The following is a 51,603-nucleotide window of genomic DNA, read 5'->3' as shown; positions in this document are numbered from 1 at the left end:
TCAACACACCCAGAGCGATCCGGTCCGACAACCGCTCACCCGACGACTTCACCTGTCCAGGCCTTGGCACACCACAACCAACGACCAACACGACTCAAAGTCACCGGTATTGCCTCTAAGGCGCCTTGTTAGGCACCCTGCGAAGCGCCCTGTAAAGCGCCTCCCCGGCCGGGCCTGCCCGGCACCCGAACCCGGCGCTGGGCGAACCTTCGCTGTTCCCGGGCAAGCCCGCCGCCCGCCCTGGTGGCAAGCCCCACGCCGGGGGCTTGCCACCAGGGACGAACGACTGAGCCTCCCACGTGATGTGAGTCACAGTCACATCACGTGCCTACCCCTACATAACTACACGGACAGCATCTGGCGCTGATGAGTTGCAGGGCTTGCCCATGCCCGTGTTACGCGCCCCATTCAATGCTTCCTTGCTCACAAATGTGCAGGTCAGGGCATTGAATGGGGCCTTTTTGCTGTCGAGAGTGATCGGCGGTTGCGGGGCTTACCCCCGTGCCCTCCACAGTCCGGATCAGCACTGCGGCAGCCGCCGTCATTGCTGTGCGCGGCCTACCCCGAGACGCAAGGGGTGTGCACCACCCAAGATCCGCCCGCCTGTGTGCCGACCCGGCACACCCAACCCGAAACGGGGGACCCCGTGTCCACGCTCGCCCTGCTTGTCCTGCTGCTTCTGGTCCTCGTCGTCCTGCTCTGCCTCAGCGGCCTGGTCTACGTGGCCTACCGGCACCCGCGGTTCGCCACGCCGCTGATGGTCGCCGGCACGTTCGGCGCTGCGCTCGTCGGCGTAGTCGCCATCATCGCCACCCGGTGAACGGCGCGGGGCCGAGTCGCTGCTCTCGGCCTCCTCCTCCGCTGCCGGACTGGGTGGTCCAGCTCGGTATTGACCAGGGCCAGCCGCCCATGGCGGGTGCTGCGGTCTCGCCGGCGGACGCCGTCGCGCCATCGATTGCACGCAGACACTGCGCGCGCTCGCCGACGGCATTACGCCGTGCCCGGTATGCAAGCCGGACCGGGGCCTCGGCTACCTCGGCTGCGTTACGCCGACCGCGGCTTGCGGCCAGCGGTCCATTTCGCCGGGCTCTTGGCCGTCTTTGCGGCGGTCTTCTTCGCCGCGCACTTGGACAGTCGGGTTCTGGCCTTGGCTCTCGCCGCAGGACACGCGGGCCGATCCATGGACTGGCGCAGCGCCGCCATGAAGTCGACGACCGGCGCCGCGGTGGCCGCATGCTTGCTCCGGCGAGCCACTAGACGTTTGTCGGAGCCATAGCCGCCCGTGCCGTTGGCCGCGCTCAGCGGACCTCAGGACCTTTCCACCCGGCGCCGACGGTGGTGGCGCAGCCGTCAGTACCGTGTCTGACGCAGAACGTCGACGATGGTGGGAGCTGTCAGTGGCGAGCTCTAGGATCCCGGCATGATTTCCCCGGAAGAGATCGAGCAGTTGGCGACGCGGATCGGACTCGAGGGGGAGGGTGAATTCTGCGACTGTGGGGCATGGGTGGCCCGCCTGATTCGGGGCCGTGAGTGCCAAGGGTGCTACCGGATGCGCCGGGGCATCGAGAAGTACGGGCTCACCATCCCCCAGTACAACGCCATCTGGCGCGCGCAGAACTTTCGGTGCGCCCTCTGCGGGGACAATGCGGAGCCCTGCGATGGCGGTATCCCTCACGTCGAAGCACGTCCCTGGCAGATCGATCATGACCATCACTGCTGCGGCATGAAGGGCTCCAGCAACCGCTGCTGCGTTCGCGGGATCCTCTGCCGCCCGTGCAACCTGAACGAGCTGGCGCCGTATGAGCGCAAGCGTCGTCGCGGCGCCGGCTTTGCGATCCCGGATATCGACGCCTACCTAGTCAACCCGCCGGCGCGCCACCCAGAAGCCCGTGTCATCCGCGGCCGAGACGATGCCTACCTGCCGACATCCTGGGCCTACATACACGATGCGCAGGTGGTCAAGCACGGGTATGTGGGGTGGTCGTGAGCGTTCCGCCACTGAGGCTCCCGGGCTGTGGGGAAGTGTCTGGGGGTTGGCCCGTGTAAGGGCGTAAGCAGTCTCCGGATGCAGGGTGTGCGCTCGGTTCGTACGCTGAAATCAGGGGCTGAGCTGGCCGGGGAGCCTGCTGATGAGAGATAGAAGGTCGTCAACCAGCACCGTCTCATTGCAGGACTCGGGCTCTCATGCCTGGCCTGTGGGGTGTCTGCAGCCGCCAGAGCGGGAAATGCTCGACCATGTGGCGGCTGAGGAGCGCCTGGACCCGTCCGGCGGGGCTGAAGTGGACAGGTCGACCATGCCGGCCTGGGGCGCCGAGCGGACTATCCGGGCAGATGTGCTGCGGCACCTGTTAGTCGAGCCTCAGTGGGCCGTGCACGCCAGAGGGGTACGGCTACGTGCCGTCAAGATCAGCGGTCACCTAGACCTTGAATCCGCCACCCTGCGTTGCCCGCTCGTGTGCGAGGACTGCTTCTTCGACAGCCCCGAACCCGTCACTCTCGACTACGCCACCGCCTCCTACGTCGCGTTGCTTCGTTGCTCACTGGCCAGCCTCGCAGGCGACGCACTTGTCGTCACCAAGGACCTCGACCTCAATGGTTCGCTCTTCGAGGGTGGCGCGGTGCGGCTGCCGGGTGCGGTGATCACCGGCCAGCTGTCCCTCCGGGGGGGCGGAGTTTACCGGCGCAGATAGCGACGGCAATGCGGTGGTGGCCGACGGGCTGAAGGCCAGTGGAGTGTTCCTCGACGGCGATTTCTCTGCGGCCGGGGCGGTGCGGCTGATGAGCGCTGAGATCACCGGCCAGCTGTCCCTCCGGGGGGCGGAACTTACCGGCGCAGATAGCGACGGCAATGCGGTGGTGGCCGACGGGCTGAAGGCCAGTGGAGTGTTCCTGGGCGGCGATTTCTCCGCGGCCGGAGCGGTGCGATTGGTGAGCGCTGAGATTACCGGGCAGCTGTCCCTCAGTGGGGCGAAGCTCACCGGCGCCCACACGGGCGGCAATGCGGTGGTGGCGGACGGGCTGAAGGCCAGTGGAGTGGTCGGCGGTTTCTCCGCGGACGGGGCGGTGCGGCTGATGAGCGCTGAGATCACCGGCCAGCTGTCCCTCCGGGGGGCGGAACTTACCGGCGCAGATAGCGACGGTGACGCCGTGGCGGCCGACGGGCTAAAGGCCGGGGAAGTGCTCCTCGACGACCAGTTCACTGCGGCTGGGGCGGTGCGGCTGCCGGGCGCTGAGATCACCGGCCAGCTGTCCCTCAGTGGGGCGAATCTCACCGGCATTAACAGCGATGGCAATGCCCTGTTTGCCCACGGGCTGAAGGCTGGCGACCGAGTGGCCCTCAACAAGGGCTTCAATGCAGCCGGCACGGTCGATCTCAACGCGGCGCACATCGGCGGGTCTTTGCTTATTGGTGATGCCGAGCTGTCTGGTAAGCCAGCGTTGCTGGCGGCAGGAATGCGTGTTGGGCAAGAGCTGCGGTGGCGGCCGAACCAGCCGGTGAAGGGTCTCGTCGACCTGGAACGGGCGTCGGTGCACCGGCTGGTGGACGACTGGAGCCTGCCGTTCGCTCACTGGCCAGCGAAAGGGAAGCTGCGGTTGGTGGGGTTCACCTATGACGGGTTTGGCGACGACAACTTGGCCACGTCGAAGCGACGCCTAGACTGGATCCGCCGCAGCCACACCATCGCCTCGCCCGGGAAACCAGGCACCTTCGCCTTCCAGCCGTACGAGCAGTTGGCGCGCGTCTATCGGCAGAGTGGGCAGGAGAAGGAAGCCCGCACTATCGCCATCGCCCGTCGCAACGACCTGCGCACCTACGGCGACCTCGGCAAATGGCGGAAGCTGAGCAACTGGCTGTTCGACAAGACGATCAAGCACGGGTACCAGCCGCTGCGCGCCGTCGTCATGCTGGCCGTCGTCTTCCTTTTCGTCCTGCTCGCCGGCTGGGGCGCCCAGCACCACGACGCTGCGATTGTTCCGGCCAAGGACACCAAGAACATCCGCCCCGCCCCTACAGCACAGCACTGCACAAAGAACTACCCGTGCTTCTACCCGGCCGGTTACGCCGTCGACGTGGTCATCCCCCTGATCAACGTCCGCCAGGCCGAGAACTGGCGCGTCAACGGCAACGCTCCTTGGGGCTGGGCCTGGATCGCCGGCACCTGGACCGCGACCGGTCTGGGCTGGGCCCTATCCACCCTCGCCGTCGCTGGCTACACGGGCCTAATCAGAAAAGACTGATCAGCCATTCGCCCGACCACAGCCGCTTCGTCGACGGCAAGGGAGGTGGCGGCTACCAGGCTCGGCCGCTCTCGCCCAGCAGCCGAGCCGCTGGAGCAGATATGCGCCCCAGTGGAGGCGCATATCTGTGATGAATCCGTTACTGATCACTACGTGGGTGATGCGCCGGGCCTGGGGATCTAGTGATCGTTTCAGGATTCTTTGCTGTGGTGTGGTGTGTGTCTGAGCTGGGGGTTTCCGTTGAGGTTCGGAAGCCTGCAAGGCTTTGAACTGCAGGTTCAGTGATTGTCTCGGAATGTAGTGATCAATATCGGATTCCCTTATAGCTGTGTGGTTCGGGTGGATCGGTCTGTGCTGGCCAGCGGGCTGGCGGGTCGTGCCTGAGCAGCGTTGGCCAGGCGAGTGCGTGGCCTTCCGCGTCGCTGGCCAGAGCTGGCCGTCCTCAAGGCGTGGAGGGGGTTTCGGGCTGGTCCCGGCGCTGGCTGTCGAGGCGATCCGGCGCCTGTCCGGGCACTCCAACACGATCCGCGAATGTAACACCAACGACTGGGCAGTCGAACGACGACGCACCCACGACAGCAACATGTCCCGCTCGGCATCAGTCAGAACAGCCGGCGGAATCTTTGGTCCAGGACGACTCACTCCAGACCAACGACAAACCTCTGACTCAGGACACTAGGCCCCCGGCGGCCGGGTAAGTGGGCCCCAATTGATCACGTTGCGGCTGAACGTCGCATCGTTGAAGTTGTAGTCCTTGAACGTCGCATCCTCAAAGTTGAGCCGGCTCCTGCTGAACGTCGCATCCTCAAAGTTGACGGTGCCTTCGCTGCACGCCTTCTTGAAGCTGACCGTGATGCCGCTGAATGTGGTACCGCGGAAGTCGGCCGTGCCGGTGCCACTGAACTTCGCATCCTCGAAGTTGACCTTTCCGCCGCTGAACATCGCTCGGCGGAAGTCGATCGAGCGGATCTCGTCCGAGCTGATGTCGGCCGTGCTGCCGCTGAATGTTGCTCTGCGGAAGTCGACCTTGCCGCTGAACGTCGCTCGGCGGAAGCTGGCCATGTTCCGGAAGTCGCTATCAGAGAAGTCGCCGCCGTCGAAGGTCGCGCCTGTGAAGTCGAAGTTGTGGTCGCTCCACGAGATGTGTTCGCCCGACCGCAGGTGATCGCGGATAACGCTGATGATCGTCCAGCGGACCTCCCGCTCGCCTGCCTTGTGCCCTTGTGCCCGGGGGGCGGGCTGGTAGGGCATTCGCAGGTAGGCGCACAGGACGTCGATACAGACTTTCCTCTGATCTTCCCAGTCGTCGGCGAGGCGGGCGAGGGCATAGACGCCGGCGAGACGCACCGCGGCCTGCTCATGGCCAAGCTGTTCGGCGGCGGTGGTGTAGCGCCCGGCGAGCTGGTCAGCGTCTGCCCTGTGGGCGTCGCCCTCGGAGATGCGCTGTTTACGGTACGCGTAGATCCCTGCCAGAACGGCGCCGACAAGGGTGAGGGTCGCGAGGGTGGTGCGGATCAGCTCGTGGACTGCGACGGGTTTCGGGGTGACCTGGTCCGGTGCCAGAACGTCGTAGATCAGAAAGATCCCGGCACCCGAAAGCAGGGCCAGCACGAGGGTGACCGGGACCACGAACCGGACGCGCCACAACTTGGGCGCGTGGAGGCCTCGTGGGCCTGGAGCTTTGCGTTCCCACCAGCGCACATTTTTCATGGCTTGATCATGCTCGTCGCTCTGGCCTGAGAGAGCGCTATGCCCGCCGCTTGGCGGAACCGGAACGCCCGCCTGGGCCCCTCGATGCCCGAAGGGCACTCAGCCTGATGACGGGCAGCGGGCCGCTGGCCCTCCCCGCGATCTCTTTGTTTCGGTACCGAGGCTCGTGGCGGGCGGGAGTTGCCGGGAGTCAGGTCAGCCCCAGCGCGTCGGCAATGCCAGCGGCTACCTCGGGGTGGGCCAGGTAGCGCTCGATGGCATGGGGCTCTTCCTTGTTGTCGACCTCGATCTCCTTGAGCGGCTGTCCCCAGCAGCGTGTCAGGGGATGGCCGGTGGCGACGATGTCGTTGACGTCGAAGGTGTCGAGCCAGGGGATGCCCGGATGCTTCTGCTCGTCGGCCGGGAGGTTGTTGACGACGGCGTCCAGGCCCAGAGGCGAGCCTGCGGTGATCCACAGCTTCGTACGGGCACGAAGGCCCTCGTCGGCGAGGAGGTCTCGCGCGACGACCGAGCCGAGGCTGTGCGATACGAGGACCACCGGTCCTGTCGCCGGGACGAACGTCCGTACCTCTTTCAATACCTCGGCGCGGCCATGTGTCAGGTAGACGGCGACGTCGCGCAGGAACAGTTCGATGATCCCCGCGTCGACCTCGGTGTTGTCGGCGAGCCAGCGCAGGACCCGGCGGGCACCGCGCCACGAGAGCAGGTCCTGCAAGCCTTCGCCTTGCGTTTCCCGCTGCACGAGGGTGGCACCTTCGTCGCTCTTCGCAGATGCCAGGTCCTGCAAGAGCTCGCGCTCGACTCGGCCGACCTTGGTACCGAGTTCCGGGTGGAACGGGTCGGCGCCGTCGATCCGGTCGCGGCGCAGGCTTTCGAAGTCGATGTCCGTGTCACTCACGGCCAGTTCGTCTTCGAGCTGCTTCAAGAGATCACCGTAGTAGGGGAATGCGACCGGCACGTGGTCGACGGGCGGGCGCTGGGCCAGGACGAGGCCCGCGGCCAGCCCGGCCGACCATGTGAGTTGCAGCTTGTCGGGGTCCTTGTCGTGCTGGCGGCGGCCGTGCACGAACAGCAAGGTCGGCGTCATGAGTTGCCTCCGTCATCCTTCTTGAGCGCCTCGTCGACGAGGGCGCGCATGCCGGGGTCGAGATCGGCCCTCGCCTCCTTGAGGCGCTTGACGATGCGGCTGACTCTCAAACCCTCGTTGGCCAGATAGTGGATGGCTTCCTCGCCCATGTCGCGCGTCCAGATCTCGCCGGTACGGGTGAGGAATCTGTCACCCTTCATGGCCGCGAAGCCTCGACAGTGCAGGGCGACCATTTCCCATTGGTCGTTGAAAACCGGTGATCCCGACGAGCCGTCGCGGGTGTCGCTCGTGTAGCGCAGCCACTGGACGTCCTTTGACACCACCCGGTTCTCGCGGATGCTCACGCGCTTGCGCTCGCCGTCGGGGTGGTGGATGACGTTGACCGCTTCGCCGTTGAGGCATTTGCCCTGTTGGCCGATCAGGCGTACCCAGCCCTGCCTTTCGCCGGGCGGTGCACCGTCGAGGTCCTTGAGGGCGACAAGGGAAAAGTCCATTTCCTCGTCGGTGAACCAGAACGTCCGGCGGTCGAACGGGACGCTTGTGAACGGCTTGTCCGTGCCGTCGTCGCTGTGCTCGTAGTCGAACTCCGCTGCGCCTTGCGACGGGGGGAACTCGTTGGGCGTGACATGGTTGTTCGTCATGAACAGGCGGGGCGAGACCAGCACTCCGGACCCGTATGCGACAGCCGGCTGACCCGGCTCCTTGTGCACCACACGCCCGACCGCCCGGGAGACGACGAGGCCGCGGCTGAGGAATGTGACCCACAGAGAGTCGTCCGCACCGATGCGCGCCTCGTTGCGGGGGTCGTACGCCTTGAGACGTTTGCGCCTGATCTCGACGGTGCTCTTGTCGTTGGCGAGAGTGGGGTCGTTGGCGGCGATGGCTGCGTAGGACTTGGAGATCTGGTCGGCGTCGGCCGCCCACCGCGCCGCGGCACCGTCGGTCTCGTCGGGCATGTCTCCCCTCAGGGCAGGAATAGGCCCAGGTTGCATCAGGGACGCCCTCACCCACGGAGGCGCGCGCGGGCAAACGGGTGATGCTCGGCGTACAGATGCGAAAGGTGGTGGAGTCCGTGGTGAGGCGGAACCTCCCAGTCGTATGCCGCACGGCGCCGCCCGTTGCCGGACCTGAGGCAGGAACCCTGGTGGTTGCGTCAGTGGCATGCCGCTGGTCCGTCACTTCCCTGGTCTTCCTGCCCCGGGGAAGCTTCCTCTTTTCTCATGTCTGAGCGCCGTCTGTGCGGCCTGCGTGCGGGGGTAAGGCGGCGTCGCCGATCGTGAGTCAGCACAGCCGGAAGGGGCGGCGCCGGAATCGTCCGGTGCCGCCCCTTTCCGGCTGTTTACCTGCGTGTTCAGGAGCCCGACATGGCGCGCCCGAATATGGGGTCCTCCCCTGAGTTCCCGATGCCGACGGATGACGCGCCGAAGCTCACCGCGCCGGTGGCCGTGATGCCTCCGGTGGAGCCGCGCAGGACCCACACAGCACCGTCGTCGCTGTTTTCGCCGCCCGCGCCCACCGACAGATCGGCGCGGCCGTCCTTGTTGTGGTCGGCGAGGTGGACGGCGCCGGTGAACAGGTCCGACGACTCGTTGGCGCCCGGGATGCCGGAGGTGCCCTGGTGGAAGGACTGGGCGCCGGTCCCCGTCAGGCCGGAGGCGCCGCCGCGCAGCACCCAGACATTGCCGGCGTGGTTCGCGGAGCCGATGGTCTCGAAGTTCGCGCCGATGGCGAGGTCCGGGTAGCGGTCACCGTTGACGTCGCCCACGGCGAGTGCGCCGCCGAACGAGTCGTCGTGCTCGTCCGCTCCCGGCACACCCGCAGTGTCCTGGCTGAAGACGGCGTTGCGAGCGGTGTCGACGCCCGCCGCACCGCCGTAGAACACGGTGACGTAGCCGCCCTTCGCCGTCTGGTCCGTGACGGAGACGAAGTCGGAGCCGACGACCAGGTCGTCGTGCCCGTCGCGGTCGAAGTCGGCCACGCTGAGCGCGCCCGCGTACCCCGTGCCCACCTCGGTCTGCAGCGTGGGCCCGCTCGAGGCACCCAGGTAGACGAAGTTGCCCGCGGAGGACCCCACCACCACGTCGTCCACCTTGTCGTTGTCGAAGTCCCCGGCGGCCAGCTGGACGGCTCCCATGGGGTACGCGCCGGCCTCGATCTGTGCGTCGAAGCGCAGTTTCCCGGCCGCGCCGCCGGACTTGGTGAAGCCTCCCTTGAAGATCCACACGTCCTTGCCGGTGGAACCGACCGCCAGATCGGCTTTCCCGTCACCGGTGAAGTCGCCGACCGTGAGGGACTGGCCGAACCGGTCATGGCCCGACGCGTTCGGGTCGCTGATCGTCGTGCCGCCTGACAGGCCCGATGAGCTGCCCCACAGGATCGTGATCGAACCGCCGTCGACATCACCGCTGACGTCCTCCAGCGGTGTGCCCACGACGAGATCGCCGTAGCCGTCGTTGTTGAGATCGCCGTGCGCGAGTTCGGTGCCGAAGCGGTCGGAGGTCTCCGAGGCGCCCGGCACGCCGGAGGAACTCTGCGATGTGGTTTTGTGGCGTGCGGCGCTGATACCGCTCGACGAGCCGTAGTTGACGACCACGGCGCCCGTCTTCGCCTTCCCGCCCGCGACAGCACCTGGGGCGCCGCTCGCCAGATCGCGGTAGCCGTCACCGTTGAAGTCGTCTGCGAGGCCCGACGCGGCGGCGCTCGCGCCGCCGGGCAGGGTGATGAGCAGACCACCGGCCAAGGCGGCCGCGACGGCGGCGGCGCCTAGGACGACGGGGCGGCGGGAGCGCTTGTGATGGGGCCGGGACATGGGTTCCTTCCAGGACATACGTATGAGCTCATAGATGACCTCTGATGAGCCGGAAGGGTTGTACGGGAAAGCGACGATGTAGCCGACCTCTACGGGCTGGTCACCGCCGAGGAGCACCGGCAGGGCGTCACCACCCGGCCTCCCGCCGAGGACCTCCTCAACGGCGAGGTCACCTACCCCGTCGCCCACGCCGTCGGCCTCCTCCAGCCGGCCGACCGCCAACGGCTGCGGGACGCGCTGCGCCAGCATTCCGACGCCGGAGCACACGAAGCATCCGATCTCCTGGCACGCAGCGGAGCACTCGAGGCGTGCATGAGCGAAGCCCGAACCCTCGTCCACGAAGGCCTTGAGGTTTCGCAGGGCGGCGGCCGGCCCCGACCCCGACAGCCCGCTGGGCGGCGCCCCTGTTCCCGGGCGATAGCGCAGAAGGGCTCCTCCCCGTCGTACCCGCGGGGGAGGAGCCTTTCTCTGGCTCAAGCGGCTGCCCCCTGCTGGGTTGTTGGCCGGGCGCCGAGGCGTCCTGGCACGCGAGGTGGGGGGGCGTTCGCTGGTGAACGACCCGATTCAACGCCCCCTTGTCGGGTGCTAACCCCAGCTCCATCCTGGTCAACCAACCGGCACAGGACTTCTTGGGGGGCGTATGACAGCCGTGAGGGGCATGAGGCAACGCACGTGGAGGGTGCGGTTGGCCGTCGCGTACGGTCTTCTCGGACTCGGGCTGCTGGGACTGATCACTTCCACACCGTTCGTGTTGGCCGCCTTGGCTCCTGCCAACACGGATTAGGGGAAGCTCAGTGACATCAGCCCGGCATACGGGGCCGTGTCTGTCGTGCTCTCGGCCATTGCTCTGGCCGGCGTTGCCCTCTCGCTCCTCTACCAGGTACGTCAGGCCCGTACGAGCAGTGAGCAGGCCATCAGGGACAGCCATCTCCAACTCGCGACGCTCGCACTGAGCGACCCCGATCTACTCCAGGCGTGGTCACCGCCTGCTGCACCGGTTACCTTCAAGCGGCACCAGCAGCATCTGATCACGTCATTGGCTCTCGGCGAGTTGCTGCTTCCGCATCGGCCACCTGCCCTTGCAAAAGCTCGCTGTGAAACTCGACGGGCACTTCCGCGGCGAGATCGCACGCGAACAGTGGGAACGCGAAGGTCCTGGTTGGCGCCGCACCATGGAGGCTGGTGATCGCCGCGACCGCGTGCTCCTTCGTCTGGTGGACGAGCGCTACGAGGCTGCCGTAGCTGCTGGGCCGGCGCTTGCTGTCGTGCCTTTTCAAGGTCGGCCGGACAGAGCTTAGTGCTCGGTCCGTAGGTCGTGACTTCTGCTCGGAGACCTTGCCGACGCCGCCAACAGGGCTTGTCAGTCGGTGGCTGTGGCCCACTGAAGTACCCCCGATGAGAGGAGCTCAGGTGTCGACTGACCGGCAGGCTATGGACCTTGAGGCGTACACGGCCCGCACACGAAGCGGACCGTGCTTCGTCTGCTCGTTCCTGGCCGGACATCCGGACTACCCGCACGAGAAGGTCTATGAGGACCAGGATCATGTGGCGTTCCTCGACCGGTGGCCCACCGTGCGGGGGAAGGTGCTCGTCGCCCCTAAGGCGCACATCGAGCACGTTGTCCGTGACCTGGACGAATTGGCCTACCTTCGTCTTATGCAGGTCGTCCGCGAGGTCGCCTTGGCCGTCGAGAGCGTCTGCGGATCCGAGCGCACGTACCTGTACTCCCTCGGCAGTCAGCAGGGCAACGCGCACCTGCACTGGCACATCGCTGCGCTGCCGGCAGGTGTCCCCTACAAGCAGCAGCAGTTCCATGCTCTTATGACTGAGAACGGGGTCCTGCCTGTGCCACCGCAGGACGCCGCCGCCATGGCCGCACGTCTGCGCGCGGCCGTTGCTGCTGGGGGAGTCCTTTCCATGCCGCAGGCGCCCGGCACTCTGTGATCACCCCAAGGGGCCCGTACCTCGCCGCCGGGGTCATTTGTGAGGCTGCGCTCGGCGTCGGCGCCGACGTTCAAACTGCCGCCAGTAGCCGCAGCATTCGTTCGGTCAGGCCGGGCAACCCGCCCCTCGCCCGGCATCATCCCGCTGCAATCACCGCGCTCAAACCGTTGACCAGGGCGTACACCGATCCGGCTGCAGTACTAGCGCGCCGTCACACCACGGCGTAAGGCTGCGGCGGGTCTCAGTAGTCGAGGTCGAGGTAGTCGATGTCGATGAACTCGACGGTAAGTCCATGGGCCCGGCGGCCGTTGTCCTTGAAGTACTGCTCCTGCAGTCCCAGCGCGACGATGTTCTTCAGGTCCTCTTCCGTGGCGCCGGTCTGGCGGGCCTGGAAGAGGCGGTCGGCGTAGGTGGGGGGCAGGTGGTGGGTGACGAGGCGGATCCGGCCGTCGTCGGTGCTTCCAGGGGCGGCGGTGAAGCCGAACCGGGCGCGGGTCTCGACGGTGATGCCGCTCTGGGTGGCGGCCCTGGCCCGGGCGGCGTCCTTGACCTTGGGCTGCCACGTCTTCTCCACCACGGCCTTCAGACGCCGGCCGTGTACACCGGTCGCGGTCTTGATCTTGTTGTCGCGGTAGCGCTCCACGGTGCGCCCGGAGACGCCGATCTGCGCTCCGACCCGGCGCGCGAGCTCGGTCCTGCTGGCGGACTTGAGGGCGGTGCCGCGCCGGGCACGCCGGTCGGCTATCTCAGCTCGCTTCAGCAGGTGCTGCATCTGGCCGTAGGTGATGGCGGGTAGCGGTCGGGTCGCGGTGGCGTGTTCGGCGCGGGCGAGGGCGTCGTTGATGTGTCCCGCCGGTGGGTGGCACGGCCCTCGGGCCCGACCCGCCGGTAGATCACGCCCGCTGACGGTGCGCCACCATCACTCGGGACGGTGCGACCGACGTCGGAGCCACGAGAAGGGCACAACCGCCGGCAGGGCCCTTCGGCGTTTGCGGTCCCTTCTTGCAGGTCAGGGGCCGTCTCGCAGTGATCCGAAGTGCCGAGTCTCTTGACCATGGATTAGATGGTTCTGATCGAAGGTGAGATTCGGGCGATGCCTCTACATCGTTGGTGCAGCCGGGATGCGGCCTCATGTTCATCGCCTCGCCCGGTGATCACCCTCCCGGTGACGGGATGACGCCTTCGTCTTGACTCGACCAGCAAGGCCGCAACCCTCGAAATGCCTTCGATTCGAAGGTGTGGTGGGTGGGTGGTTGGGTGGGTCCATGGCCGGTGTTGCCAACTACCTTGGAAAGGCAGGTATGCTGGCACATGGAAAGCCACCGCCGGGCCTCATTGGCTGGTACCTGCAAGGTCGGGCGGTGGCTTTCTGTAAGGCGTCGTTCCTCACGTAAGGGAAGAAGACATGACCGATACTACAGAACGCGCGGACGGCTTGAAGACTCCGGCTGGTCGCAGCGGAGGTTCCCGGCGGCGGGGCAAGATGCTGCTGTGGCGGGCTGCGCTGGGCGCCGCGTACACCGGCGGCGGCATCGGGCTCACGCTCGTTGTGAAGTGGGTCCTCGGTCTGTGAGGACACAGCGGTAACAGGTAGGGCCCGGCTGGCCGGCCGGGCCCTACGCACGTGCAGCTACAGGAGGCCGATCACGGCGTCTCCTCCCACGACTCGGAGGCCTCGAAAGGACCGCCGCCCAGGCGCAGCCTCTCCGGCTGTCGGCAGGGGAGTCATCGCCAACAGCCTGAAAAGGTTCACGCGCGGCATGACCGCTCAGCCTTGGTTGCCCAGCGGCATCGAACGAGCCGCCTGCCGGATGCGCACCGCGATCCGAACTGCAACGCGGTAGCGCCGGGCCGCTGCTCCCGTCAGGTGAGCGGGAAGCGGGCGGGGCTGCCCCTTGTAGTCCAGCAGGAAGCCGGCCTTGTGCGGCAGGGGCCGCGCCCACGCCGTTGCGTAACTGTCTTGCCAGCCGATGGAGTGTCCGGTCGGCGGGCAGACGACGTCGGCGAAGACCACGGCCAGCAGGTGATGGGTCGTCTCCGGGGTGCGGCCGCCGAGGGCAGTTTCGTACAGCTCGGGCAGCACGCGGCCGATGAACTTCGCGGCATTCACGCGGACATGGGGCATCTCGTCCTCCAAGGAGGCTAGGGCCCCGCGCCTACTGAGAGAGTCAGGCACGGGGCCGCACCACTCGTCGCCAGCATCAGAGCCGGAACTTCGACGGTCAGCGCGCGGCTCGGCGGGCACCACAGTGCGCCACCGGATAACGGAACCGCCCTTCCCTCTCCTTGTGCAGGACCGCCCGGGCAGGTTCCCCGCACCTCCCGGTTACGGCGTACCCGCGCTTCTGGCGTGGGCTTCCTGTGCTCGTCGTCGAGTGGGAGGTCGGTCATTGCTGGGCTCCGTGCTCGTGTTCTTCGATGCCCGCGCGGAGCCGTTCGAGTTCGTGCTGTTCACGCGTCTGACGGATGGGTAGGGCAAGGGGGTCTGCGACGATCTCGACGAGTTCCTCGACGCGTTCGTGAATGATCACGATGTCGCGGTCGATGCGGGCGAAGGACTGGCACGTCTCGGTGTGTCGCAGGGCTACGCGGATCTGATTACATTCCTCTGCTTGGCAGTGGATGGATCAACAGTCAGCTTCTCCAGAGCAAGGGTGTCTCAGGTAGCCAAGCCCATGAGGCAAGGCTCACGGGCGCTTCCGGATGGCGACGGCGGCTGCGTAGGGGCCCAGTCCTCGGCGGATGCTGCTGTCGCATCGAGCGAGGGTGTCAGTGCTGTACGCCATCATCGGCGCATGACCGCCGACTCCTCGCCGAAACCCAGGGCTACTTCAGCCGTTGAGCCGCCACGCACGGGGGCGCTTGTTCTTCCGGAGCCGCTCGTCGGTCTGTGCCGCGCAGATCAGTACGAGCGTCAGAAGAAGTTCTGGCAGGAGCTCACGCAGCAGTGGCGTGCTGAGGTCGCCGCTTCGCTGGAACAGGTACGCGCGAAGATCGAGAAGCAGAACGCTGTCAACCGGGAACTCCGGGACAACATCCTCAGTGCCGTGCAGGCTGTCCCTGATCCGCGTGAGCTGTCTGTAGCCGACGTCATGGTGCTGAAGAACCAGTGGGCAGACACGGCGGATGCAGCGCGCGTGGGCGTGCGGGATGCGACCGGCAGAAGATGGCGCTGCACTGTGGAACCGGGACACGGCTCGTGGACGGCTCCGCCGAAGGACCGCAGCCGCACCGACCGGCCCAGCATGTGCTGGAAGTGCTCCGGCGCGGCCCCGCGGCCGGGAGAGCGACCCGCCCTCGAGCGATCTGTGGCGGCCGTTTCCGCGCTGGCCGCTGAGCTCCACCCCGACTCTGGAGCGCCAGAGGAGATCAGCTATGGCAACAACAGGCCGGTGATCTGGTGGCATCAGGTTCCTGCCGTTCGGCCTGGAACCGGAGAATGGTATTGGGCGACCCATATTTGGAAGCAGCCAACCAAGAGCCGCACCGGCCAGCGGAGCGGGAACGGGAAACCGGCGGCTGGGATCAACGGCTGCCCGGTCTGCAATTCCGACCAAGCCGACGCCTCCAACAGCCTGGCTGCGTGGTATCCAGAGCTCGCGGAGCAATGGGTGCGTGGCCCGGCGGGCAGGAATGCGCACAACACCACCGTCGGGTCCAAGATCGAGGTGACGTGGCGCTGTACGTCGTCACAAGGGGAGCATGAGGACTGGCAGGCACCGCCCAACCGCCGCACCGCGAAAGCGCTGCGGTCCGGCTGTCTGAAGTGCAGCAAGAACGTCTCCGCCAAGGCGCTGGCGCTCTACCACGAGCTGCGCACTCACCTGCCCGCCTTGGAGCTCGAGGCGCCGATTCCACTCGACCCAGCGCCCGGCAAGCGGTACCGCGGCGTGCGGGTCGACATGTGGGAAGAGGCATTGCAACTCGTTGTGGAGTTCGACGGTTGGAAGACCCACGGCCCTGAGTCCTGGCGCGACCGCGCAGCCGACGACCGCCTGAAGACCGAGCGTCTTGCCGCCGCCGGCCAGACGGTGATCAGGGTCCGCGAAGACCTTGACCCGGTTGGACCTCACGATGTCGTTGTCGGCTCAGGCTGGAGCGCGTGGAAGGTAGCCGCAGCAGTCCTGCTGCGCGTTCACCAGCTCGCCCTGCACCCCCTGCCCGGCCTCGCCAGCTATCTGGAGCACGGCACGGAGACAGCGGCGGCCGATGTGGAGAAGGCTCTGCTAGGGATGCCATACCGCCCCCGCCAGTTTCCCAAGGCCTCGAAAGCGGCCGCCGCACCACGGCAACTGAAGGTCACCGAGCCACATGCGGACAGCTGGCTGACACCGGTGAGCCCCCCGTACCCCAATCCGAAGAAGCGAGCCGGATCGCTGCGGGACTACCAGTGCAGGTGCAAGACGGCCGTCACTGGGCTTCCGCAGGCCGAGGTCACTCGCGGGAACACCAAGAGCTGCGGATGCCGACAAGATGCGTCCCGTGCGGTCTCGCGAGGCCGGGTAGATCGGGAGCTGACCCAGGCGGCTCGCCAATGGGCGCGGAAGGCGGGAATCGAGGTCAGGGCAAACGGCCCGTTGGACGCTCGAGTCCTGGCCTCGTACCAGCTCCACGCTGTCGGCATGGCGAGTTTCCTCGGCGACGACAGCCTCATTCCCGAGGGCGTCGTACGCGGATGGGCCGATGATGAGGAGATCTCACTCGGTGCACGCGGACGTCTGCCCCAGCACACCTGGCTCGGCTACGCGGCTTCTGTACTGGACCAGCTCGCGAAGGCTCCGGACGAGGACGCGTAGGGCTTGGTGGACAGCCCGAACCAACCGTCGCTTCAGCTGCGGTAGCTACGCTTGAAGTCTGCTTCGCGCCGACAGTCTTCTTCCTCGAAGATGTCGATGCGGAGTAGGGTCCGTCGTCAATAGCGCATGGGATCGGGCACCCGCTCGCCTCCTCAGGATGCCGGACGGGTGAGCCAGTCGGCGAAGGGCGTGCGGACGTCCGAAACGGGCAATGGCGTGGCGTCTGTGCCCGCATGGCGCGCTGCCTGCAGGATCGTTGTGAGGTCTCCGCGAGCAGCACCATGCGTTGGCCTCGGCCGCGAGAGCGGGTTGCCCGGCTGCCCGGCGAAGACGTTGTCGGGCACCCGCCGGTTGGCCGACGGCAGCCGGATGCGCGCCCCTGGCCAACGCGAGCGAACGCTCCGGGAGCCGCAACCGCCGTCGCCGCCGTCGGGGTCGTACCCGGTTCGGAGGTAATCCTTTCCCGCGGGGGCGAATCGGCTATGTCGTTCCAGTGGCCGCTTGCCTGGTAGAAGGCGTTTGCCGAGCCGCACGGGGGGAGCACCTCCCGCACGCGATACGGCCTCGTCTGATGCTGGTCAGGGTCAGCATGGCTTCCGCCCCGCATGCGCAACAGCAGCGCCACCGGTCGGTGGTCTTCCCGGGGTAGGGCTCCAGCGGCTCGTATCCGGCCGCCCGCGCTTCGTTGGCGGCCGTCGCGGGGTCGGTTCTGCCACCGCCCCGGGGGCACTTTTTGCAGCCGCTCGTTCCTGACCGGACGCAGGACAGTCGCATCATGACCTCGTTCCCGCAGGAGCACCGACAGCGCCACCTGTCCGTAGTACGGCCCGGGTAGGGCTCCAGCGGCTCGAACCGGCCGGCGCGCATCTCGGCGGAGGCCTGTTCGTCGTTCACCGAGTTGAAGGCGCAGAACCGGCAGCCGCCTGAACCGCTGTTGACGTTGGAGTACGTGGGGGTGGTCTCGCGACCGCATCCGGTGCAGCGGCACCGCCACGGCCTTCCGCTGCCGGGGTAGGGATCCAGCGGTTCGAGACCGGCAGCGCGCATCACTTCGCCAGCTTTGGGCGCGTTCGCGGCGGCACGCTTGGCCTGGGTCTCTCGCGTCCGGCAGACCCGACAACGCTGGCCTCCATTGCGCACGGCGTTGAAGGTGGGGCGGCCTTTGTGCCCGCAGGTGGTGCACCGTGAAGGCCAGGTCGCATTGGTGCGGCCCGGGTAGGGCACGAGCGGCTCGTATCCGCTGGCGCGCATCTCGACTGCGGCGGCTTCGGGGTCGAACAGGCAGGCAGCGCGGGGCCGGTCACCGTCCCGGGACACGTAGGGGTCTTGTGCGTGGCGGATTTCCTCTTCGACCATGGCCCACACCTCGGCCGCGGTGATGCGGTCGGCGCAGCACGTTTCGCTCCAGCCGTTCGGCATGACGGTCGGAGGGACGAAGGGGCAGAGTCCGGCCTCCCGTAGGCGGCGCAACACGGCCTGCTCGATGTCGTAGGCGGCGGCGCCCGTGGTGAAGTCGAAGGCCCGGTGCAGCTCCCACCCTTTGCGCTCGTGCTGGACGAGACGCGATGTGTAGCCGGTGCATGCGCCGATGCCGACCTTGACCGCGTTCCACTCCTGGTGAGTGATCACGTAGAGCTTCGCCGGCCCGGCCAGGTCGATACCGAAGGTGGCGCACATGCGGCACCCCTTGCCCTTGCGGACGCCGGTCAGCCGCTGGTGCACCTGGTGACCATCGGGACAGCGGCACAGCCACCGCTTGTCGCTGCCGGGGTAGGGCTCCAGCGGCTCGAAGCCGTGTGCGCGCATCTCAGCAGCGCACGCCTCAGGGTCCAGCGGTGCGCTTCCCGCGCAGTGTCCGCATCCGTACCCCCGGCCCTTGACACCGGAGTACAGGGGCCTGGACTCCTTCCCGCACGTGGTGCAGCGGCAGTGCCAACCGACCGAGGTTCCGGGGTACGACTCCAGCGGTTCGAATCCGTTCGCGCGCATGAGAGCGCCGGCTTCCTCGGCGTCGAGGCGGCGGGCAGCGCCCCGCTGCTTGTATCCCTCGGCCCGGCAGACGGGGCAGGGGTCATAGCCCTGCCGGACGCTGGAGGCCCTCACCTCGACCTCTTCACCGCAGGCCGCGTGGCGGCACCGCCACGGCGCTGCAGCGGAGTCATAGGGTTCCAAGGGCTCGTACCCGACCGCGCGCATCATGGCCTCGGTCCGCGCGGCGTTGGCCTTGCGCTGCTGCTCCCCGCGGGCCTTGCGGTTGCAGGCGGCGCAGCCCGATGTCGCATCAGCCTTGATCAGTTGGCGGACGTAGGACAGCCGCTGTGCGCCGACCTCCCCGCATCGGGTGCAGCGGTAGCGCCACGGTGTCTGGCTGTTGAGGTACGGCGTCAGCGGCTCCAGACCGACCGACCGCATGTCGGCCTCAGCTCGATCGGCTCCGCCGGCGCGCTCCTGGAAGATGGCCCGGCGGCTTTCCTTGGCACACTCCGTGCACCCGACCCTGCCGTCACTGATGTACGCGGGTCTCGGGGTGACGATGTTCCCGCAGGCGAGGTGTCGGCAGCGCCACGGCTTCCCGCTGCCGGGGTAGGGCTCCAGCGGCTCGTACCCGGCCGCCTGTATGGCGGCAGTGTGCTTGGCCTTGGCGGCCTCGCTGCGGCGGTTGGAGTCACTGAAGACGGTCATGGCGTACGTATATCAACGGGGACTGACAGCCCTGCTCGGACGGAGTACGCGAGGGGCAGGGCCGCCTCGGCGGCTCGGCCCCTCGCGCGATGGATGGCTCGCCGATCTCAGCGGGCCGTCGGCCCCCCGCTCCCGCCCGAGCCGAGCAGGAGGTAGAGCAGGGTCACGGCCCCGGCAGCGACAAGTACGGGTTCGCGGAGATTTCGGCCGTGCCTGAAGGCACGGTAATGCCCGGGGGCGGGGCCAGCCGCCTGGCCCATCACCCACAACCGTGATCATCTCGGCTTTCCCGTGGTCGCGCGTGCCTACGGGCTTGGGTGTTCTGCTGCCACAGGCTGTTGTCAGTGGTGGACTGTACGTTGATCTGAGGCCGGTCAACATCCGTTATTTCGGGACTTGTTGGCTTGCCCTGACCTGCACTTTTCCATCACGAAGGGGGGGCACGTGCGCCTGCGCATGGAGATCAGCACCCGGGCCCGTGACATTCCGTGGGGCAATGTCCTCGCACCTGGCCGCGGCGTCGTCTACGACGCCCTGCGCCGGTCCGCCCCGGCCCTGGCCGAGAAGATCCACGAGAACGGATGGGGCCCGTACGGGATGGCCCCCTTCGGGCACAGCGCCCCCATGTTTCCCCAGGCGCGCCGTATCCGCGGGAAGTACGCGGCGGGCGGGCGCGGGTTCGTCGAGTTCGGCAGCCCCGTGCCCGAGCTGGTTCAAGCTCTGGCCGTCGACTTCATCAGCCCCGCCCACCAGGTCCAGGACTGGGGCGGGGTCGCCTTCAACGTCCAGAGCGTGACCGTTCACCAGCCGCCCGCCTTCGCCGACGGCCGGGCCCGGCTGCGCACCGCGACCCCAGTGTTCCTTGCCAATTACCAGCGGCCGGAAGGCAGCGCCGGACATAGCCCGTTGCCAGCTTTGTTGCCGACTGATGCCGCGTACCCGGTGGCGCTCGAACGGAATCTCAACCGGCGTGCTGAGACCTTCGGTCAGCCGGCGGACATCGCGCTGACGGGCATCACCTGGTTTGGACCACAGCGCTCGTTCCGTGTAACCGGCCAAGGCCACTCCGGCCAGCGGACCGGCGCCCCGGTCGAGATTGAGCTGACCGGCAGCCCCGCCGCACTCGCCGCACTGTGGTCCGCGGGGCTCGGCCAGCAGACCGGCGCCGGGTTCGGATGGGTGATCGCATGACGACCAAGCCCTTCACCGCAACACGTGCCGGCGGCCCCGATCTACCCGCAGAGCAATGTGCGTTGAGGCTGACCCCGCACCCCCTGCAGCGAGTCGGCGCGTTCACGCTCGCCTCGTTCGCCGGAGTCCCGCACCCGGACAAGGTCACCGGAACCGCGTTCACCAGCGCCGTGGACAAGCTCACCGACGCCGCCGTACACGCCGCCCTCGTACGGGACACCAAGGCCGAGGCCGGGTTCCTCCTCAAGTGCGGACACAGCCTGTGGCCCAACAGCAAGATGCTGCACCCCAGCAACAAGAAGCGGCCGAACGACGAGATCACCCAGGCCGTACGGGAATGGCGAACCGCCCCCGCCCCGGACACCTGGCCGGGCGTGCCGTGCGCTCTGTGCCCCGCCCCGGCGGTCGGGTTCTACGGGAAGACGGACATCGTCCTGACCATGTCCGTGGAGCACCGAAACGCCACCCCGCGCGGGCACTCGGGGCTGGCCCTGTGCTGGCCCTGCGTCTGCTCCTTCTATGCCCTGCCGTACGGATGTCACCTGACCGGCGGACCATCAACCGCCCTGCACACCTGGGATGAGCGGCTCGCCGCCCATGCCACCCGCAAGCAGGTCCACCGCAACGAGCTCCTCATCACGGCTGGCGCCAAGCCGACCAGCCCAAAACCCGAAGCCGCCGCCCTCGCCGCACTCCGCGGATACGAGCACCGCCTCACAGCAGGTGTCGAGCTGCTGGTATTCAGCAACAACAACCAGAGCCAGACCCTCGAAACCCACGCCGTCGATCAGCCACTCGCCGAGTGGCTGCGCACGACCGTGCGCCTTCCCGCCCGGCGTACCGGCTTCGCCTGCCTGCTGCGCGCCTGCCGCACCGACAAGGGCAGCGGTGCCGACAACCTCGCATGGCGCCTGTTCCACCGGCCCCACAGCATCCCCGACGTCCTGACCTCCTACCTGACCGGGCGCACCGAGGCCACGAGAGCGCCGGCGCCCGAGTCCCCACCCGTAGCCGAACTGATCGGCTCGTACCTGCACGAGGTGATGCACATGGAAGAAAAGGATCTCGCCGAGATCCGCGCGACCGCCGCCCGGGTCGCCGCACTGTTCAAGCCCGACGACACCGGGGGCAAGCTCACCGGCTTCCATGCCCTCTTCCGCCCAGGCCGCGGCGCCGACCTGCGCAACTGGCTACAGCGCCACGCCGTCGAGTGGGTTCTCACCCGGCCCGAGAACGGCGCGCCGCTGATCACCGAGACCGGGTTCGAGCTGCTGTTCTCCCCAACGCAGGACGGTAACGCCTGGTTCTACCGGCAGTACCTCCTGACGTCGACTCTCGCCGAACTCCACCGCCGCGGCTGGCAGCCGAAGGACGCGGCCGCCGCAGCCGAGGACTTCGACCCCGACCACATCGACCCTGCCGACACCGCCGCCCTGGAAGGGGACACCCCGTGACCTACCTCGCCGGAAAGCTCGCCCTCGACATCAACGCCGGGGCCCCCAACAACGGCCGCGGGCAGGACAACATCGGCATGGTCAAGAAGATGCTGGTAGGCCGCGACACCTACCCGTACATCTCGCCCCAGGCCGTACGCCGCTGGCTCCGTGACAGCTTCCCCACCGGTGAGCCCGTCTCCCCGGTCATCCGCGAAGGCTCAGGGAAGAAACAACAGGCGTATACCAAGGGACGCCCCGACCTGTACGCCGACGACGACCTGTTCGGCTACATGGTCGCCATCAAGGGATCAGACATCTCCTGCCAGCGTGACACAGTCCTCGCGACCGGCACATTCGTCAGCGTCACCCCGCAGCGCCCCGCCTCCGACTTCGGCACCATGAGCCGCGGGTTCACCGCCGGGGAAAACCCCGTCATCCACGAGCACGAGTTCTACACCGCCGTGTGCGCGGGCGACATCGCCCTCGATCTTCCCCGCGTCGGCACCTTCGAGACCGACGGGCAGGGCATCCGCATCGCCCTCTACGCCAAGGCCGCCGAGGAAGCCGCCGAGAACGACGCCACCACCGCCACCTTCCGCGGCACGACCTCGCTCGTCCTCGACATTGCCGAACGCCGCCGCCGTGCTGCTCTCGTCCTGCGCACCCTCGCTGTCCTGCGCGGCGGCGCCAAGCCCGCCTCTCACTACGGCGACCGCACGCCCGCCCTGGTTCTCCTCGCCCCCATGAAGGGCGGCGTCAACCCCTTCACTCGCATCCTGACCAACAAGGACGGGAAGCCCGCTTTCGCCACCGACACCCTCCGCGAGGAGCTCGCCGCCTGGCGGGATGAGCTCGACGGCCCAGTCAGGATCGGGTGGGCGCCCGGCTTTCTCGGCGACCAGCGCGACCGTGTACGCCGCGACCTCGACGAGCTGATCACCGCCGGGACCGTGTTCATCGACCACCCGCGCACCATCCTCAACGGCCTCGCCCAGGAGATCGAAGGCGGCCAGCATGACGACTGGTTCGAGGACGCCAAGGCATGAACCCAGGCATGAGCACGGTGCCCTCACTGCAGGCCACCATCACGGCCCCCGTCGCCAGCTTCCGTAACCCGCTCTACTCCGGCGTACAAGTCGGCCTACCGTGCCCCCCGCCGTCCACCATCGGCGGCATGCTCGCCGCCGCCGCCGGAGGCTGGCAACACGTACCCGCAACCTTCCAGTTCGCTGCCGCATTCCACGCCCGCGGGACCGGCATCGACCTGGAGACCTACCACCCGCTCGACGCCAGAGGCAGGCCCACCACACCCCTGCCCAAAGATCGCGAATTTCTGGCCTTCACTACCCTGACGGTCTGGATCAGCGACGACCCCGAGCGCTGGCACACCATCCTGCGCCGCCCCGTCTGGCCCCTACGCCTCGGCCGCAGCCAAGACCTCATAGGCATCAGCCTCGACATGGTCGACCTTGAGGAGAGTGCTGGCGAGCAGCGAGGCGCCATCATCCCCGACCACGCCCGTGCCGCCGGAACCGCACTACGCCTACCCACCGCGATCCGTCTGGACAGAGGCCGAACCGTATGGGGCGCGTACCGGCACGACTCTACCGGCACCGCCACCGCCATCGTCCCCGACAGCCACAGCACACCCGACGGGCAAGCCATCACTCTCCTGCCACACACCCACCCCGCTACAACATCAAGCCCCTGATCAGGGACGTTGCACGACCGCCGCACCGCTGCAATGACGAGCACCCGCCAGGCCCGCGGACACGCCCCCACCAGGGGCTTCACCGTCGGTCGTCATCGCCCCAGGAGGGATCGCGACATGCTGGAGAGGAACAGGGTGATGGCCTCGACCGGCGTCGTCATCGCCCCGAAGGGATCGCAACAACGTGCGCGACGCGGTGGTGGTGCCCTCAACCGTCCCGTCGTCATCCCCCCAGAAAGGGATAGCAACTACATGGTCCGCGGCGGTTCCCGTGACCAGTGCCAGTCGTCATCGCCCCAGAAAGGGGTCACAACACATGGCGGAGTCTACGGACGCAGCACCAGCAGACGAGTCGTCATCGCCTCAGCAGGGATCGCAACCACGACTGCCCGGCCGGGCCGGTCGGCCCCTGCTCGTCGTCATCGCCCCAGAAGGGATTACAACGGCGTCAGGCGGCTTCGCGGATCCACGGGCGGCGGAGGTGGTCATCGCCCCAGAGGGGATCACAACTACTGGGCGACGGCCCAGACGATCGCGTGGCACTGCGTCGTCATCGCCCCAGAAGGGATCGCAACATCAGCTCGTGACGCGGGTGAAGCAGCAGACGCAGGGTCATCATCACCCCAAAAAGGGATCGCAACCCCGGGTGGGAGCAGTGCGTGTCCTCGGGGTCCGGCGTCGTCATCGCCCCAGAAGGGGGTCGCAACATCCGTCCACGGTGAACAAGCTGGTGAAGAAGGGTGGTCGTCATGGCCCCATATAGGGATCGCAACATGTAGCCGCTGCTGACGAGCTGGTCGGCGGCGTAGCCGTCATCACCCCAGATTGGATCGCAACCGGGTTCCTGCTCAGTCGCGACGGTGACGCGGGCGTCGTGATCACCCAGAGGGGATCGCAACAACGTTACGAAGCCCTGCGCCTGCTGCTCCAGGTCCGCCGTCATCTCCCCAGTAGGGATCACAACACGTTGTAGAGCCGCATGAGGTAGCCGGTGTGGCCTGTCGTCATCACCCCAAAAGGGATCGCAACTCGATTGCGGAGAGTTGGAAGGGGTCGGCGGCGAGAGTCGTCATCACCCCAGAAGGGATCGCAACAGCATCTCCGCCAGGAACGGCGGCACCACCAGGGTGGTCGTCATCGCCCCACAGGGGATCGCAACAGCTGCGTGACGTGCCACGTCTCCAGGGTGCGGAGGGTCGTCATCACCCCAAAAGGGATCGCAACTCGATTGCGGAGAGTTGGAAGGGGTCGGCGGCGAGAGTCGTCATCACCCCAGAAGGGATCGCAACACTGCCGGGCCATCCTGCGGACCACGTAAAGAAGCCCGTCGTCATCGCCCCAGAAGGGATCGCAACTCGTACCTCGAGCATCGCTTCGACCTCGACGGCAGTCGTCATCGCCCCAGAAGGGATCACAACAAGAACGCCGGGTCGGCGAGGCGGACTACGCGCAGGTCGTCATAACCCCCGAAGGGCTCACAACCAGCAGGTAGAGGGAGGGAAACTGTGCTTTACGAGGTTATGGCGAAGAGTGCCCGGGGTGGCCGGGCGCCGGAACGTTTGACGGCGCATCTAACTGCGGCGCTGGACACGGCCGGATTGGTCGAGGTGCGTACGGGCCGGATAGCCGCGACGGCCGAGGTGGTGCCGGGATTCTGGTCGGCGGTGCGGTTAGCGGATCTTCTGCATGATGCGGGGAAGATCCCGGACGGTTTCCAGCGGATGCTTACGGGTGGCCCGGTGTGGGGGGAGCGGCATGAGGTGCTGAGCCTCGGGTTCCTGGGGCTGGTGGCGGATGAGGTGCTGCGCGGGTGGGTGGCGGTGGGGGTTGCGACGCATCATCGGCCGTTGACGAACTCGCCGCGTTCGCTTGCTGCTCTGTACGGGTTGGCTCCGTTGCGGGAGTGGCGGGCCAGGTTCGATCCGGTCGACACGGCTACGGCCGAGGCGCTGGCCGTGTGGCTGTACGAGACGGCTGAGCGGGCCGGGCTTCCAGTGAAGCCGATGAGTGCCGGCGAGGACTGGGTCGGCCAAGCGCATGCGGAGCTGGGCGCATTGCTCGACCGGTGGGAGTACCCGGCCGCGGACGGTGAGGGCCTGGCCGCGGTGCTGCTGCAGGGCGCCGTCACGATGGCCGATCACCTGTCCTCGGCGTATGCCCCGCTGGTCTTGACTCAGCCGATGGGGCCTGCGTTCGCGGACGGGCTGGAGCAGGGCATCCGGGCGAAGGGCTTCGAGCTGCGCCCGCACCAGCAGCGGGCCGCCGACGTGGACGGGCATCTGTTGCTCAGATCGAGGACCGGCAGCGGAAAGACCGAAGCATCCTGGCTGTGGGCCTGTACCCAGACGGCCGCCATGGCGACCGCGGGCATGGGCGTGCCGCGGGTGTTCTACACACTGCCGTACCTGGCGAGCATCAACACGAACGCCGACCGTACCGCGAAGGAGCTGGGCAGCATGGACTTGGTCGGCGTCGCCCACGGGCGAGCGGCCGCCTACCACCTGGCGAACGCTTCGTGCCCGGAGGACGGCGACGAGGAGCGGGTGACGGCGGCGCGTAAGGCGGTGGCCCGGGAGGCGGCAACCCGGCTGTTCCGGGAGACGGTCAGGATCACCACCCCGTACCAGCTCCTACGCGCCTCGCTCGTCGGGCCGTCTCATGCCTCGCTGCTGCTGGACGCGGCGAACTCGGTTTTCATCATGGACGAGCTGCACGCCTACGACACCAAGCGCCTCGGCTACATCCTCGCCATGATGGGCCTGCTGGAGCGGCTCGGCGGCCGCTTCGCTGTCTTGTCGGCCACGCTGCCGGACGCACTCGCCGAGCTCATCGCCGACACCCTTACCGGACCGGTGACGCGCACGGGCGACGCCGACAGCAACCCGCCCCCGCGGCACCGGATCCGTACCCGCGAGCACCACATCACTGCACCGGCAGCCGTCGCCGAGATCCGCGACCGGCTACAGGCCGGTGAATCCGTCCTCGCCATCGCCAACAACATCAAGCACGCACAGCAGCTCTACACCCAGCTCGCCCCCATCGCCCGCGCCTTGTACGGTCCCGACGCGGCGAGCATGCTGCATTCTCGGTACAAGCGAGGGGACCGCACGCTCATCGAGCAGCACATCACTGGCAGGTACGGCGTCGACCGCACCCGCGCCGGTACCCGGCTGCCCGGCCTGGTCATCTCCACGCAGGTACTCGAGGTCAGCATGGACGTTGATTTCGACGTCCTGTTCACCGCGGCCGCCGACCTCGAAGCGCTCGCCCAGCGGTTCGGCCGCGCGAACCGGGTAGCCGCTCGCCCTCCAGCCGACGTGATCATTCACGGCCCCCAGTACACGCCGCGCCGCAATGACCCCGGTCAGTGGTTCGCTGACGGCATCTATCCCCAGGCCCCCACCGAATCCGCGTGGCGCATCCTCACCGCCCATGACGGGAAGGAGGTCGACGAGAACGAGATCACGGGGTGGCTGAACACCATCTACGCCACCCCGTGGGGCCAGACGTGGCGGGACGGAGTGCTCTACTTCCGCAACGAGTTCGCCAGCACGTTCCTCGATTTCTCGTACCCCTTCGACTCGCGAGACGCCCTGGCCGAGAGGTTCGACGAACTCTTTGACGGGACTGAGGCCGTGCTCGCCGAGGACCGCACCGCCTACGCCAAGGCGCTCGACCAAGCGTCCGGCCGGGCCGGACGGCTCCTCGCCGGGGACTACCTCATCCCCCTCCCCGCATCCGCCGCCCCGAAGGCCCGATACGACCGGGACTTGAAGGTGTACCTGATCGACGGCGGATACACCCGCGAGCACGGGCTCATGAAGGTGCACGATCCAGGTGCCGTGTATCGGACGGGGGAAGTAGCCTGAAGTGCCGGGCCCATCTCCTCCGCCCACTCCAGCCCGAGGTCGGCGAGGGCGGCGCTGTCCAGGAGCGGTGTTTGTGATCACAGGCGTGTGGTCTGGCCCGGACTGGTCAGTTTGGTGTGCGGTTTGGGTTGAGCTGGTCCGGCCGAGCGGCTGCCTCCGTGGCCGTGGCGTTCGTGGAGTTTCGGATCGTTCGTAGTCGGTCTGAGGGTGCAGGGCACCCCAAGGTGGCCGTGCTACCGGACCCCCGGATGCCCAGCCGGCATCCGAACCCCGTCCACGGCCACGTGCCGGCGTACGCGGTTTCCCCCTGCCCGGTACGAGCGAACGTCCTCACCTGTACAGAGAAGGCCAACCGGTAGACAGCCAGCCCCGAGACAGGGGGTGCAGAGTGGGACGCACCCCCCATCACGCTGCGATGCCCCTACGACACCATGATGGCTCGTCATTTCCCGTCTTTGAGAGGCCAGGCAGCCGACCCGCTGCGTGTTGCTCCTGCTGTCAGTGGCTCACGGCATGATGCAGCTTGCCTGCACGTCTGGAAGGAACACCCTGTGCCTGCCCGGAAACGAGAAGACCTGCCGACCGGCACCGAGCTCGGCATCTACAGTGTCACCGGACCCTCGTTCGCCAAGCAGGTACCTGGCCGCAGCGGCCAGCTCTCGGCCCGCAACCGATACTTCGTGCCGCTACGCTGCCGGAACTGCGCCCGAGAATCGGATGTGCGCGAGGACGACCTGGAACGCCGAGCCGTCACTCCATGCGGCTACTGCTACGCCGGCGTCGACGTCGACCCCGAGGAACGCATCACGGTCACGCGCGTCTGGAACGGCCAGGTCCAGCACTACAAGCGCTACCGCTTCCATGGCCAGTCCCGCACCCGTCTCCACTCCGTGTGGACCAACATGCGCGAGCGGTGCTCGAATCCGAAGTCCGAAAAGTACCCCCGGTACGGCGGACGCGGCATCACGGTCTGCGCCGAGTGGCACAACTTCCTCGCCTTCGCCGTGTGGGCCCAGGCAAACGGCTACGCCGAAGGGCTCGCCATCGACCGGATCAACAACGACCGCGGCTACAGTCCAGACAACTGTCGGTGGGTGACGGACCTGGAAAACCTGATGAATCGCAGCCGCTATCTTCCCGAGCCCTTACACGCAGCCCTTGAGGAGCGCGCGGCAGCGGACGGCACAGACACCTACACCGTGATCCGACGCGCCCTTCTGGCTGCGCGCGCCAGCGGCCGTCCCGCCGGTGGCACCTCATGAGTGCAACCGCCGCGCAGCCGCCGACGCGGGTGGGCGATGTGTACGAGCGGCTGACCGTCGTCGAGTTGCTGGGCGTACGCAAGACAAGGTCCGGAACCCGCGCCAGCTTCGTTTTGGTGAAGTGCGCGTGCAACGACGAGACCACCAAGGAAGTGCGCCTGGGTAACCTGCGCAGTGGCCGGACGAAGAGCTGCGGCTGCCTGGGGCGCGAGCGGACGACTACACACGGCCAGCATGCATCACGGCTCTATGGAATCTGGACCGGTATGCGCTTTCGCTGCTCCAGCCCCAACACCCGCAGCGCCCACCGCTACATCGGCCGCGGCATCACCGTCTGCGACGAATGGCAGAACTTCGCAGCCTTCCGCGCCTGGGCCATTGCCAACGGCTACGCCGACGGCAAGGAGATCGACCGCAAGGACAATGACCGCGGCTACAGCCCAGATAACTGCCGCTGGGTGACCAAGCTCGAAAATCTGGCCAACCGCTCTAAGTACCTCCCAGCTGAGCTTGAGGAGTGGCTGCGTGCTGAAGCAGATCGGCAGGACTGCTCACCGTACGAAGTGGTCAAGCAGGCTCTGGAGCAGTACCTCGGTGTGTCCCGAACCGGCGGCACAGCACCGCGCATAGAGGCGCAGGGCACTGAACGATAGGGCCGTCGCACGGCCCCAGGCCCTTCATCTATGAACCGTGTGCTGGAGCCGGACGACTCAGACCTCGTGATCGACTCGTGGCAGGTTTCTTGCCAGGCTCACTCCCCATCTACCGGTTGGGGACGTATCTATGTACCTCACTGGCCACGTTGAGGCGTACGTCGACACCCGCTCGCTTGCGGTTCCTTGCTGCCCTTTGAAGCGGGGCTCATCCCTTCTTGGGGGCGTTGTCAGTGGCGACGCCTACGCTGAACGGGAGCGGCCTAATGCCTCCCGAACGCGGACGAAGCCTGCCCCACCAGGCGGCCGAGCTCGGTGTGGGATCAGGGCTGAACGCGCAAGATCGAGGAGGCACGATGCGGATCGACGAGGCGTTCGACGACTTCCAGAAGAGCATCAATGAGGACATCGACCAGACCAGGCTCGCCCGGGATCGACGCGACCTGTTCAAGAAGGCGCTGGGCAGCGAGTCCGACGTCACCGAGGCGTTCGGCTCGGGCTCGCTGCGCCGCAGCACCCAGCTCAAGCCCATCAACGACGTCGACGTCATCGCCGTCTACGACGCCTCCCAGCACCCCGGCTGGGGCACCGCCGGCCTCAGCGCCGAGCATGCCCTGGATCACGCCCGCAGCCAGGTCAACCGGCTGTTGGGCAAGACCAACGGCAGCCACGGCAACGAAGTCCGGCTGGCACTGCCGAGGAACCATGCGGTCAAGTGTTTTCTCGACGACCCCGACGACGAGAACGCGTTCACCGTCGACGTGATGCCGGCCCTCCGGCAGGCCGATGGCGCCCTTCTCATCCCCGAGAAGCTCACCCAGACCTGGGTGCCCGCCGACCCTGAGCACCTGATCGACCTCGTGGCTGACCGGCAGCGGGACTGGGAGCACTTTCGCCCACTGGTCCGCGTCCTGAAGCAGTGGCGTCACGACCTTGCGGTCACAGGACGGGTCAAGTCACTCGTTATCGAAGTCCTCGCTCTCGACTGCATGCCCACGTCCGGCAACCGCCCCAGCGCACTGCGTACCTTCTTCACCGCCGCGGCAGCACGCGTCAACGAGGGCGTGAAGGACCCGGCCGGCCTGTGCGGTGAGATCCAGCCTGACCTCGACTACGACGGTCTGCAGACCGCGCTCGCCGAAGCCGCCGAGCTCGCCGACCGGGCCTGCGCCGCCGCTGCGGCCGGTCACACCGATCAGGCTCTCCGCCTGTGGCAGGAGCTCCTGGGCGATTCCTTCCCCGCCCCGCCAAAGCCCGCAAGACCTATCACCGGAGCCCCGGCCCTGATCACCGGCGCGCCCGCCCTCATCGCCCCCCGGCCGATCAAGGACGCACCTCAGGGATGACGGCCACGACCGGTCCGCACACGCCCGCCCAGCCAGCCCCCCTCACGTGGTGGGCCGCCGAGCCACGCCGTTTCGAACGGGACCAGCGCGAGATCACCGCCGCCTTCCCCGACCTCGTCTATAACGCTGAAGGTGCCGGGAGCTGGCACGGCATCCTGCCGCTGTGGCCGTTCGACCGGCCCCAGCCCGCGCACCTCACTGACTGGACAGGACCCACGGGGCTCCACGTCCTCATGGTCTACCGGCAGGCCTATCCCATGGTGCCGCCGCACATCTTCCCTCTTGACCCGGTTCCCGAGCCGGCCGAGTGGACGCAGTCACGCTGGCATGTCAACGGCGACCGCACCCTGTGCCTCCTGCGTGCCGACTCGCTATGGACCGGCCGACAGTCCCCGGTCGACCTGCTCCTGAAGGCCGCGGCATGGAAAGTGGAGTACGCGCTGATGAAGCACGGGGCCATCATGCAGATGACCGACCGCGGCATCGTCGAGGACGACCGCTTCGACCACTTCCTCACCCGCCCTCCCGCCAAGGAGTCCACCCACAGCAGCCTGGCGACTCCGCCTGATACGGCACGGGACCAGCAAGACACCGGGAAGGAGCCTTCATGCTGATCCTCGTCCCCCATGGCGCCGCAGCCACCATCCGCCAGGCCGGCCCCTGGGGGCTGATGACCTTGCGCGGCAACCATGAGGATCTGACCGTCATCCGTGGAATCTCCGGCCCCGACCGCGTGATCCTCCCCGTCGACGCCTCACCGGGCCCGGCCCTGCTCGCGGCCAGCGGCGACGTTCACCTGTCCGGCTGCTGGTACCGCGTAGCTCCCGTGCTCCATCTCTACTGGCGCCAACTGAGCGGCAGACTCGGCACGGGCATACCCCCGTCCATGTTCCAAGAGCACCTCACCAGCGGATACAAGAACCCCGGCCCCAATCCGTACCTCGCCCTGACCTACGCACCGGATGCGAAGGAATGCTTTCCCGAGCACGAGGTGTCCGACATCGTTGCCTGGCGCATCGGACGCGACGGCGCATACCCCCTCGGCTCCCTCGTCGAGCCGCCGACCATCGGCATCGGCCAGATCCAGGACCACTGGCCCGTCAGGGCCCTTCAAGCAGCACGCGTCACGCTCGTCGGCACCGGCAGCCTCGGATCCGCCGCCGCTCACGCTCTGGCCGGCTACGGCATCGGACATCTCACCCTGGTCGACCCCGACCGGCTTTCCTGGCACAACCTCGTACGCCACACCACCGGCCGCCGTCACGTCGGCCGGCGCAAAGCCATAGCCCTCGCCGAAGAACTGACCTCCCTGCGCCCCGACACCACGGTCGTCCCTCTGGTCCTCGACGTCATCGACGACGCCGACCGGATCAGACCGCTGCTCCAGGAAAGCGACCTTGTCGTCTGCACTGCAGACGGTGTCGCAGCCCGCCGTGTCACCGGACACCTCGCCCGCCGTGCCGGCATCCCCGCTGTCATGGCCTGCGTCCTGCAGGACGGTGCCCTGGGCGAGGTCCTGCGGCTGAGGCCCTGGCCCCAGCACGGATGCCTCACCTGCCGGCGTCAGACGCTCGCCGAGCGTGGCGGCATCGATCCTGAACCCGCACTTGATGCCGGATACGGCACCGGCACCCGACACCGCCCGATGACTGCGGTCGGCCCCGACCTCCATCTCGTCGCCCACCTCGCAGCCAAGACCGCCGTCGCCACCCTTCTCGAGCGCCACGGCCACCCCGACCAGCGCCTGCCCGGCGAACACGGCCTGATCAGCCTGCGCCGGCAGCCCGACTGCGCACCGCCCTTTGACCTGAGCCGAACCGGCGAGATCCGATGGCTCTCCGCCACACCACCACACCCCGGATGCCCCACCTGCGAAACCCCATGACCCCGCGCCCCGTCACCGCCCTACACCTCACCGAAGAGGCCGTCCGTGTCATCACCGACGAGCTCAGGATCGCCGACAACAGCAGGGAGACCGGCGGCATCCTGCTGGGACACCACGTTCACGACACGGTGACCGTCCGGCACGCTGGAACCCCCGGACCCGACGCGGTTCAAACTCCCACCTACTTTCTCCGCGACCTGGCCTACGCCCAGACCCTGGCCGACCAGGCCTACGACCAGGACCACAGCGTCTGGATCGGTGAATGGCACACCCACCCCACCAGCCGACCCGTCCCCAGCGCCCGCGACGCAGCCACCTACCGCCAACTCCTCAACGACCCCGACCTCACCTTCCACAGCTTCATCGCCGTCATCCTCGGCCGGCGAGCACCGCACTGGGACATGACCGCCTGGACCTGCCACAACAACACGATCACCCAGGTTGCCGTACACGGCCCGCCGCAGCCTCAGCTGCAAGACAGCGCGACTCAACCACAGCAGCGCCACACGCCCCTCACCCCGGAGTGCGCCCATGGAACCTCTGCCCCCGCCGAGCCCCACCAGCGTCAGGATCACCGGCGACCACTACCAGTGGCTCATCGCCTGGGCCGGCTGTCTCACCCTCCTGCGTGAGAACGCCATCCACGCCGCCAACCCCGTCATCTCTGTCGGCGTCGAAGCCGACGACGCCGGCAACCTCGACGACGTCGTCCTGCTGCGCCGCAACCCGCCCCACACATACACCCAGGTCAAGTACACCGTCAGCAGCGCCACACCCGTCAACGAGGAGTACCTGACCAAACCGAGCCCCACCGGCGGCCCGTCGATCCTGAAGAAGATCGCCAAAACCTGGCGCACCCTTACCGCCGAGGGCATCGACGTCGACCTCGCGATAGTCACCAACCGGGCCCCCGACCCCTACGACTCCCTCATCGCTGTGCGGGACGCCCGCACCCAGCTGCTCCTGCCCAAGGCCGCCGACGGCACCGCACGCTCGAAGACCGGCCAGGCACGAACCCGCTGGGCCCAAAACGCAGGCCTGAGCGAGACCGAACTCCACGATCTCCTCTCACGCCTGCGCTTCGACTTGTCCCGAGAGCTGACCCACGTACACGAGCAACTGCAGCTCCTGATGGCCGTCTGCGGTCTGCGCAACGACAGCCACGCGGCCGACGAAGGCGCCAACTGGGTCGCCCAGCAGGTCCGCAATGGCCACCGCACCCTCACCCTCGACATGGTCAAAGCAGCCGTCGACGGCCTCAACCTCAAGACGGGACCCGCTCACGCGATCCTGTCGATCGCCACCCTCAAGCCAGACCCGCTCACCGCCGAAGCCGACCACACCATTAACTGGATCGACCGGTTCGAAACCGACTCCGAGTACACCAAACGCCGCCCGCTCGCACCCGCCACCTGGGCACAGCTCCAGGACGACATCGAGGCGGCCCCTGCCCGCCTGCCCGGCCGCACCGACATCTCCGTGTCGGGAAGCCTCCGCCTCGCCCCCGCGTTCCTGACCGGTACGGCCTTCCGCATGGTCACCGGAGCCGACGTCGCCGTCCTCCAGCGCGGAGACCTGTGGTCCACCCGCGACACCTACGACGCCGAATGCGACCCCGTCATCAAGGAGTACGACATCGGTCAGGGCGAGGACCTCGCCGTCGGCATCAACGTCACGGTCAAGGCGCAAGACTTCACCCAGGACGTCCTCGAGTACGTCGAAAAACAGAACATCCCGGCATCCAGACTCCTCATTCTCACACCACCCGCCGGGCCCAAGGACCGCTCGGTTCTCGACAGCCCCGCCGCCAACGCACTGGCCGTCGGCATCCGTGACGCCCTGCGCCGACCTGCCCGCACCACCAACCAGATCCACCTCTTCCTCGCCTGTCCCATGGGACTCGCCCTCCTGCTCGGCCACCGCTGGAACCGACTGCGCCCCACCGTGGTGTACGAAGACGTCAGCACGGCCCAGGTGTACGAGCCGGCCTTCTTCGTTCAAGCCTGAACACCACGGCCACCGCGAGCACCCGGCCCCAAGTCACTTGTTACCAGACGGCGTTGGCCTGGCACCCCGTGCCGCCCTGGGCCCACGCCCCGGTGAAGCGGATCTGATCTGCCGCCCAGTCGCCCAGGGGACGCCACGGGCGCAGCCGCCCGAGCAGATAGCCGGCAGCGAGCGCGGCGGCCGCGGTGACGACGATGGTCATTACGTCCACCGCATGCCGATCTTGGACAGTCGCTCGATTCGCTCGGGTGTCAGCGTTGCGGCCCGGGAGCGTTGGTTGCTGACCCATGCGCCGAGTTTCAGAGGTACGTCCCCCTGCTCCTGGCCCTCGCCACTACCACCGTCGCCGAGGGTGATGGTCTCGATGTGCTTGCGCGGGACCTGGAGGTGTCCTTCGCGTTCGTAGTACTGCTGGGCGGCTGCGTAGTGCATGGCCCATTTGTCGGCCTGGCTGGTCCGTGGCTTCGGCTTCTCTTCCTCGGCCGCGGGTTCGATCCCGAGGGCGTGTTCGCACATCCATTGCTGGACGCCGCTGAGCTGATCCCATCCGAGCCGGACCGATCTCACCCATCGCCCCAGGTCCTCGCCCTGGCGCAGGATCTCGCCCGCCGCGGTGGGCAGCGCTTCACCTGCGTCCAGGTGCATGCGGACGAGGTGGAAGCACCGCTGCCACGTGACCGGCCAGGCCGGGCACCAGGAGGGGTCGATGTCCTCCAGCTGCTCGCGCCGCTCGGCCGACAATGCCCCGGTCCAGGTCTCCACCGGCAGGCCCTCAGCCTGCCGTCGCTCCAGCTCCACCGCCCGTCGGGCGGCGGCCCGGGCGTTCTTGAGCCAGGTGCCGACCTTGTAGCCCTGGTGGGTGGCGTCGAGGGGGGCGAGGAGGTGCCCGTGTTCGGCGGCCCAGCCACGTGCCGCGGCCAAGCCCTCGTCCCAGGCGATGTCGTTGTGGGACCAGATCATGCCGAGCTTTTCCAGCTGCGCGACGCGGTCGGTGTCCATGTCGCCGCGGGCGTAGAACCTCCTGGCATCGGCCACCCATTGGCCGAGGGGGAAGTTGGCCAGCGAGGCCGGCCATACGGCCGCCTCCTCGTGTTCCTCGCCCGGCTGGTCCTGCGGCCCGGCCGGGACGCGGTAGGTGAACGGGACGCGCAGGTCGCCGTGGATCCGGTTGTAGATGACGGCTGCTTCTACCCCGCGTCGCCAGTGCTGGTGTTCGGGGTTGAGGACGCGGAGGTTGATGAACGCCGCAAGCTGCGCCGGGTCGCGCGGCGTGCTGAACCTCAGCAGCTGCCGGGCGGGCGCCGACGGCCCGAACCCTTCCCCCTCGCCTCGCCCCTTCCGACCCCCACTGCGGCTCTGCACGCCCCGTACGCGGCTCTGCGCCTGCTGTTCGGCCAGCTGCTCGACGACGCGGGTGTCGTGGGCTCTGAGTGCTTCCAGGAGTTTGGCGAGTCCGTTGTACGCCCTGCTGGTGAGCATGTTGTCCGCCGTCTCGCCGGGTCCGAGCAGTACCGGCACGACCAGGCTGGCGACCTTGCCCTGGCCGGGTTGCATGCGTAGCGCCCGGCCGACGGCTTGGACGAGGTCGGGCATGGAGCCGCGGACATCCGCCCAGTAGACGGAGTCGCAGTTCTTCGTGTCGACGCCTTCCCCGAGGACTTTCACGGATCCCAGGTAGGCCTTCTCGACGACGGTGCCGTCCGTGGCGATCCCGGCGGCGAACTCACCCAGTACGCGCCTGCGGTGGAGCGGCTTGTGGTCGCCGCAGAGCCAGTTGGCCCAGACCGTCTTGGGGTACAGCACTGTGTCGCTAGCGTGCAGCTGCGCCGCGACGTCGGGGAGGCCGGCCGCGAAGGCTTCGGCCTCCTTGACCACATGGTGGAAGACCAGCGTGCGCCGGAATCCTTCTTCGGCGGAGGCTTTCACCAGGGCGGTCTGCAGGGCGGCGAGCCGGGCCCCGCGGACTTCGTCCGTGCGGCCTTCCGCACCAAGGAGCTGCGCGGCCTGGAGCGCGGTGTCGGTGACGTCCACGCATACGACCTGGTAGGGGGCACAGATTCCCCGGTCGATGGCCTCCGAGAGCGTGAGCGTGAAGCAGCGGCTGCCGAAGGGCCCCTCAGGGTCGTCGTCCATGCTCGCGACCAGCTCACCCGGCGCGCCACCCTGTGCCTGGCTCTCGTCGTCTCCGAGTTGCCACAGCCGTGGGGTGGCGGTCATGTAGAGGCGGCGTAGGGAGGGGATCTTCTGGTTGTCGTGGACGATTGCCCAGGGTTTGCCGATCCGGCCCGACGTCCGGTGCGCCTCGTCCGTTTTACCGACTGAAGTCGTGTTGGGAATGCCGCTGAGCTGGCGTGTCAGGTGTCGTGCATGTTCGCGATGTCGGGGTGCTTCGGGGAGGTCGTCATGGCGACGGCGGACACCCAGCACCAGGAGACCAGCACAAGACGGTGACCGTCGCCGTGGACGGCGAGCCGGTGGAAGTGTCGAAGCATACGACGCCGATACCGACGTGACGGCGCACCCCCTGGTTCGGACTGCCGGGCGGCATGGGTACTCGTTCGCCGGCGCAAGGGGGGCGCCGTGCGCGGTGGGGAGGCGTTCGTGTCGGTCTCCGTCGGCCCGATGGCGGCGGCGTTGTCAGTGGCGCGTGGTAGACCTGTTCATCGGGTGAACTTGTCCTGTTTTCCAGCTAGTTGATCAAGATCGAGTGAAGAGGTGCGACATGGTCGAGACGGAACTTCCCGGACAGGGGGTGGTGTTCTGGCCGGTGGGCACGGGGGACTCCACCACGATCGTGCTGGGCGACAACCTGGTCATGCAGGTGGACCTGCGGGACATGAAGGCAGCCGACGAGGACGACGCGGTGGTCGCCGCCGTCATCGACCGCCTGGAGGAGACCCTCCCGCGACCCGATGGCGAGACGCCCTACCTGGCGGTCTTCGCCCTGACCCACGCCGACTCGGACCACTGCTGCGGCTTCGGTGACCTTCTGCAGAGCTCCATCCTGATCGGGGAGATCTGGGCGACGCCCCGGCTGTGGCGCGAACTGTCCGAGGACAAGCCGATGTGCGAGGACGCACAGCGCTTCCAGGACGAGGTCGAGCGACGCGTGGACGCCACCCTCAAGGCCGTCAAGGACGGCAAGGAGCCGACCAGCGGAGACCGGGTGCGCATCATCGGCTACGACGAGGACCGCGAACTGCACTCCTACGCCGAACTGCCCGACGAGTACTTCACCTTCCCCGGCGACGTGATCACCAAGATCGACGGCCAAGACGTCGAGGACCGGTTCGAGGCGTTCGTCCACGCACCGTTCAAGGACCACTGCGCCGGCGACCGCAACGACACGTCCTTGGCCCTGCAGGTACAGCTGAAGGCCAGTGACGGCACAGTCGGCCGACTGCTGTTCCTGGGCGACCTCGCCTACCCCATCATCAAGATGATCTTCGAGAACAGTGAGGCCGCGGGCAACGCGGACCGGGTGGAGTGGGACGTGCTGCTCTCCCCGCACCACTGCTCGAAGAAGGCCATGTACGCCGAGGGCGAGGACGGCGAGGCGGAGCTCAAGCAGGACCTTCTCGACCTGCTCCAGGCGCATGCCAGTCCGGACGCCCGGGTGATCGCCAGCTCGTTGCCCTTCCGCGAGAAGGACGAGAAGGGCAACAACCCGCCGCACCTGCTGGCCCGGGACGCCTACGCGTCGATCACCGACTACGAGGTGCTGTGCACGGGGGAGTACCCCTCCAAGGAGGAACCCCGTCCGGTGGTCTTCGCCCTGGAGCCGGGCCTGGGCCTCGAACTGGTGGACGTCGCCGACCTGGAGAACAAGGCCCGGATGCTGGAGGCCGCGGGCGGGGGACGCCGGCTGCTGGCCGCACTGGGTGCCTCCCGCTACCCGGCCGCGGCCTTCGCTGCCGGTGCCGGCCTGCCGCACCCGCGGGGTACGGACGCCGCGCGCGCCGGTGTGCAGCAGGCCAGGGGTGACAAGGCCGAGCCCGCGGTGCAGATCGGATTCGGTGCCGCGTGAAGGACAGCACCACCCTGGAACTCACCGAGGGCCAGCAGCTCGCCCTCGACCAGCTGCACCGGATCGTCCAGGCATCTCGAGGATCGGTGGCGGCCACCCACGTGGCCGCCACAGCCGACGGGTACGTCGAGGCCCGCGTCAGCGTCGGCTGCGCTAACCTGCCGCCCACCCAGGACGGCCTGCGGCTGCGTAGCGTCGAGGCGGTCACCCTACGGATCCCCCCGGACTTTCCCTTCAGGGCTCCCAGCGTGCGGACCCGGCACACCCGCTTCGCCGGCGCCCCGCACGTCAACTGGGGCCGCCACCTGTGCCTGTACCGCTCGATGGCGACCGAGTGGGATCCGGCCGACGGCATGTACGGGTTCATCACCCGCCTCCTGGACTGGTTCGAGGCGGCCGCCGCGGGACAACTGGACCGGCCGGGCGACCCCCTGCACCCCCCGAACGCCCTGACCGACCACTCCGCGGGACTCCTCGTGATTCGCCACGACGCGCCCGTCGCACGGCCGGACGGGCCGTGGCTGGGCGCCGCCGTACTGCACCAGGTCAGCGACATCAGATGCGACGTCGTGGGCTGGCTCGCCGTCGAGGACCCCTGGCCCGACAGCCTGGAACAGTTGCGGGAGAGCGCCGCGCTGCCGGCCGGCGCCCGCGCCTTCCTCGCCCCCGTCGTCGTCACCACGAAGCACCTGACGTTCGAATACCCGCTCACCGCGCGCGAGCTGGTGGAGTCCCTGGCCCGCGACCACATCACGCCGCGCCTGCTGCTGGGGCTGACGGGATTCGTCGCAGGCCACAACCGCACCCTGCTGTGCCCCGACGCAGACGCCACCGTGTCGACCGGGGACGACGAGGACACCCCAGCCGCGCCGGTGCACCTGCTGCTGGGCACCCCCTCGCGGGGTATCGCCGGCGACGGGCCGCGCCGGACGCACCTGGTGGCCTGGCATCTGCCCGACTTCGCCGATCAGGTCGGGCGCCTGGCCGCCGACACTGCCTTCAGCGGGCATGCGTACCTGGCCGAACTCGGCGACGAGGTCGTCCGGTTCGGCACCGACTGGCTCGACCGCCAGAGCACCCGGTGGATGCGCGTCTACGAAGCCCGGCCAGAGGTCACGGTCCGACGCGATCACGCCACCCCCGCAGCCTGGCTGCGCGGCAAACGCATCCTCGTCCTGGGCGCGGGCGCCCTGGGAGCACCCGTCGCCGACATGTGCGCCCGCGCCGGAGCCGCGCACCTCACCGTCGCCGACCATGGACTCGTCCACCCCGGAATCCTGGCCCGCCAGCCCTATAAGGACGCCGACATCGGCTTTTCCAAGGCGAGGGTCCTGGCCGACCGCCTCAACCGGATCGACCCCCACGCCACCCGTGTCGAAGCCTTCGTCGGCAACGTCACCACCCAGCTGTCCGCCCTCGACCTGCACACCTTCGACCTGATCTGGGACTGCACCGCCAACCGCATCGTCCGCGCCCACCTCGAACGCGCCCGCCGCACCGACACTGCCACCTGGCCCCACCTGGCCACACTGTTGATCGGCCACCACGCCACCCGCGGCATCGCCGCCATCTCACCCCGCGGTGCCACCGGCGGTGGCACGGACGTCCTGCGGCGCACCGCGCTGGCCGCGCACGCCGATGCCACGCACGCATTCGACGACCTGATCGACGACTTCTTCCCCACCACACCCCCGACCGAGCTCTTCCAGCCCGAACCCGGCTGCTCGGACGCCACCTTCACCGGATCGGCCGCCGACGTCACCGCACTGGCCGGACAACTGGCGACCGGCGTCCTCCACGCCCTGGCCGAACCCGCCGACCGGCACACCATGGCCGTCCTCATCGTCCGCATGCCCACCGGACCCAACAGCACCCAGCCGTCCGGGCCGCGCTGGCTGACCTGGCCCAACGACACCCTCGCCACGGACCAGGCCACCGGTTACGACGTGCGCATCACCTCCGCCGCACTGGCCGAGATGCGCGCGGAAGCCCGCCGCGGCGCCCGAGTGCGGGGCCCGCGCGTGGAAACCGGCGGCACCCTGCTCGGCGCCGTCGACGACGCCACCGGTGTGATCTTCATCGACGAGGCCACCGGCCCGCCCCCCGACTCCCTGCTGACCGAGGCCTACTTCCAGCACGGCCTGGACGGCGTCAGCGGCCACCTCACCGCCCGCCGGAAGGCTACCGGCAACATCAGCCGCTTCCTGGGCATGTGGCACACCCACCCGCACACCGCTGCCCAGCCCAGCGCCACCGATCGCGCCGCCATGACCAGCCTCACCCTCCCGCTGGACGACGCCCCCGCCCGCGCCCTCGTCCTCATCGCCGGAGGACCACCCCCCGTCTGGCACCAGTGGCTCGCCACCGGGGACAACCCCGACCTCTACGCCCACCTCGCCGCCCGCACCGCCTCGGTCACGGCTGAGCCGCCCCCGCCGCAACCACCCGCTCACCTCGGCCCCGTGCAGTGGTGGCCTGGTGGCTACTCCACCCGCCCCCACAGTCCCGTCCCCGTCCCACGCAAGGGCTCCCGCTCATGACCCGCACCATCGGCCTCGCCCTGTCCGGCGGCGGCTCCCGCGCCGCCGCCTTCCACCTCGGCTGCCTGCGCGCCCTGCACGACCGCGATCTCCTCGACTACATCCGCGTCGTCTCCGGCATCTCCGGCGGCTCCCTCCTCGCCGCCCTGTGGGCCTACGGCCCGAAAGAGTTCACCGACTTCGACGCCCGCACCACCGACCTGCTGCGCTCCGGTCTGCAACTGGACATCGCACGCCAGGCATTCAAGCCCTCCGCGGCCGCCCGCAACCTCACCGCGGCCGCCCGCGCAGGCACCCGCCAGCTGTTCACCCGCACCACCCAGGTCACCGTCGCCCGCCCCGCCAACCGCACCGACGCCCTGGCCGCCGTCCTCGCCCACAAGGCGTTCGGCACCACCACCCTGGCCGACGTCACCCACCCCGGTCTCGACGTCGTTCTGACCGCCACCGACCTGGCCACCACCAACGCGGTTCGCTTCGGCAGCACCCGCAGCGGCTGCTCCCGCTATGGCACCATCACCGAGCCCGTCCGCGTCGCCACCGCCGTGGCCGCCTCCGCCGCCTACCCCGGGCTCCTGCCGGCCCTGGAAAGCACCTTCACCTTCCAGCACCGCGACGGACACCACCAGCAGCACACCGTGCTGCTCACCGACGGCGGCGTCTACGACAACCTCGGCCTGTCCGTCCTCGAACCGGGACGCTCACCGCACCACACCCAGCACGTCTACGACGTGTCCTTCATCATCTCCTGCGACGCTGGCCTGGGGGAACTCGCACTGAAGGCACCGCACTTCATGCTCGGGCGCCTCAGCCGCTCCTTCGCCACCGTCCACCGCAAGGCCCAGGACTCCGCCCGCGCCCGCCTGCACGAGTGGGCCGCGAGCGGACGCATCGACGGTTTCGCCCTTGCCTATCTCGGAATGAAGGACGACCGCCTGCCCGCGCCGCCAGCCGACCTCGTTCCGCGCAGCGCGGTCGCCTCATACCCGACCAACTTCGCCGCCATGGCCCGCAGCGACTTCGAGGCCATCACCACCCGCGGCGAACAGCTCATGCGCACCGTCCTGCCGATGTATCTGCGGTCTGCGCACCGCTGAAGTAGCAGCGAAGCAGTATGGGATGCCCTTCTCGTACAGATTGCGGTCGGTTGCCGGCCACGGCACCCCCATAGCCTGAGCTGCGCACGCCCCGGCCGCACCCCCCCGCTCTTCACCGGTCGTGTCCCGCCGACGGCTTCATACCTTGGGCATACGGCGCTGCCGGAGAGCGCCCGAACGGGCGGCAACCCGGTTGTGCCGCTCGGCGAGCACAAGCTGTCGTCCGCGGCGGTGCCCGCCGCGGCAGGACGGCTGTGGCGCAGGACAGCTGCTTCGGTGTGGACACGCCCACCTGGCCGCCCTGCTACAGACCTGGTTTGCTCGCGATCTCGATGAAGGACGGAGTTTTCATGGTCTCTCCTACTGCGGCGCCCAGCGTTTCTGGTGGGACGTTGTTGCCGTTGGGGCAGCGGTTGCGCGTACTGCTGGGCACAGAGCGTGTTGTGGGTGACCTGCGCCGCTACTTCGGTATCGATCTGCCGCCCGGCGGGATGCCGTTTACCGGCAGCCGGTTCGAGCATCTGGCGGGTGGGGGAGACCGGCCGGAGGTCGCCGAACGGTTCACGGCGGAGGACCTGGTCGCGGTGCAGACCTTGTCGGTGACCGTTCCGGCGCTTGTTGCGCTGGACCTTTTGGAAGGCCGCCTCGGCGCGCAGTTGTCTGGTCTGCTGCAGGCCATTCCGAAGGACATCGACATGGTCGACGCCGAAGCGGACGTCTTGGCCGAGGGCTCGCCGGCGGACCAGGCCTGGCATCTCCTCCGTGCCCAGCACGGAGTCAACTGGGTCATTGCTGGGAAGCTTCTGGCGCGCAAGCGTCCGCGACTGCTCCCGGTCTACGACCGCGTCGTACGCTGCGCCGTCGGTCGGCCGCCGTCGTTCTGGCTCGCCCTCCACACCGCGCTGCGTGAGGACGACGCCGTGTTGCACCGCCACCTGCTCAAGCTGAGGCAGGCCGCAGGGCTGCCGGAGACGGTGAGTGCGTTGCGGGTGTGCGATGTGGCGGTATGGATGAACCACCGGGCTCTGGGCCATGCCTGCGCTTGAGGATGCCTGCCGTCAGCGCGACCCGAGGGGGCGTTCTGGCGTGTGAGGGTGACGGACTTTACCAACTGTCACCTGGGTGTGTGGGACGTTCGCGTGGAGTGGGCCGGGAACGTGGGGGAGGGGTGTGGACTTTGGACCGGAGAACCGCCGACGGGGGTGGTTCTGGGTCTGGAGGGGGCGGCACATGGCGGGTGGCCGACTGGTGGTGGGCGAGTTACGGGTGCAGGAGATCGTCCGTGGGAACGGTCAGGTGTCCTACACGGTCGTGGACAGCGACTGCACGGTCGTGGCGGAGGCGGACGGGTTCCTGCGTACCTGCCGGGCGGGTACGGATCGTACGTACGCGTATGTGCTGGTGGATCATCTGCGGTGGCTGCGGTTCGCGGGCCTGGACACAGGAGCGGTGTCGCTTGAGGATCTGCGGCACTACATGGCGGCTGTGGGGGCGGATTATCCGGGGCCGTTCGGTCTGCCGTGGCGGGAGGGGAAGCGCCCGTACGGGCACAGCGCGTTGAAGACCGCGGCGGCCTGTCTGAAGGGCTTCTACCTCCACGTGGGCACCCACGGCGTGAACCCGGCTCTGGCGCAGGCGCTGCGTGTGACGCGGTTGCCGACGCGGGCGGACCGTCGGCGGGCGATGCTCGGGCACGTCCTGCACAGCATGCCCGCGAATCCTCTGGCTCCGGCGGAGCGGGTGCGCCGGCATCCGAAGATGCTGCCCGAGGGCGCCCGGGAGATGTTGCTGGGGGCGGTGTCGTGTGCGCGGGACCGGATGGTGGTTACGTGGTTGGCCGACGGCGGTTTCCGGATCGGTGAGCTGTGCGGGCTGCGTCTGGTCGACCTGCACCTGCGGGAGCAGGCCGCGTGCGGTCAGTGCCGGGGGCCGCACGTGCACATCTGCCACCGTGAGGACAACGCCAACCGGGCCCGGGTCAAGACGAAGACGCCCTGGGCCTGGCAGGACGACGCCGTAAGCGGCGGGACGGTGCGCCGGGTGAGTCCGGCGATGGTTCACACCTACTTCGAGTACCTCACCACCCAGTACCCCGCCCAGACCGCTCACGGCATGCTCCTGGTCAGCCTGCACGGCCCCACCCGGGGGCAGCCGTGGAGCACGGCCGCGGCCCGCGGCATGCTGCGCCGGGCCGCGGCCCGTGTGGAGATCGGCCGGGTGGTCCCGCACGCTTTCCGGCACAGCTTCGCCACCGCGGTGCTGGACGCCGCACAGGGCAATGCGGTGATCGCGCGGGAGGCCGGCGGCTGGGCCTCGGCCGCGACCGTCGAGCAGGTATACGGCCACGTGGACGTCCACGACCCGGTCTTCACCGCGGCGCTGGAGCAGGTCTGGGGGACACAGCCGTGATCCCGCTGACGCTGCTGCCCGGCCGCACCGACACCACCCGCATCGGCCGCGACCGGCTCGAACTGCTCACAGCCCTCATCGAGGCCCCCGCATTCGACCCGCTCTTCCGCGACACGCTGATCTTCATCCCGCCTCACCACCCGGTCTACGCCTGGCAGTGCGCCGTTGACGGCTGCAAGCGCATCCGCCGCGTCAGCCACAACCTGTGCAACACGCACAACCTGGAGTGGGAGCAGGCCGAGCGGACGGGGCAGACCAAGCGAGCCTTCATGGACGCGGCCACCGCTCTGCCCGCCGCGCGAGGAGTGGACTACGGCCGGTGCCTGATCTGTCCCAACCGCCCGGCGGTCAGCCCCACCACCCGGCTGTGCCAGCAGCACCAGACCAGGTGGCAGTACGGCGAGGGCGCCGGCATGGACCGCACCCGGTTCGAATCCTGGGCCCGTACACAGCACCCGCTTCCCGGCTACGGCCTGTGCACGGCACGATGTCCGTTCCTGGCCTGCACCTCACTGGGGCTGTGCCTGCAGCACCTGAACCGGTACAAGATCGACAACCGTCCGGGAGAGGCCCGGTCGCAAAACTCACGCGGCCCCCTCAAGGACGGCCAGCCGCTCCCGGTGACGTACGGCGACGAGAAGGCATTCCGCGCCTGGTGCGCCACTGCGGAGCCGGTTACGCAGCCAGGGCTGGTCAACCTTCATGGCCTGTCCCCGCTGTTGCGGGCCGAGATCCAGTGGGGCCTGCACACCCATGCCCAGTCCGCGCAGCACTCCGAGTGGAGCACCAACGGCATCAGGAATCTCGTCAGGCATTGCCGACGAGGCGGCATCACGTCCCTGATGGATCTGCACGACGAGGGTCACAAAGACCTGTCCCGTAAGCAGATGGATTCCGAAGTCCGCAAGATCATCTGGGAAGTCATCAACGGTCTGCGCTGCGTCTACTACAGCCCCTCGGACACCAAGGACGCCGGTTTCCTGGAGACCGATCACTTCGGAAGGCGCTTCAAGAACGCCCAGAGCAACTTCGACATCACCGCCGTACCGCAGCGGTGGCTGCGCGACCTGCTCTGGGACTATCTCGCCGAGTTGCTCCGGTCCCCGCAGTGCCCCCGCACCAGAGGCCCCTTCGACCAGATGCGCCGCGCCGCTGTCGAACTGGGAGTCTTCCTCGAAACCGACGCCCCTGACGCCGGCCACGACCCCACCGTGCTTCGCCGTGAGCACGCCGATCGGTTCGTCGCCGACCAGCGCCACCGCGCCCGCCACGGCCTGCCATCTCTGGGCATGCTCCTGGTCGACGGACGATCCCCCACCGTCACCGATCTGAGCTGCCAGTTCGTGTTCAACCAATCCCGCAAGCTGCTCTACAGCGCCATCACCGCCGGCCACGCCGAACGCCTCGGCATCGACACCGGCTTCCTGACCGCCATCCCCTTCGGCGGCACCGGCATCAAACAGCGCTCCCGCAACCCCTTCAGCGACGACGTCGCCCGCGCGCTGATGGACGAGACCAACCTGCGCCGCCTGGAGGAACTCGACCTCAACGACCGGGGCCTGCGGGACATCTGGGAGACCATCGTCGCCACCGGGCGCCGCTGCAGCGAGGTCGTCGGACTGCGCCTGGACTGCATCGGCCGCTACCGCGGCCTGGCCATGCTGTGGCACGACCAGACCAAGGTCGGCAATTACAACGAGGGCATCCGCATCCCCGAGTCCGTGTACCAGCGCCTCGATGCACGGCGCACTAAGACACTCCAGATCTTCGAAAAGCGCTACGGCCACACCCCAGCGGCTGCGGAACGCCCCGGCCTGGCCCTGTTCCCGTCCCGCATCCGCAACCCCAACGGCCGCCAGCCGATCTCCTACGGACACTTCAACGAGCGCTTCAGGACCTGGATCTCCGACCTCGACCTCGGCGGCGCGTACGTCGCCCACCAGGCCCGCCACACCCTGGCCACCAACCTGCTGCGCGCCGGCGCCACACTCACCCACATCCGCCGCTACCTCGGCCAGCTCTCCGAACGCATGGCCGAGCACTACGTGAAGATCACCAACAGCGACCTCGAAGACGTCCTGAACACCATCTGGGTAGCCGGGCCCGGCGCCCTCAACCCCGGCGAACTCCTCTCCGGCGACACCACCCCCATGGAGCGCGAGACAGCTCTCGCCCTGGCATTGGACCTCTCCCGCCGCAGCACCCCCGCCGACGGGGGATTCTGCACCTACCAACCCGTCGTCAACGGCGGAGCCTGCCCCTGGAAACTCGACTGCGAGAACTGCGACCACTTCGTCCTCTCCGGCGCCGACCTCCTCTACTGGCGGCGCAAAGCCGAACAGTGGCGCTCCATCGCCGAGAACGCCCCCGACGACGCCACCGCCGACTACCTCCACACCGTCTTCGAACCCACCGCCAAGGCCATCAAAGGACTCGAGCAGGCCCTGGCCGCCCTCGGCATCCTCGATGAAGCCCTGGCCCTCGACCTGCGGCGCCCCCAGGACTACTTCCACCGCACCTGGAGCACCGCCTTCCGCGCCCGCGACCTCGCAGCACTGCAGGACCCCGCCGACGCCACAGGGCAGCCATGAGCACTCGCCGCACAGACGCAGCCGTACGAGCCCGCCGCCAAGCCACCCAAGAGATGCTTCAACGCCTGCAGACTGCCCTGGCAGCAATGACACGCGACCACACGCCTGTCACCGTCGCAGCCCTTGCCCGTACCGCCCGCGTCTCACGCACCTTCCTCTATCAAAACCAGCAGGCCAGAGCCCTGATCGAGCGGGCCAATCGAGCAAGCAGACCCCATCCCGGAGTCTCCAACAACGGCAGCCGCGCACAGCCCGCCTGGAAGGAACGCGCACTCAACGCCGAAGACGCACTCGCCCAAGCCCAGCGCGAAATCCGCACCCAGCGCACCCGCATCGCAGAGCTCCTCGGCAAGATCCGCGACCTCGAACACGATCTACCCGAAGGTTCACTTCAGCGCATCGTCACGGAGAACACCACGCTGAAGCAGCACGTACGACAGCTCACCCAGGACAACCAGCAGCTTCAAGAGCGCCTGACCAGCGCACGCCAGAACAACCGCTTCATGGACAAACGCATCGCCGACCTCGAAGCCCAACTCGCCCCGTACCTCACCACCCCGCCCCCGCGCCCCTGACCCAGTCTCGGATCATCACCGAACCTTGCCGACGACCGTTAGATCCAGTCGATGCCCAGCGCCGCGAGCGCGTCGCGCTGCTCCTGGCCGAGTCTGTCGCGTCGGGTCTTGGTGTTGGAAACCCATACGCCCAGCTTCACCGCCATTGGTTCAGCCTCGCCGTCGACTGCGATCTCCTCAGCGTGGCCGCGCGGTACCGGCCGGTCCACGCCTTCCCGTTCGATCCATTGTGTGAGGGCTGTGAGTCCGCGTTGGAATGCCTGCTGCGCCTTGCTCGGCCCCTTCGTTGAACGCGCGGCCGCCTGGGCGGCAGGCGGGGCTTGGTCGGGTTGTACGCCCAGCCTGGACAGTCGTTCTTGCTGCTCGGCGGAGAGTTGTGTCCAGGTGGCGGGCTTGCGCTGCTGCTGGAGCCATCGTCCGATGTCGTCGCCCTCGAACAGCACCCCGGGGTCGATGGTCGGCAGGACGCCATCGGCCTCGTCGGCGGCGAGGTCGGCGAGCACTCGGTGGTGGCGTTGCCAGTCGAGGGGCCAGGGGCAGTTCCAGTCCTCATCGATCTCCGCGAGTTGTGCCGCGCGTGCGGCGGCCCGTTCCGGGTCCTTCCCGAGGCCGCCTTTGCGGCGGAGGTTGGCCAGGTGCTGTCCGATCGGCACCATCGCCTTGCCCTCGCTCCACATCGCGTCTTGTCGGGGTGCGAGGTGCCCGTGCGCGCGCCGGTAGGAGCGGAGTGCGGCGAGTTTGTTCTCCCATGCTTCGTCGCCTGGTTCCCAGACCATTCCGGCTTCGTCGAGGAGGGTTTTGCGGTGGGTGTCGAGTTCTCCGGCCCGTAGTGCTTTTCGCTGTTGGTGGACCCATCGCCCAAGCGGAAACGCCTTCGTCGTGCCGGCCTCGGTCTCGACGTCATAGGCGACGGAGTGCAGGCCAGTGATCCTGTTCTCGGTACGCCAACGGATGAGGGCTTGGTAGCCCTCGAGCCAGACGAGGGACTGGGGGCGGATGACGCGGCAGCGGGTGAGGGCGGCGATGTCGGCGGCGTCGCGGGGGGAGGCGAAGTTGACCATGACCGAGGTGACCCGGTCGACCTCCTGCTGCGCCGCGCTGCTCTCCGCGGGCATGTCCCCGTTCTCCGCGCCGGCCGCGGGGGCGGGGTGGACGTGGATGCGCCGCCGTTCGGTGCCGCGGGTCAGGGCGCGGGAGGCGAGCTGGTCGACCATGCGTTCCGAGTGTGAGCGCAGGGCTTGGAGGATGTCGACCAGGGGCTGGTAGCTGGAGGAGGCGACCATGTCCTTCGGGTCCTCCCCGGGCTGGAGGAAGACGGGGATGATGATCCGCGCCGTCTTCACGCTGCCGTCCGGATTCGGGCGCAGAGCGCGTCCGATGTTCTGGACGATGTCGACCTGGGAGCTGCGCGAGCCGACGATGCACACCGCCTCGACCCCGCGCAGTCCGGTGATGTCGACCCCCACCCCGAGGGCCCGTACCGAGGAGAGGAACGCCCGGTGCACGCGCCGGTTGTGGGCGTCGATGCCGTTGGCGAACCGGTGGATCACCGCACGCCGGTGGGCGATGGGATGGTCCCCGCACAGCCAGTCCGCCCACACCCGGTCCGGGGGCACGTGGCGGCCCGGCTCGAGTTCGTACAGCTCTGCGTCGATCGACGACGCGGGCAGCTCCTCCGCACCTACCAGCGCTGCCGCCGAGGCCTCGGCGGCATACAGCTCGGCGGCCGTCGCCGGCATCTGCTCGGCGAACGCGGCCGCCTCCTCGACCCGCTGGTGGAACACCATGGTGGTGTGCAGATTCTGCTGCGCCGCGTGCTCCAGCAGTGCGGCCTGGAGCAGGGCCATGCGCCGGCCGCGCAGCGCGTCCTCGGACAGGCTGAGGATCGGGTCGGGGTCGCGGATCTCGAGCACGTCGATCTCGAACCCCGCAAGGATCGAGCGTTCTACCGCCTCCGCCAGCCCAAGATCGAAAATCCGGGTGCCGTAGGTGCTGGAGTCGTCCTCCATCGACGCGATGACCAGCTCCCGGCCGTCCCGCCCGCGCTGCGGCCGGGGCGCGGCGAGGATCCTGGGGGTGGCGGTCAGGTAGAGCCGGAAGTCGACAGGGATCCGGCTGTTGTCGTGGATCGCCGCCCACGGCCGCCCCATGTCCCCCGCGGTCATGTGCCCCTCGTCCAGAATGGCCAGGTCAAACGACGCCATCCGCTGCCCATACAGCCGCTCCCCGCCCGCCAGAGCCGACTCCAACGGCCCAGGGACAGTCCGGCGACCAGTGACGTCAGCGGGGTCCTCGCGGTCCACGAGGGAGGCGTACGTGGCGAACACGACCACCGGACCGCTCCCGGCCCACAGGGCGAGCTGGATCGGGTTGGTGGTGGTGCGCACGCCGAGCTGCTCCAGGACCTCGTCCTTGTCTACCGAGCAGACGGCGACCATCGGCGCCCGGTGCCCGACCCGCCGCCAGGACTGGGCACTCTGCACGATCAGGTCCAGGGTGGGCACCATGACGAGGATCCGCCCCTCCGGGAAGTACTCCAGAGCGCACACAGCTGTGGTGATCGTCTTCCCGGACCCCGTCGCGGACACCCCCATGGCCCGCACCCCCTCAGGAGGAACAGACGATCTTGCAGGGAATCCAACCCACTTTCGGAAGGCCGACTTTTGGTCAACCTGATGTTCCCTGAGAGAGATTCCCTGCATTTCCGTTTTCCTTTTTGGAGGAGGCTCGGGTAGCGGTGATATTTCAGGGCTCAGCCCGTGGGGCCGAGGCCCTGAAGTCCCCATTCGTCGAGTCCGGCGTAGATGGTGGCGGTGAGGCATTGAGGTGCGTCCATGACTTCGGCTTCGCCGCGGTAGACGGCGACCAGCGAGTCGGTACCGCGCCACCAGGTGTCCGCAAGGCCGGCAACCTCCGGTACGGCCTCGAACCCGTCGAGCACGAGCTCGTCCACGGCAGCGCCCTTCAGCGTCGTGGTCGTGCGAGCCCAGTTACGGGCGTGGTCCGCCAGAGCCAGAGCCTCCACCCACCCCTCGACACTGGCGTGCAGCGGCACCCACTTCCCGGCGTGAAGACCGAACTCCCCGTTCGGGCCGATCATGAACGAGTAGGGAAGAGCCGTACGCTGCATGCCGGCTTCGAAGTGCCAGTCAGGATCCGGCCCCTCGGGTACATCCCCGCTGAGCGTCCGCGGCCCTCCGTCATAGTGAGGAGAAGGAGGAAGGGCCAGACCGCCCCAGACAGCCTCGAAGGCGGCCACCCGATCGATCTGAGCCGCAGGGACCCCGTGCTCTGCCCACCGAACCCTGTACCGCTCCACATCGTGGCGACCGGTCCAGTATCCATGAGACCGGATGAAGCCTTTCGCCCTGCGTGTGAGCCCCGCAGGAATATCTGCGTCGATCGCCATTTCCCCACCCTAGCGTACGCCCTGTTTTCGCCAACTCTACATGATGCATCAGATGATGCAGTTAACACTACCGGAACCGGGCACACACGCAGACCCCCGCCCCTCCCAGCCAGCGAGGCCCGCGCCAGCGGGCCTCGGGCCCCTGGAGGCGCAGCCGGAAGGGCCCTTGAGGCGGGGGAGCGCAGCGGACCCGCCGACCCTGGGCTGAGCGAAGCGAAGCCCAGGAACAGCGGGGCAAAGCCCCGCAGCTCCGGAAGCGCAGCGGACGGAGCGTCACCAGGCTTGCGAAGAAAGCCTGGTGAGTGGGACGCGCAGCATCCCACCAGTG

General features: G+C 68.1%; 40 protein-coding genes and 2 pseudogenes. 28 read left to right on the top strand and 14 right to left on the bottom strand.

The genetic code is table 11. The features are described from left to right. The first annotated feature begins 646 nt into the window (after positions 1-646). The 5 genes and pseudogenes from ACWGH0_RS26270 to ACWGH0_RS26250 all read left to right on the top strand — a co-directional run bounded on the left by ACWGH0_RS26270 (position 647) and on the right by ACWGH0_RS26250 (position 4,239). A complete protein-coding gene (locus ACWGH0_RS26270) occupies positions 647-820 on the top strand; it encodes a hypothetical protein (protein WP_453406704.1) in 174 nt (57 codons plus the stop codon). Positions 821-914: 94 nt separating this feature from the next. Continuing rightward, positions 915-1,205: pseudogene (locus ACWGH0_RS26265) on the top strand (DUF6233 domain-containing protein); the annotation flags it as partial. Between the two features lie 215 nt (positions 1,206-1,420). Continuing rightward, the gene (locus ACWGH0_RS26260) at positions 1,421-1,987 is read left to right on the top strand and encodes an endonuclease domain-containing protein (RefSeq protein WP_453406703.1); all 567 of its coding nucleotides are present in this window, start codon (positions 1,421-1,423) and stop codon (positions 1,985-1,987) included. Between the two features lie 238 nt (positions 1,988-2,225). Then, positions 2,226-2,690 carry a hypothetical protein gene (locus ACWGH0_RS26255; RefSeq protein ID WP_453406702.1) on the top strand — a complete coding sequence of 155 codons (465 nt, stop codon included), beginning with the start codon at positions 2,226-2,228 and terminating at the stop codon, positions 2,688-2,690. Between the two features lie 16 nt (positions 2,691-2,706). Then, positions 2,707-4,239, top strand: a complete 1,533-nt coding sequence (locus ACWGH0_RS26250; protein ID WP_453406701.1) for a hypothetical protein — start codon at positions 2,707-2,709, stop codon at positions 4,237-4,239. A 675-nt stretch (positions 4,240-4,914) separates the two neighbouring features. Here the strand turns inward: ACWGH0_RS26250 and ACWGH0_RS26245 are convergent. The 4 genes from ACWGH0_RS26245 to ACWGH0_RS26230 all read right to left on the bottom strand — a co-directional run bounded on the left by ACWGH0_RS26245 (position 4,915) and on the right by ACWGH0_RS26230 (position 10,112). Further along, positions 4,915-5,949 (bottom strand): pentapeptide repeat-containing protein, encoded by a 1,035-nt coding sequence (locus tag ACWGH0_RS26245; RefSeq protein WP_453406700.1) that lies wholly within the window; start codon positions 5,947-5,949, stop codon positions 4,915-4,917. 190 nt (positions 5,950-6,139) lie between these two features. Continuing rightward, positions 6,140-7,036: a hypothetical protein gene (locus ACWGH0_RS26240; RefSeq protein WP_453406699.1), complete on the bottom strand. Its 897-nt coding sequence runs from the start codon at positions 7,034-7,036 to the stop codon at positions 6,140-6,142. Beyond that, positions 7,033-7,992, bottom strand: coding sequence for a trypsin-like serine peptidase (locus tag ACWGH0_RS26235; RefSeq protein ID WP_453406698.1), 960 nt, complete (start codon positions 7,990-7,992; stop codon positions 7,033-7,035). The genes ACWGH0_RS26240 and ACWGH0_RS26235 overlap by 4 nt, the downstream gene beginning before the upstream one ends. Positions 7,993-8,387: 395 nt before the next feature. Beyond that, positions 8,388-10,112 (bottom strand): FG-GAP-like repeat-containing protein, encoded by a 1,725-nt coding sequence (locus ACWGH0_RS26230; protein WP_453406697.1) that lies wholly within the window; start codon positions 10,110-10,112, stop codon positions 8,388-8,390. 553 nt (positions 10,113-10,665) lie between these two features. On the opposite strand from ACWGH0_RS26230, the pseudogene ACWGH0_RS26225 reads away from it, so the two are divergent. Continuing rightward, a pseudogene (locus tag ACWGH0_RS26225) lies at positions 10,666-11,143 on the top strand (DUF6082 family protein). A gap of 112 nt (positions 11,144-11,255) precedes the next feature. Then, entirely contained in the window at positions 11,256-11,789 is a 534-nt protein-coding gene (locus tag ACWGH0_RS26220) for an HIT family protein (RefSeq protein WP_453406696.1), read from the top strand. A 241-nt stretch (positions 11,790-12,030) separates the two neighbouring features. On the opposite strand, the gene tpg is transcribed toward ACWGH0_RS26220, so the two are convergent. Next, positions 12,031-12,633, bottom strand: a complete 603-nt coding sequence (tpg, locus tag ACWGH0_RS26215) for a telomere-protecting terminal protein Tpg (protein WP_453406706.1) — start codon at positions 12,631-12,633, stop codon at positions 12,031-12,033. 561 nt (positions 12,634-13,194) lie between these two features. Here tpg and ACWGH0_RS26210 point away from each other — a divergent pair. After that, positions 13,195-13,362 carry a hypothetical protein gene (locus tag ACWGH0_RS26210; RefSeq protein WP_453406695.1) on the top strand — a complete coding sequence of 56 codons (168 nt, stop codon included), beginning with the start codon at positions 13,195-13,197 and terminating at the stop codon, positions 13,360-13,362. Positions 13,363-13,557: 195 nt separating this feature from the next. Here the strand turns inward: ACWGH0_RS26210 and ACWGH0_RS26205 are convergent, their stop codons facing one another. Both ACWGH0_RS26205 and ACWGH0_RS26200 read right to left on the bottom strand, forming a co-directional pair. Next, a complete protein-coding gene (locus ACWGH0_RS26205; protein ID WP_453406694.1) occupies positions 13,558-13,914 on the bottom strand; it encodes a hypothetical protein in 357 nt (118 codons plus the stop codon). A 262-nt stretch (positions 13,915-14,176) separates the two neighbouring features. After that, the gene (locus ACWGH0_RS26200; RefSeq protein ID WP_453406693.1) at positions 14,177-14,320 is read right to left on the bottom strand and encodes a hypothetical protein; all 144 of its coding nucleotides are present in this window, start codon (positions 14,318-14,320) and stop codon (positions 14,177-14,179) included. A gap of 264 nt (positions 14,321-14,584) precedes the next feature. Between ACWGH0_RS26200 and ACWGH0_RS26195 the strand changes: the two genes are divergently transcribed. Next, positions 14,585-16,585: a zinc-ribbon domain-containing protein gene (locus ACWGH0_RS26195; protein ID WP_453406692.1), complete on the top strand. Its 2,001-nt coding sequence runs from the start codon at positions 14,585-14,587 to the stop codon at positions 16,583-16,585. 480 nt (positions 16,586-17,065) lie between these two features. Here ACWGH0_RS26195 and ACWGH0_RS26190 read toward each other — a convergent pair whose 3' ends face one another. Continuing rightward, positions 17,066-19,267 (bottom strand): hypothetical protein, encoded by a 2,202-nt coding sequence (locus tag ACWGH0_RS26190; RefSeq protein WP_453406691.1) that lies wholly within the window; start codon positions 19,265-19,267, stop codon positions 17,066-17,068. A gap of 444 nt (positions 19,268-19,711) precedes the next feature. Here ACWGH0_RS26190 and ACWGH0_RS26185 point away from each other — a divergent pair, with 444 nt between their 5' ends. The 4 genes from ACWGH0_RS26185 to cas5 all read left to right on the top strand — a co-directional run bounded on the left by ACWGH0_RS26185 (position 19,712) and on the right by cas5 (position 23,605). After that, positions 19,712-20,458, top strand: coding sequence for a CRISPR-associated endoribonuclease Cas6 (locus ACWGH0_RS26185; protein WP_453406690.1), 747 nt, complete (start codon positions 19,712-19,714; stop codon positions 20,456-20,458). A gap of 62 nt (positions 20,459-20,520) precedes the next feature. Further along, complete coding sequence (locus tag ACWGH0_RS26180) at positions 20,521-21,912, top strand: hypothetical protein (RefSeq protein WP_453406689.1); 1,392 nt, start codon at positions 20,521-20,523, stop codon at positions 21,910-21,912. After that, positions 21,909-22,940 (top strand): type I-B CRISPR-associated protein Cas7/Cst2/DevR, encoded by a 1,032-nt coding sequence (gene cas7i, locus ACWGH0_RS26175; protein WP_453406688.1) that lies wholly within the window; start codon positions 21,909-21,911, stop codon positions 22,938-22,940. Before ACWGH0_RS26180 ends, cas7i begins: the two co-directional genes overlap by 4 nt. Positions 22,941-22,948: 8 nt before the next feature. After that, positions 22,949-23,605, top strand: a complete 657-nt coding sequence (gene cas5, locus ACWGH0_RS26170; protein ID WP_453406687.1) for a CRISPR-associated protein Cas5 — start codon at positions 22,949-22,951, stop codon at positions 23,603-23,605. A 550-nt stretch (positions 23,606-24,155) separates the two neighbouring features. Here cas5 and ACWGH0_RS26165 read toward each other — a convergent pair. After that, positions 24,156-24,548 (bottom strand): hypothetical protein, encoded by a 393-nt coding sequence (locus ACWGH0_RS26165; protein ID WP_453406686.1) that lies wholly within the window; start codon positions 24,546-24,548, stop codon positions 24,156-24,158. A gap of 577 nt (positions 24,549-25,125) precedes the next feature. On the opposite strand from ACWGH0_RS26165, the gene cas3 reads away from it, so the two are divergent. The 8 genes from cas3 to ACWGH0_RS26125 all read left to right on the top strand — a co-directional run bounded on the left by cas3 (position 25,126) and on the right by ACWGH0_RS26125 (position 34,627). Then, positions 25,126-27,474: a CRISPR-associated helicase Cas3' gene (cas3, locus tag ACWGH0_RS26160; RefSeq protein ID WP_453406705.1), complete on the top strand. Its 2,349-nt coding sequence runs from the start codon at positions 25,126-25,128 to the stop codon at positions 27,472-27,474. Positions 27,475-28,025: 551 nt separating this feature from the next. Continuing rightward, positions 28,026-28,736 (top strand): hypothetical protein, encoded by a 711-nt coding sequence (locus ACWGH0_RS26155; RefSeq protein ID WP_453406685.1) that lies wholly within the window; start codon positions 28,026-28,028, stop codon positions 28,734-28,736. Continuing rightward, positions 28,733-29,389 (top strand): hypothetical protein, encoded by a 657-nt coding sequence (locus ACWGH0_RS26150; protein ID WP_453406684.1) that lies wholly within the window; start codon positions 28,733-28,735, stop codon positions 29,387-29,389. The genes ACWGH0_RS26155 and ACWGH0_RS26150 overlap by 4 nt, the downstream gene beginning before the upstream one ends. 356 nt (positions 29,390-29,745) lie before the next feature. Beyond that, positions 29,746-30,735, top strand: a complete 990-nt coding sequence (locus ACWGH0_RS26145; protein WP_453406683.1) for a hypothetical protein — start codon at positions 29,746-29,748, stop codon at positions 30,733-30,735. Beyond that, entirely contained in the window at positions 30,732-31,349 is a 618-nt protein-coding gene (locus tag ACWGH0_RS26140; RefSeq protein WP_453406682.1) for a hypothetical protein, read from the top strand. Before ACWGH0_RS26145 ends, ACWGH0_RS26140 begins: the two co-directional genes overlap by 4 nt. Beyond that, positions 31,343-32,620: a HesA/MoeB/ThiF family protein gene (locus ACWGH0_RS26135; protein ID WP_453406681.1), complete on the top strand. Its 1,278-nt coding sequence runs from the start codon at positions 31,343-31,345 to the stop codon at positions 32,618-32,620. The genes ACWGH0_RS26140 and ACWGH0_RS26135 overlap by 7 nt, the downstream gene beginning before the upstream one ends. Then, a complete protein-coding gene (locus ACWGH0_RS26130; protein WP_453406680.1) occupies positions 32,617-33,252 on the top strand; it encodes a Mov34/MPN/PAD-1 family protein in 636 nt (211 codons plus the stop codon). The genes ACWGH0_RS26135 and ACWGH0_RS26130 overlap by 4 nt, the downstream gene beginning before the upstream one ends. Further along, positions 33,152-34,627, top strand: a complete 1,476-nt coding sequence (locus tag ACWGH0_RS26125; protein ID WP_453406679.1) for an SAVED domain-containing protein — start codon at positions 33,152-33,154, stop codon at positions 34,625-34,627. Before ACWGH0_RS26130 ends, ACWGH0_RS26125 begins: the two co-directional genes overlap by 101 nt. Before the next feature lie 40 nt (positions 34,628-34,667). On the opposite strand, the gene ACWGH0_RS26120 is transcribed toward ACWGH0_RS26125, so the two are convergent. The 3 genes from ACWGH0_RS26120 to ACWGH0_RS26110 all read right to left on the bottom strand — a co-directional run bounded on the left by ACWGH0_RS26120 (position 34,668) and on the right by ACWGH0_RS26110 (position 37,119). After that, entirely contained in the window at positions 34,668-34,829 is a 162-nt protein-coding gene (locus tag ACWGH0_RS26120; RefSeq protein WP_453406678.1) for a hypothetical protein, read from the bottom strand. Continuing rightward, entirely contained in the window at positions 34,829-36,844 is a 2,016-nt protein-coding gene (locus ACWGH0_RS26115) for a Helicase associated domain protein (protein ID WP_453406677.1), read from the bottom strand. The genes ACWGH0_RS26120 and ACWGH0_RS26115 overlap by 1 nt, the downstream gene beginning before the upstream one ends. 137 nt (positions 36,845-36,981) lie before the next feature. Next, a complete protein-coding gene (locus ACWGH0_RS26110) occupies positions 36,982-37,119 on the bottom strand; it encodes a hypothetical protein (protein WP_453406676.1) in 138 nt (45 codons plus the stop codon). A gap of 230 nt (positions 37,120-37,349) precedes the next feature. Here ACWGH0_RS26110 and ACWGH0_RS26105 point away from each other — a divergent pair, with 230 nt between their 5' ends. The 7 genes from ACWGH0_RS26105 to ACWGH0_RS26075 all read left to right on the top strand — a co-directional run bounded on the left by ACWGH0_RS26105 (position 37,350) and on the right by ACWGH0_RS26075 (position 47,866). Continuing rightward, on the top strand, positions 37,350-38,654 hold the full coding sequence (locus tag ACWGH0_RS26105) for a hypothetical protein (RefSeq protein ID WP_453406675.1): 1,305 nt from the start codon (positions 37,350-37,352) through the stop codon (positions 38,652-38,654). Beyond that, positions 38,651-41,194 carry a ThiF family adenylyltransferase gene (locus ACWGH0_RS26100; protein ID WP_453406674.1) on the top strand — a complete coding sequence of 848 codons (2,544 nt, stop codon included), beginning with the start codon at positions 38,651-38,653 and terminating at the stop codon, positions 41,192-41,194. Before ACWGH0_RS26105 ends, ACWGH0_RS26100 begins: the two co-directional genes overlap by 4 nt. Next, on the top strand, positions 41,191-42,291 hold the full coding sequence (locus ACWGH0_RS26095; protein WP_453406673.1) for a patatin-like phospholipase family protein: 1,101 nt from the start codon (positions 41,191-41,193) through the stop codon (positions 42,289-42,291). Before ACWGH0_RS26100 ends, ACWGH0_RS26095 begins: the two co-directional genes overlap by 4 nt. A gap of 317 nt (positions 42,292-42,608) precedes the next feature. Then, complete coding sequence (locus ACWGH0_RS26090) at positions 42,609-43,337, top strand: DUF6308 family protein (RefSeq protein ID WP_453406672.1); 729 nt, start codon at positions 42,609-42,611, stop codon at positions 43,335-43,337. Between the two features lie 184 nt (positions 43,338-43,521). Continuing rightward, positions 43,522-44,700, top strand: coding sequence for a tyrosine-type recombinase/integrase (locus ACWGH0_RS26085; RefSeq protein WP_453406671.1), 1,179 nt, complete (start codon positions 43,522-43,524; stop codon positions 44,698-44,700). Continuing rightward, the gene (locus ACWGH0_RS26080) at positions 44,697-47,291 is read left to right on the top strand and encodes a tyrosine-type recombinase/integrase (protein WP_453406670.1); all 2,595 of its coding nucleotides are present in this window, start codon (positions 44,697-44,699) and stop codon (positions 47,289-47,291) included. Before ACWGH0_RS26085 ends, ACWGH0_RS26080 begins: the two co-directional genes overlap by 4 nt. After that, positions 47,288-47,866, top strand: coding sequence for a DUF6262 family protein (locus ACWGH0_RS26075; protein ID WP_453406669.1), 579 nt, complete (start codon positions 47,288-47,290; stop codon positions 47,864-47,866). Before ACWGH0_RS26080 ends, ACWGH0_RS26075 begins: the two co-directional genes overlap by 4 nt. Positions 47,867-47,904: 38 nt before the next feature. Here ACWGH0_RS26075 and ACWGH0_RS26070 read toward each other — a convergent pair whose 3' ends face one another. Together ACWGH0_RS26070 and ACWGH0_RS26065 are read right to left on the bottom strand one after the other, a co-directional pair. Next, positions 47,905-50,568, bottom strand: a complete 2,664-nt coding sequence (locus tag ACWGH0_RS26070) for a Helicase associated domain protein (protein ID WP_453406668.1) — start codon at positions 50,566-50,568, stop codon at positions 47,905-47,907. A 50-nt stretch (positions 50,569-50,618) separates the two neighbouring features. Next, the gene (locus ACWGH0_RS26065) at positions 50,619-50,996 is read right to left on the bottom strand and encodes a hypothetical protein (protein WP_453406667.1); all 378 of its coding nucleotides are present in this window, start codon (positions 50,994-50,996) and stop codon (positions 50,619-50,621) included. Positions 50,997-51,603: the final 607 nt, after the last annotated feature.

It is taken from the genome of Streptomyces sp. NPDC054887 (genome assembly GCF_053610585.1).
This window is presented reverse-complemented; position numbering and strand designations above follow the sequence as displayed.

Coding starts and splice junctions, on each gene's coding strand:
- ACWGH0_RS26260 (WP_453406703.1), top strand. CDS start 1,421: ATGATTTCCCCGGAAGAGATCGAGCAGTTGGCGACGCGGATCGGACTC.
- ACWGH0_RS26255 (WP_453406702.1), top strand. CDS start 2,226: ATGCTCGACCATGTGGCGGCTGAGGAGCGCCTGGACCCGTCCGGCGGG.
- ACWGH0_RS26245 (WP_453406700.1), bottom strand. CDS start 5,949: ATGAAAAATGTGCGCTGGTGGGAACGCAAAGCTCCAGGCCCACGAGGC.
- ACWGH0_RS26240 (WP_453406699.1), bottom strand. CDS start 7,036: ATGACGCCGACCTTGCTGTTCGTGCACGGCCGCCGCCAGCACGACAAG.
- ACWGH0_RS26235 (WP_453406698.1), bottom strand. CDS start 7,992: ATGCCCGACGAGACCGACGGTGCCGCGGCGCGGTGGGCGGCCGACGCC.
- ACWGH0_RS26210 (WP_453406695.1), top strand. CDS start 13,195: ATGACCGATACTACAGAACGCGCGGACGGCTTGAAGACTCCGGCTGGT.
- ACWGH0_RS26205 (WP_453406694.1), bottom strand. CDS start 13,914: ATGCCCCATGTCCGCGTGAATGCCGCGAAGTTCATCGGCCGCGTGCTG.
- ACWGH0_RS26195 (WP_453406692.1), top strand. CDS start 14,585: ATGACCGCCGACTCCTCGCCGAAACCCAGGGCTACTTCAGCCGTTGAG.
- ACWGH0_RS26190 (WP_453406691.1), bottom strand. CDS start 19,267: ATGACCGTCTTCAGTGACTCCAACCGCCGCAGCGAGGCCGCCAAGGCC.
- cas5 (WP_453406687.1), top strand. CDS start 22,949: ATGAGCACGGTGCCCTCACTGCAGGCCACCATCACGGCCCCCGTCGCC.
- ACWGH0_RS26165 (WP_453406686.1), bottom strand. CDS start 24,548: ATGACGGCGGACCTGGAGCAGCAGGCGCAGGGCTTCGTAACGTTGTTG.
- cas3 (WP_453406705.1), top strand. CDS start 25,126: ATGGCGAAGAGTGCCCGGGGTGGCCGGGCGCCGGAACGTTTGACGGCG.
- ACWGH0_RS26150 (WP_453406684.1), top strand. CDS start 28,733: ATGAGTGCAACCGCCGCGCAGCCGCCGACGCGGGTGGGCGATGTGTAC.
- ACWGH0_RS26145 (WP_453406683.1), top strand. CDS start 29,746: ATGCGGATCGACGAGGCGTTCGACGACTTCCAGAAGAGCATCAATGAG.
- ACWGH0_RS26140 (WP_453406682.1), top strand. CDS start 30,732: ATGACGGCCACGACCGGTCCGCACACGCCCGCCCAGCCAGCCCCCCTC.
- ACWGH0_RS26135 (WP_453406681.1), top strand. CDS start 31,343: ATGCTGATCCTCGTCCCCCATGGCGCCGCAGCCACCATCCGCCAGGCC.
- ACWGH0_RS26130 (WP_453406680.1), top strand. CDS start 32,617: ATGACCCCGCGCCCCGTCACCGCCCTACACCTCACCGAAGAGGCCGTC.
- ACWGH0_RS26125 (WP_453406679.1), top strand. CDS start 33,152: ATGGAACCTCTGCCCCCGCCGAGCCCCACCAGCGTCAGGATCACCGGC.
- ACWGH0_RS26120 (WP_453406678.1), bottom strand. CDS start 34,829: ATGACCATCGTCGTCACCGCGGCCGCCGCGCTCGCTGCCGGCTATCTG.
- ACWGH0_RS26115 (WP_453406677.1), bottom strand. CDS start 36,844: ATGACCGCCACCCCACGGCTGTGGCAACTCGGAGACGACGAGAGCCAG.
- ACWGH0_RS26110 (WP_453406676.1), bottom strand. CDS start 37,119: ATGCTTCGACACTTCCACCGGCTCGCCGTCCACGGCGACGGTCACCGT.
- ACWGH0_RS26105 (WP_453406675.1), top strand. CDS start 37,350: ATGGTCGAGACGGAACTTCCCGGACAGGGGGTGGTGTTCTGGCCGGTG.
- ACWGH0_RS26095 (WP_453406673.1), top strand. CDS start 41,191: ATGACCCGCACCATCGGCCTCGCCCTGTCCGGCGGCGGCTCCCGCGCC.
- ACWGH0_RS26085 (WP_453406671.1), top strand. CDS start 43,522: ATGGCGGGTGGCCGACTGGTGGTGGGCGAGTTACGGGTGCAGGAGATC.
- ACWGH0_RS26075 (WP_453406669.1), top strand. CDS start 47,288: ATGAGCACTCGCCGCACAGACGCAGCCGTACGAGCCCGCCGCCAAGCC.
- ACWGH0_RS26070 (WP_453406668.1), bottom strand. CDS start 50,568: ATGCAGGGAATCTCTCTCAGGGAACATCAGGTTGACCAAAAGTCGGCC.
- ACWGH0_RS26065 (WP_453406667.1), bottom strand. CDS start 50,996: ATGCAGCGTACGGCTCTTCCCTACTCGTTCATGATCGGCCCGAACGGG.